At 33.5% G+C, this 57671-nt stretch carries 67 protein-coding genes and 1 riboswitch (2 of these 68 cut by a window edge); of the genes, 8 read left to right on the forward strand and 59 right to left on the reverse strand.

The window, feature by feature from the left end; translation table 11 throughout:
• From aroC to ACQKP0_RS07240, 15 genes are all read right to left on the reverse strand, one after another.
• Positions 1-440, reverse strand: the 5' end (the start) of a protein-coding gene (gene aroC, locus ACQKP0_RS07170) for a chorismate synthase (protein ID WP_427405140.1). It extends 733 nt beyond the left edge of the window; 440 of the gene's 1173 nt are visible here — the first part of the coding sequence; the start codon lies at positions 438-440; the stop codon falls past the left edge of the window.
• A 113-nt stretch (positions 441-553) separates the two neighbouring features.
• Positions 554-1327, reverse strand: a complete 774-nt coding sequence (locus ACQKP0_RS07175; protein ID WP_427405141.1) for a CheR family methyltransferase — start codon at positions 1325-1327, stop codon at positions 554-556.
• Between the two features lie 447 nt (positions 1328-1774).
• The gene (gene ndk, locus ACQKP0_RS07180; RefSeq protein WP_427405142.1) at positions 1775-2221 is read right to left on the reverse strand and encodes a nucleoside-diphosphate kinase; all 447 of its coding nucleotides are present in this window, start codon (positions 2219-2221) and stop codon (positions 1775-1777) included.
• An 88-nt stretch (positions 2222-2309) separates the two neighbouring features.
• Positions 2310-3272 carry a heptaprenyl diphosphate synthase component II gene (hepT, locus tag ACQKP0_RS07185; protein ID WP_427405143.1) on the reverse strand — a complete coding sequence of 321 codons (963 nt, stop codon included), beginning with the start codon at positions 3270-3272 and terminating at the stop codon, positions 2310-2312.
• A 19-nt stretch (positions 3273-3291) separates the two neighbouring features.
• A complete protein-coding gene (menG, locus tag ACQKP0_RS07190) occupies positions 3292-3996 on the reverse strand; it encodes a demethylmenaquinone methyltransferase (RefSeq protein ID WP_427405144.1) in 705 nt (234 codons plus the stop codon).
• Positions 3996-4811 (reverse strand): heptaprenyl diphosphate synthase component 1, encoded by an 816-nt coding sequence (locus tag ACQKP0_RS07195; protein WP_427405145.1) that lies wholly within the window; start codon positions 4809-4811, stop codon positions 3996-3998. Before ACQKP0_RS07195 ends, menG begins: the two co-directional genes overlap by 1 nt.
• Positions 4812-4962: 151 nt before the next feature.
• Complete coding sequence (gene mtrB / locus ACQKP0_RS07200) at positions 4963-5187, reverse strand: trp RNA-binding attenuation protein MtrB (protein WP_427405324.1); 225 nt, start codon at positions 5185-5187, stop codon at positions 4963-4965.
• Positions 5188-5237: 50 nt separating this feature from the next.
• Positions 5238-5804: a GTP cyclohydrolase I FolE gene (folE, locus tag ACQKP0_RS07205; RefSeq protein WP_427405146.1), complete on the reverse strand. Its 567-nt coding sequence runs from the start codon at positions 5802-5804 to the stop codon at positions 5238-5240.
• Between the two features lie 238 nt (positions 5805-6042).
• A complete protein-coding gene (locus ACQKP0_RS07210; RefSeq protein ID WP_066228667.1) occupies positions 6043-6315 on the reverse strand; it encodes an HU family DNA-binding protein in 273 nt (90 codons plus the stop codon).
• A 266-nt stretch (positions 6316-6581) separates the two neighbouring features.
• On the reverse strand, positions 6582-8060 hold the full coding sequence (gene spoIVA, locus ACQKP0_RS07215) for a stage IV sporulation protein A (protein WP_427405147.1): 1479 nt from the start codon (positions 8058-8060) through the stop codon (positions 6582-6584).
• A 271-nt stretch (positions 8061-8331) separates the two neighbouring features.
• Positions 8332-9039, reverse strand: a complete 708-nt coding sequence (locus ACQKP0_RS07220) for a hypothetical protein (protein ID WP_427405148.1) — start codon at positions 9037-9039, stop codon at positions 8332-8334.
• 36 nt (positions 9040-9075) lie between these two features.
• On the reverse strand, positions 9076-9279 hold the full coding sequence (locus tag ACQKP0_RS07225) for a DUF2768 domain-containing protein (RefSeq protein WP_427405149.1): 204 nt from the start codon (positions 9277-9279) through the stop codon (positions 9076-9078).
• A gap of 318 nt (positions 9280-9597) precedes the next feature.
• The gene (locus ACQKP0_RS07230; RefSeq protein ID WP_427405325.1) at positions 9598-10575 is read right to left on the reverse strand and encodes an NAD(P)H-dependent glycerol-3-phosphate dehydrogenase; all 978 of its coding nucleotides are present in this window, start codon (positions 10573-10575) and stop codon (positions 9598-9600) included.
• A gap of 230 nt (positions 10576-10805) precedes the next feature.
• On the reverse strand, positions 10806-12116 hold the full coding sequence (gene der, locus ACQKP0_RS07235; RefSeq protein WP_427405326.1) for a ribosome biogenesis GTPase Der: 1311 nt from the start codon (positions 12114-12116) through the stop codon (positions 10806-10808).
• Positions 12117-12410: 294 nt separating this feature from the next.
• On the reverse strand, positions 12411-13040 hold the full coding sequence (locus ACQKP0_RS07240) for a YphA family membrane protein (protein ID WP_427405150.1): 630 nt from the start codon (positions 13038-13040) through the stop codon (positions 12411-12413).
• A 108-nt stretch (positions 13041-13148) separates the two neighbouring features.
• On the opposite strand from ACQKP0_RS07240, the gene ACQKP0_RS07245 reads away from it, so the two are divergent.
• On the forward strand, positions 13149-13277 hold the full coding sequence (locus ACQKP0_RS07245; RefSeq protein WP_427405151.1) for a YpzI family protein: 129 nt from the start codon (positions 13149-13151) through the stop codon (positions 13275-13277).
• Between the two features lie 55 nt (positions 13278-13332).
• Here ACQKP0_RS07245 and rpsA read toward each other — a convergent pair whose 3' ends face one another.
• The 8 genes from rpsA to prsW form a co-directional block, all read right to left on the reverse strand.
• Positions 13333-14472, reverse strand: coding sequence for a 30S ribosomal protein S1 (gene rpsA / locus ACQKP0_RS07250; protein WP_427405152.1), 1140 nt, complete (start codon positions 14470-14472; stop codon positions 13333-13335).
• A 173-nt stretch (positions 14473-14645) separates the two neighbouring features.
• Positions 14646-15230, reverse strand: coding sequence for a lysophospholipid acyltransferase family protein (locus ACQKP0_RS07255; RefSeq protein WP_427405153.1), 585 nt, complete (start codon positions 15228-15230; stop codon positions 14646-14648).
• Positions 15227-15907, reverse strand: a complete 681-nt coding sequence (gene cmk, locus ACQKP0_RS07260; protein WP_427405154.1) for a (d)CMP kinase — start codon at positions 15905-15907, stop codon at positions 15227-15229. Before cmk ends, ACQKP0_RS07255 begins: the two co-directional genes overlap by 4 nt.
• Before the next feature lie 228 nt (positions 15908-16135).
• Positions 16136-16315, reverse strand: coding sequence for a DUF5359 family protein (locus ACQKP0_RS07265; protein ID WP_427405155.1), 180 nt, complete (start codon positions 16313-16315; stop codon positions 16136-16138).
• Between the two features lie 98 nt (positions 16316-16413).
• Entirely contained in the window at positions 16414-17067 is a 654-nt protein-coding gene (locus ACQKP0_RS07270; RefSeq protein ID WP_427405156.1) for a flagellar brake protein, read from the reverse strand.
• A gap of 198 nt (positions 17068-17265) precedes the next feature.
• Positions 17266-18615: a germination protein YpeB gene (ypeB, locus tag ACQKP0_RS07275; protein ID WP_427405157.1), complete on the reverse strand. Its 1350-nt coding sequence runs from the start codon at positions 18613-18615 to the stop codon at positions 17266-17268.
• Between the two features lie 12 nt (positions 18616-18627).
• Complete coding sequence (sleB, locus tag ACQKP0_RS07280; protein ID WP_427405158.1) at positions 18628-19464, reverse strand: spore cortex-lytic enzyme; 837 nt, start codon at positions 19462-19464, stop codon at positions 18628-18630.
• A gap of 98 nt (positions 19465-19562) precedes the next feature.
• Positions 19563-20267 carry a glutamic-type intramembrane protease PrsW gene (gene prsW, locus ACQKP0_RS07285; protein WP_427405159.1) on the reverse strand — a complete coding sequence of 235 codons (705 nt, stop codon included), beginning with the start codon at positions 20265-20267 and terminating at the stop codon, positions 19563-19565.
• 110 nt (positions 20268-20377) lie between these two features.
• Here prsW and ACQKP0_RS07290 point away from each other — a divergent pair, with 110 nt between their 5' ends.
• Positions 20378-21349: an asparaginase gene (locus ACQKP0_RS07290; RefSeq protein ID WP_427405160.1), complete on the forward strand. Its 972-nt coding sequence runs from the start codon at positions 20378-20380 to the stop codon at positions 21347-21349.
• Between the two features lie 54 nt (positions 21350-21403).
• Here ACQKP0_RS07290 and ACQKP0_RS07295 read toward each other — a convergent pair whose 3' ends face one another.
• From ACQKP0_RS07295 to ACQKP0_RS07315, 5 genes are all read right to left on the reverse strand, one after another.
• On the reverse strand, positions 21404-22378 hold the full coding sequence (locus ACQKP0_RS07295) for a YpdA family putative bacillithiol disulfide reductase (RefSeq protein ID WP_427405161.1): 975 nt from the start codon (positions 22376-22378) through the stop codon (positions 21404-21406).
• 175 nt (positions 22379-22553) lie between these two features.
• Positions 22554-23831 carry a Glu/Leu/Phe/Val family dehydrogenase gene (locus ACQKP0_RS07300; protein ID WP_427405162.1) on the reverse strand — a complete coding sequence of 426 codons (1278 nt, stop codon included), beginning with the start codon at positions 23829-23831 and terminating at the stop codon, positions 22554-22556.
• A gap of 211 nt (positions 23832-24042) precedes the next feature.
• Positions 24043-24603, reverse strand: a complete 561-nt coding sequence (locus ACQKP0_RS07305) for an adaptor protein MecA (protein WP_427405163.1) — start codon at positions 24601-24603, stop codon at positions 24043-24045.
• Positions 24604-24660: 57 nt separating this feature from the next.
• The gene (locus tag ACQKP0_RS07310) at positions 24661-25434 is read right to left on the reverse strand and encodes a metallophosphoesterase (RefSeq protein ID WP_427405164.1); all 774 of its coding nucleotides are present in this window, start codon (positions 25432-25434) and stop codon (positions 24661-24663) included.
• A 137-nt stretch (positions 25435-25571) separates the two neighbouring features.
• A complete protein-coding gene (locus tag ACQKP0_RS07315; protein ID WP_427405165.1) occupies positions 25572-26204 on the reverse strand; it encodes a CBS domain-containing protein in 633 nt (210 codons plus the stop codon).
• A 192-nt stretch (positions 26205-26396) separates the two neighbouring features.
• On the opposite strand from ACQKP0_RS07315, the gene ACQKP0_RS07320 reads away from it, so the two are divergent.
• From ACQKP0_RS07320 to ACQKP0_RS07330, 3 genes are read left to right on the forward strand one after another with little or no spacing between them, the layout of a single operon-like run.
• Complete coding sequence (locus ACQKP0_RS07320; protein WP_427405166.1) at positions 26397-26615, forward strand: spore coat associated protein CotJA; 219 nt, start codon at positions 26397-26399, stop codon at positions 26613-26615.
• Positions 26616-26623: 8 nt separating this feature from the next.
• Positions 26624-26884, forward strand: coding sequence for a spore coat protein CotJB (locus tag ACQKP0_RS07325; protein ID WP_427405167.1), 261 nt, complete (start codon positions 26624-26626; stop codon positions 26882-26884).
• A 48-nt stretch (positions 26885-26932) separates the two neighbouring features.
• Entirely contained in the window at positions 26933-27502 is a 570-nt protein-coding gene (locus ACQKP0_RS07330) for a manganese catalase family protein (RefSeq protein WP_427405168.1), read from the forward strand.
• 59 nt (positions 27503-27561) lie between these two features.
• On the opposite strand, the gene ACQKP0_RS07335 is transcribed toward ACQKP0_RS07330, so the two are convergent.
• From ACQKP0_RS07335 to ACQKP0_RS07355, 5 genes are all read right to left on the reverse strand, one after another.
• The gene (locus ACQKP0_RS07335) at positions 27562-28014 is read right to left on the reverse strand and encodes a DUF2663 family protein (protein ID WP_427405169.1); all 453 of its coding nucleotides are present in this window, start codon (positions 28012-28014) and stop codon (positions 27562-27564) included.
• 130 nt (positions 28015-28144) lie between these two features.
• Positions 28145-28858, reverse strand: coding sequence for a LysM peptidoglycan-binding domain-containing protein (locus ACQKP0_RS07340; RefSeq protein WP_427405170.1), 714 nt, complete (start codon positions 28856-28858; stop codon positions 28145-28147).
• 40 nt (positions 28859-28898) lie between these two features.
• Positions 28899-29489: a CPBP family glutamic-type intramembrane protease gene (locus ACQKP0_RS07345; RefSeq protein ID WP_427405171.1), complete on the reverse strand. Its 591-nt coding sequence runs from the start codon at positions 29487-29489 to the stop codon at positions 28899-28901.
• Entirely contained in the window at positions 29486-30949 is a 1464-nt protein-coding gene (locus ACQKP0_RS07350) for a RecQ family ATP-dependent DNA helicase (RefSeq protein WP_427405172.1), read from the reverse strand. Before ACQKP0_RS07350 ends, ACQKP0_RS07345 begins: the two co-directional genes overlap by 4 nt.
• Positions 30946-31998: a helix-turn-helix domain-containing protein gene (locus ACQKP0_RS07355; protein WP_427405173.1), complete on the reverse strand. Its 1053-nt coding sequence runs from the start codon at positions 31996-31998 to the stop codon at positions 30946-30948. Before ACQKP0_RS07355 ends, ACQKP0_RS07350 begins: the two co-directional genes overlap by 4 nt.
• 251 nt (positions 31999-32249) lie before the next feature.
• Here ACQKP0_RS07355 and ACQKP0_RS07360 point away from each other — a divergent pair, with 251 nt between their 5' ends.
• On the forward strand, positions 32250-32498 hold the full coding sequence (locus ACQKP0_RS07360; protein WP_427405174.1) for a ferredoxin: 249 nt from the start codon (positions 32250-32252) through the stop codon (positions 32496-32498).
• A 52-nt stretch (positions 32499-32550) separates the two neighbouring features.
• Here ACQKP0_RS07360 and ACQKP0_RS07365 read toward each other — a convergent pair whose 3' ends face one another.
• The 15 genes from ACQKP0_RS07365 to ACQKP0_RS07435 all read right to left on the reverse strand — a co-directional run bounded on the left by ACQKP0_RS07365 (position 32551) and on the right by ACQKP0_RS07435 (position 47354).
• Positions 32551-33120: an ECF transporter S component gene (locus ACQKP0_RS07365; protein WP_427405175.1), complete on the reverse strand. Its 570-nt coding sequence runs from the start codon at positions 33118-33120 to the stop codon at positions 32551-32553.
• Positions 33121-33269: 149 nt separating this feature from the next.
• A riboswitch (FMN riboswitch) is annotated at positions 33270-33413 on the reverse strand.
• 101 nt (positions 33414-33514) lie between these two features.
• Positions 33515-34387 (reverse strand): peptidoglycan DD-metalloendopeptidase family protein, encoded by an 873-nt coding sequence (locus ACQKP0_RS07370; protein WP_427405176.1) that lies wholly within the window; start codon positions 34385-34387, stop codon positions 33515-33517.
• A gap of 179 nt (positions 34388-34566) precedes the next feature.
• A complete protein-coding gene (locus ACQKP0_RS07375) occupies positions 34567-35781 on the reverse strand; it encodes a hypothetical protein (protein ID WP_427405177.1) in 1215 nt (404 codons plus the stop codon).
• Positions 35774-36310 (reverse strand): RNA polymerase sigma factor SigX, encoded by a 537-nt coding sequence (gene sigX, locus ACQKP0_RS07380; RefSeq protein WP_427405178.1) that lies wholly within the window; start codon positions 36308-36310, stop codon positions 35774-35776. Before sigX ends, ACQKP0_RS07375 begins: the two co-directional genes overlap by 8 nt.
• A gap of 352 nt (positions 36311-36662) precedes the next feature.
• The gene (locus ACQKP0_RS07385) at positions 36663-38438 is read right to left on the reverse strand and encodes an ATP-binding protein (protein WP_427405179.1); all 1776 of its coding nucleotides are present in this window, start codon (positions 38436-38438) and stop codon (positions 36663-36665) included.
• The gene (locus ACQKP0_RS07390) at positions 38435-39151 is read right to left on the reverse strand and encodes a response regulator (RefSeq protein WP_427405180.1); all 717 of its coding nucleotides are present in this window, start codon (positions 39149-39151) and stop codon (positions 38435-38437) included. The genes ACQKP0_RS07385 and ACQKP0_RS07390 overlap by 4 nt, the downstream gene beginning before the upstream one ends.
• An 85-nt stretch (positions 39152-39236) precedes the next feature.
• Positions 39237-40445 (reverse strand): c-type cytochrome biogenesis protein CcsB, encoded by a 1209-nt coding sequence (ccsB, locus tag ACQKP0_RS07395; protein ID WP_427405181.1) that lies wholly within the window; start codon positions 40443-40445, stop codon positions 39237-39239.
• A gap of 12 nt (positions 40446-40457) precedes the next feature.
• Positions 40458-42083 carry a cytochrome c biogenesis protein ResB gene (gene resB, locus ACQKP0_RS07400; RefSeq protein ID WP_427405182.1) on the reverse strand — a complete coding sequence of 542 codons (1626 nt, stop codon included), beginning with the start codon at positions 42081-42083 and terminating at the stop codon, positions 40458-40460.
• A gap of 12 nt (positions 42084-42095) precedes the next feature.
• On the reverse strand, positions 42096-42629 hold the full coding sequence (resA, locus tag ACQKP0_RS07405; RefSeq protein ID WP_427405183.1) for a thiol-disulfide oxidoreductase ResA: 534 nt from the start codon (positions 42627-42629) through the stop codon (positions 42096-42098).
• A gap of 99 nt (positions 42630-42728) precedes the next feature.
• A complete protein-coding gene (rluB, locus tag ACQKP0_RS07410) occupies positions 42729-43463 on the reverse strand; it encodes a 23S rRNA pseudouridine(2605) synthase RluB (RefSeq protein ID WP_427405184.1) in 735 nt (244 codons plus the stop codon).
• Positions 43464-43575: 112 nt separating this feature from the next.
• A complete protein-coding gene (locus ACQKP0_RS07415) occupies positions 43576-44106 on the reverse strand; it encodes a spore maturation protein (RefSeq protein ID WP_427405185.1) in 531 nt (176 codons plus the stop codon).
• 1 nt (position 44107) lies between these two features.
• Positions 44108-44701: a nucleoside recognition domain-containing protein gene (locus ACQKP0_RS07420; RefSeq protein WP_427405186.1), complete on the reverse strand. Its 594-nt coding sequence runs from the start codon at positions 44699-44701 to the stop codon at positions 44108-44110.
• On the reverse strand, positions 44694-45809 hold the full coding sequence (locus ACQKP0_RS07425) for a D-alanyl-D-alanine carboxypeptidase family protein (RefSeq protein ID WP_427405187.1): 1116 nt from the start codon (positions 45807-45809) through the stop codon (positions 44694-44696). Before ACQKP0_RS07425 ends, ACQKP0_RS07420 begins: the two co-directional genes overlap by 8 nt.
• Before the next feature lie 212 nt (positions 45810-46021).
• A complete protein-coding gene (gene scpB, locus ACQKP0_RS07430; protein ID WP_427405188.1) occupies positions 46022-46612 on the reverse strand; it encodes an SMC-Scp complex subunit ScpB in 591 nt (196 codons plus the stop codon).
• Positions 46599-47354: a segregation/condensation protein A gene (locus ACQKP0_RS07435; protein ID WP_427405189.1), complete on the reverse strand. Its 756-nt coding sequence runs from the start codon at positions 47352-47354 to the stop codon at positions 46599-46601. The genes scpB and ACQKP0_RS07435 overlap by 14 nt, the downstream gene beginning before the upstream one ends.
• Positions 47355-47577: 223 nt before the next feature.
• On the opposite strand from ACQKP0_RS07435, the gene ACQKP0_RS07440 reads away from it, so the two are divergent.
• Together ACQKP0_RS07440 and ACQKP0_RS07445 are read left to right on the forward strand one after the other, a co-directional pair.
• Positions 47578-47673: a YjcZ family sporulation protein gene (locus tag ACQKP0_RS07440; protein WP_427405190.1), complete on the forward strand. Its 96-nt coding sequence runs from the start codon at positions 47578-47580 to the stop codon at positions 47671-47673.
• A 178-nt stretch (positions 47674-47851) separates the two neighbouring features.
• Complete coding sequence (locus tag ACQKP0_RS07445; protein ID WP_427405191.1) at positions 47852-48394, forward strand: DUF309 domain-containing protein; 543 nt, start codon at positions 47852-47854, stop codon at positions 48392-48394.
• Positions 48395-48413: 19 nt separating this feature from the next.
• Here the strand turns inward: ACQKP0_RS07445 and ACQKP0_RS07450 are convergent, their stop codons facing one another.
• The 11 genes from ACQKP0_RS07450 to ACQKP0_RS07500 all read right to left on the reverse strand — a co-directional run.
• Entirely contained in the window at positions 48414-48779 is a 366-nt protein-coding gene (locus ACQKP0_RS07450) for a GNAT family N-acetyltransferase (protein WP_427405192.1), read from the reverse strand.
• 415 nt (positions 48780-49194) lie between these two features.
• On the reverse strand, positions 49195-50514 hold the full coding sequence (gene lysA, locus ACQKP0_RS07455) for a diaminopimelate decarboxylase (RefSeq protein WP_427405193.1): 1320 nt from the start codon (positions 50512-50514) through the stop codon (positions 49195-49197).
• A 134-nt stretch (positions 50515-50648) separates the two neighbouring features.
• Complete coding sequence (locus ACQKP0_RS07460) at positions 50649-52133, reverse strand: spore germination protein (protein ID WP_427405194.1); 1485 nt, start codon at positions 52131-52133, stop codon at positions 50649-50651.
• Positions 52108-52695, reverse strand: a complete 588-nt coding sequence (locus ACQKP0_RS07465) for a stage V sporulation protein AE (protein WP_427405195.1) — start codon at positions 52693-52695, stop codon at positions 52108-52110. Before ACQKP0_RS07465 ends, ACQKP0_RS07460 begins: the two co-directional genes overlap by 26 nt.
• A 198-nt stretch (positions 52696-52893) precedes the next feature.
• Positions 52894-53316: a stage V sporulation protein AB gene (locus ACQKP0_RS07470; RefSeq protein ID WP_427405327.1), complete on the reverse strand. Its 423-nt coding sequence runs from the start codon at positions 53314-53316 to the stop codon at positions 52894-52896.
• On the reverse strand, positions 53306-53926 hold the full coding sequence (locus ACQKP0_RS07475) for a stage V sporulation protein AA (RefSeq protein WP_427405196.1): 621 nt from the start codon (positions 53924-53926) through the stop codon (positions 53306-53308). Before ACQKP0_RS07475 ends, ACQKP0_RS07470 begins: the two co-directional genes overlap by 11 nt.
• 329 nt (positions 53927-54255) lie before the next feature.
• Positions 54256-55014: an RNA polymerase sporulation sigma factor SigF gene (gene sigF, locus ACQKP0_RS07480; protein WP_427405197.1), complete on the reverse strand. Its 759-nt coding sequence runs from the start codon at positions 55012-55014 to the stop codon at positions 54256-54258.
• Positions 55015-55026: 12 nt separating this feature from the next.
• The gene (gene spoIIAB / locus ACQKP0_RS07485) at positions 55027-55467 is read right to left on the reverse strand and encodes an anti-sigma F factor (protein ID WP_427405198.1); all 441 of its coding nucleotides are present in this window, start codon (positions 55465-55467) and stop codon (positions 55027-55029) included.
• A gap of 3 nt (positions 55468-55470) precedes the next feature.
• Complete coding sequence (spoIIAA, locus tag ACQKP0_RS07490) at positions 55471-55821, reverse strand: anti-sigma F factor antagonist (RefSeq protein WP_427405199.1); 351 nt, start codon at positions 55819-55821, stop codon at positions 55471-55473.
• Positions 55822-56262: 441 nt separating this feature from the next.
• Positions 56263-57426, reverse strand: a complete 1164-nt coding sequence (locus ACQKP0_RS07495; RefSeq protein ID WP_427405200.1) for a D-alanyl-D-alanine carboxypeptidase family protein — start codon at positions 57424-57426, stop codon at positions 56263-56265.
• A 232-nt stretch (positions 57427-57658) separates the two neighbouring features.
• On the reverse strand, positions 57659-57671 hold the final stretch of the coding sequence (locus tag ACQKP0_RS07500; RefSeq protein WP_427405201.1) for a pyrimidine-nucleoside phosphorylase. It continues 1289 nt past the right edge of the window; only the last 13 of its 1302 coding nucleotides appear in the window; the start codon falls outside the window, past its right edge — the gene reads right to left on this strand; its stop codon occupies positions 57659-57661.

Consider the following 57671-nt stretch of genomic DNA (forward strand, 5'->3'; position numbering starts at 1 on the left):
ACTGCACCTGCTGCTACCCTAACGGTTGTTTCTCTTGCTGATGAACGTTCTAATACATTCCTCATATCACGGTGCCCGTATTTAATTCCTCCGACTAAATCAGCATGACCTGGTCTAGGACGAGTGACTTTTCTTTTAACCTCTTCTTCCAAACCTTCTTCTAGTGGAGGAATTCCCATGATTTTTGTCCAATGCTTCCAATCTTTATTTTCAACAGAAATAGTCAGTGGTGACCCGAGAGTTAAACCATGCCTGACACCACTTTGTATGTTAGCTGTATCTGTTTCAATTTGCATTCTTCTTCCTCTACCATAACCTTTTTGTCTACGAGCAAGTTCGAAATCTATATCTTCCGCAGTTAAAGGCATACCGGCTGGTAAACCTTCAATAATAGTAGTAAGCTGCGGACCATGTGATTCTCCAGATGTTAAATACCTCATAATTTTTCCTCCTTCAACACTTTAAAGGATTTATGTATCACTATAACATAACTTCCAATAGAGATAAACTATAAAATTTAGAATTTTTTTAAGAAAGGCTTTGTAAGTCTCTATCATTGCTTTTTATAAAAAAATGTATCTTCAACCTTAAAATGATATAATTGTGGATTAAAAATTTGTTCCGTGCTTCCTACGAACAATATTCCTCCAGGTCTTAGTGCAGCATTGAATTTATGATATAAAAGATCTTTCGCTTCCTCAGTAAAATAAATAAGAACGTTTCGACAAACGATTAAATCATAGTTTGATTCAAATGGATCAGAAAGTAAATTATGCTGCCGAAATGTAACCGTCTTTTTGATTTCATCTGAAATTTGGTAATATGCTTCTTGCTGCTTAAAATACTTCCGTTTAATATGTTCGGGAACTTCATTTAATGATCGCTCTGGATATATCCCTAGTTTAGCTTTTTGTATCGCTTTTTCATCTATATCAGTTGCTAGAATAGAGATGTTTGATAAAGGAAGATATTTTGATAAGATCATTGCTAACGTATAAGGTTCCTCACCTGTTGAAGATGCAGCTGACCATATTTTTAGAGTCCTTTTTTCAGAAAGTAGACTAGGGAGTATTTTATTCTCCAAAACATCCCACCTCTGAATATTGCGGTAAAACTCAGATACGTTAATCGTCATTCGATCTAAAAATTCATTAAAAATTTCCGGGTTTTTATTTATTTCTTGAAAATACTCTGTAAAAGATGAAAAACCTTTTTTTTCATATAATGATGTTAACCTTCTTTTCATCTGCGCCTCTTTATATAAGGACAAATCAATATTAGTTTTTCTTTTTATCTGATTAATAAATTCTAAATAATCCCTGCTCATTCACATTTCTCCTAAGAAAATATTTACAACTCTATTATCAGTATAGCGAATTTTTAACTAAATGAGGTGTGAACTTTTTTACAAAATAAGAAAAGCGCAAGCGCCTTGCCCATCGGCGTACGGATTTCGTAGTCTTCGACTGAGATAAAGGAAACACGGCGAGGGACGAGTCGATGTTGACTTATCGTAGGGAGGAGACGGAGAAATCCGCTAGCCGATAGGCGATGGAGCTAGACATAGCAGACACTTTTCATGCCTAATATCCTTAGTAAATTTTATACTTTCTTACCATTATAAAAAAAGATTGGCAATATAAGCCAATCTTTTTTTATAGTCTATAGAAAAACAGTTTGTTCAAGGTCAAAATCATCAGCCCATAAAATCCAAAAATGAATTTCATAGAATTAAAAATCTTTTTGTCTGAGACTGACCAAGGTGCTTCACTGATTAATAAATCCAGTTGTTAATTAGTTTAGAATACTCTACAAGCTCTTCTTCTTTGAAGAATAACCCAATTTCTCTAACTGCACTTTCAGGAGAATCAGAACCGTGAATAATATTTTTACCAACCGTTACTGCGAAATCACCGCGAACTGTTCCAGGTGTAGCATCTTTTGGATTAGTTGCACCCATCATTTGGCGTGCTGTAGCAATAACATTCTCACCTTGCCAAACCATTGCAAAAACAGGTCCTGAAGTGATAAAGTCAACTAATTCACCAAAAAATGGACGTTCTTTATGTTCACCATAGTGCTTCTCAGCTAATTCCTTTGAAATACTCATTAGTTTTGCGCCAACAAGTTGAAATCCTTTTTTCTCGAAGCGAGAAACGATTTCACCGATTAATTCTCTTTGAACACCATCAGGTTTTACCATTAAAAATGTTTTTTCCATTATAATTCCTCCTACTATGTATGTAGCCTGGACTATGTATCCTCGAAAATATTATCATTATTTTAGAATTTTAGCAATGAAAGGGTTATTAATATTTACGTTTCCCTATGAAATTAGCTAAGTCTATCAATGATTTTCTTACACGATTATTAGGAAGCTGATCCAGAATAGCTAATGCTTTTTGCAAATATCTTTGGCTAATATCATTTGATTTTTCAATAGCACCAGATGCTTTGATCATCGAAATAAGATTTTGCATTTCCTCTTTCGATGTGTTCTCATTCACTTTCATAATTTCCCTGCCAATAATTGGATTTTGCATCGCATACAATACAGGCAATGTGATATTCCCTTGAAGCAAATCGCCTCCAGCTGGTTTACCAAGTTCTTTTTCTGATGCAGTAAAATCCAAAATATCATCTATTATTTGATAAGACATACCAACATAATAGCCAAATTTATATAACTTCTTATGTATATCTTCATCTGTCCCTGCAGCAACTGCCCCAAGCTGACAGCTTGCAGCAATTAAAATTGCTGTTTTTCTTTTGATTCGACGTAAGTAGTCTCTTAAGTTTTGATCAAAGCAGTACTTATCTTCTATTTGTTTTATTTCTCCAATACAAACTTCCACCATTGTATCCGATAAAATTCGATGGGCTGATGTATTTTCCACTTTTGTCATGTATTCAAGCGAACGCGCTAATATATAATCACCGGTGTACATAGCAATACGATTATCCCATTTTGCTTTCACTGTAGGTTTACCTCGACGAAGCTCGGCATCATCAATTACATCATCATGAACGAGTGATGCCATGTGGATAAGTTCCAAAGACACCGCAACATTTTTCACGATTTCAATATCATAATTTCCAAATTTAGCAGATAAAAGAACAAATACAGGGCGAATTCTTTTCCCGCCTGCTCTAATTAAATTTAATGATGCTTCTTGAAGTAAATCTGATCTAGTCTGTATTGCAGCAACCAGTTCCTTTTCTATTACATCTATATCCGTCTTTAAAAACGAATACAATCTTTGTAATTTCATATAATATCCACCCAGCTTATCATTTCTCTTTATAGCCTATATGTGATGCTGCAGCGCCCCCACTATATGCTTTATATTGAATGTTCTTAAATCCCACTCTTTCAAACATATTTGCAAGTTCCTTCATACCCGGAAAATCTCGAGCTGATTCTTGAAGCCACGAATACTCCTTAAAGCTTTTTGCAAACAGTTTCCCCATTATAGGCATAATATAACGAAAATACATGTAATAGAGCTGACGATATCCAAATAAGGTTGGCTGTGAAGTCTCCAAACATACCGCTAAACCACCTGGTTTAAGTACACGATGCATTTCTTTTAATCCTTGCATATAATCGGGTACATTCCTTAATCCAAACCCAATGGTTACATAATCAAAAGTATTATCATCAAATGGGAGCTCCATTGCATTTCCGTGAATCATTTCAACATGCTTTAAACCTAATTGTTGGACTTTCTCTTCACCAATTTTAAGCATATTTTTACTAAAGTCCAAGCCGTAAACTTTTCCTTCCGGCCCAACTGCATCTGCTAAAGAAATGGTCCAGTCTCCAGTTCCGCAACAAACATCTAATGCAGATTTTCCTTTTTCAACGGCCATTTTTTTCATAGTATCTTTACGCCAGCTAACATGTTGTTTAAAACTAATGACCGAATTCATTTTATCATAATTGCTGTAAATTTTTTCAAAGACGTCATGAACACGCTCTTCTTTTGATTGCATTACTTAGCCCTCTTCCAAATATTGTTTTCTTTAGATTCTTGATTCAGAAGAAAATTTATTCTTTGATCTAATAATTGATTGAGTTTTATTTTCTCCATTTCTTCCCTTATTCTATTTTTTGATTGATCTATGTATTTTTGATATGTCTGATTAAACAATGTTTTATTTTCTAAAGATAATTGATGATAAGATTTTTGATTGGCAGGAAATAATAACTTAATAATTGCTTCGAAGATGTTTGAGTTCTTTCCAGCTAAAACCTTCTCATTTTCATCTATTAATTTGTTTATTAGCAACATTTCTTCTGCCAATACTGATAGATGCTGACAGCCAAAGAAATGAATAAACTTTGACACAATTGTTGATTCCACTTTTTTTAATGTATGAATATACCCATCAATATCGTGATCATCTATCCGATACAAAGAGACTTTATATTCATTAACAAGCTTAATTCCTTCCGCCAAAGTTCGGATAAGTGGTACATTTTCAACCTCTGCTAACATTTTATAATATAAACTGCTATAATAATCCCCAGCTAAAACAGTTAATTGTCGCGGCTTTATTGATTCATTTGTATTATTTACTTTATCATGGGTATCAAGGGCAATTTGGATGAGCATTGCAGTTGAAACGAACCTTTCTATAATCGCAGTTGGTAGATGATGATCTTTTAAGCTTTCAACTAGTATCATGATTCGATCCTCATCAATATAAGGCTCATCAATAAACTGCATTAAATAATTTTGTGAAATCCTTTGTTGAATGGTTTCTTTAATTGAAGCAATTTGTTGCATCCCTTCTTGCAAGTTCATTTCCCTTAATCCCCATTTCTTTCTCAATTTCTAACATATAAAAATTTCATTAAACCTAAAAGTTAGGCAAAAATTATTATAACATAAAAAACAGATAGCCTGTGAGATTTGTGAAACTAGTTTATAATTTAGAACATTTTATTATCACTACTTATTTATGCGTTTCACTATTTAACTCTGCTACACTAGTATAGATTTTCGCTTCTCCTCGAACTTTTATTGCCGATGTATGTTCAGTAAATTGAGCGATCATTACTTCTCCCTTATCTAATTTTTCGTTATGATGGAATTTTGTATCTGATCCTCTAGTTAATCCTATTACATTCACACCATCTTCTATTGCTTTAATAATAATATAATCACCACTATTATTCATATTCCTCAATTATTACACCTCCAATACATTAGAGTTTCTATTGGTAACATTTATGATTTAATTAATGAAAGGATTTCTGAACGTGCGTATTGATCATCTACTAAAGTACCTCGGACTGCAGTTGTTACTGTTTTTGAACCTGGTTTTTTTACACCTCTCATAGTCATGCACATATGTTCAGCCTCTATTACTACCATCACTCCATGTGGTTCGAGCTTTTCAGCTATTGCATCTGCTACGGTTGTGGTTATTCTTTCTTGTAATTGTGGACGCTTTGCTACTACTTCTATTGCACGAGCTAATTTACTTAGACCGGTAACTTTTCCGTTTCGCGGCAAATAGGCAACATGTGCCTTACCAAAGAAAGGAACAAGATGGTGTTCACACATCGAAAAAAAAGGAATATCTTTTACTAATACAAGCTCTTCATGTTCTTCACTGAAAACTAAATCAAAAAAATCTTTAGGATCTTGATCAACACCACTAAATACTTCCTCATACATTTTCGCTACCCTTTTCGGAGTATCTAGTAAACCTTCTCTATTTGGATTTTCTCCAACAGCCTCAATGATCAATCGGATTGCTTGTTCAATTTGGCCGTGATTTATTTCTACCATGATGTATCCTCCTGCAAACAACATCTTACTATTTGTCATATTCGTTTTTAAAATATTGATTAACATGTTTAATCTTAGCACAGAGAGAGTAACACAGCAAAATACAAGAATAAACAATTAAAAGTTATTAGTTGCAAATTTTATAAAGGGTGATTAGGGAATAGGGGGGATTTTTTTAAAACAAAAAGGGCTGTATAATTACAGCCCCTTTCGTCACGCTCAAAGTAAATCATATGTATTATTTTACAGCATCTTTAAGCGCCTTACCTGGTTTGAATGCAGGTACTTTGCTTGCAGCGATTTCGATTTCTTCACCAGTTTGTGGATTACGTCCTTTACGAGCAGCACGTTCACGCACTTCAAAGTTTCCAAATCCAATTAATTGGACTTTATCGCCATTTGCTAATGCATTTTGAATAGATTCGAAAATAGCATCAACCGCTTTTGTTGCATCTTTTTTAGAAAGTTCTGTGCTTTCAGCAACAGCATTGATAAGTTCTGTTTTGTTCATGCCATTCACCTCCTCCCAAGAAATTAATAACATTTGATTTTTGTTATATTTACATTACTAAACATTTTAGACGGTTTATATACATGTAAACCGTTAAAAGCCATATAGAATGTAGTTGATTTACTCTATCAACAACAATTCTGTTAAAAGATTATCACAATAAAATCGGCTTAGCAAGAATAAATCATGAAATAATGGGAAACAATTCATTTAAACAACAAAAATGCCAAGCTTTTTTAGCTGGCATTTCAGTTTTTAGCTATTTTTTAAAGTATAATTGCAATAAGACCACCTGATCCCTCGTTAATAATTCTTTCCAAGGTTTCTTTTAGCTTATAGCGAGCATTTTCAGGCATGAGGGAAAGCTTCGCTTGAATTCCTTCACGAACAATAGAGCTTAAGTTTCGCCCAAATATGTCAGAGTTCCAAATCGATAATGGATCATCCTCAAAATCCTGCATTAGGTAGCGTACAAGCTCTTCACTTTGCTTTTCTGTCCCAATAATCGGAGAAAATTCTGATTCCACGTCTACTTTTATCATATGGATCGAAGGAGCAACGGCCTTTAATCTCACACCAAACCTTGACCCTTGGCGAATAATTTCTGGTTCGTCTAAACTCATATCTCCTAATGTTGGAGAAGCAATTCCATATCCAGTTTGTTTTACCATTTTTAACGCATCTGAAATCTGGTCGTATTCCCTTTTTGCATGTGAGAAATCTTGCATTAATTCAAGAAGATGGTCTTTCCCGCGAATTTCTACACCAACTATTTCTTTTAATACTTGATCATATAGTTCATCAGGAGCAAATAAATCAATCTCAGCTACACCTTGACCCATTTCTATACCAGCTAATCCTGCATCTTGGATAAATTCGTATTCGTTAAATTGGTGAACAACCCGATCAACATCTCTTAATCTTTTAATATCTTTAACTGTTTCTTTTACTGCTTCCTGATAGTTTTCACGCAACCAATGGTTTTCATTTAAAACCATCACCCAGCTAGGTAAATTAACATTTACTTCGAGGACAGGGAATTCGTAAAGTGCCTCACGAAGCACATTTAGAACATCTCCCTCACGCATACTTTCAACAGACATTGCAACTACAGGAATATCATATTTTTCCGCTAAGGATAAGCGTAAGGACTCTGTTTCAGGATGATGTGGCTTCGCTGAATTTACTACCATAATAAATGGCTTACCTACTTCTTTCAGTTCTGCAATCACTCTCTCCTCAGCATCTACATAGTCATGACGTGGAATTTCACCGATTGATCCGTCTGTTGTAATGACCACACCAATAACCGAATGTTCTTGGATAACTTTCCTCGTTCCTATTTCGGCTGCTTCATGAAAGGAAATTGGTTCTTCATACCAGGGTGTATGGATCATACGAGGTCCATTTTCATCTTCATAACCCTTTGCACCAGGAACTGTATAACCAACACAGTCAACTAGGCGAATATTCACATCCAATCCATCATCAACATGGACAGAAACAGCTTGGTTTGGAACAAACTTCGGTTCAGTGGTCATAATAGTTCGTCCTGCTGCACTTTGTGGTAATTCATCTTGTGCACGATTTCTGTCCGCTTCACTTGCGATATTAGGTAAAACGACTAATTCCATAAATTTTTTGATAAATGTCGATTTTCCTGTTCTTACTGCACCAACTACTCCTAAATAAATGTCGCCACCTGTTCTTTCAGCGATATCTTTAAAAATATCAACCTTTTTCAAGAGTTTCCCTCCCCACATTAAGTTCCCGGGACATTACATCCTTAAAATGTTTTGGACACTATATGTGTATGATGTTGTCCTATCCTCTTATGCCTATAATGTGATTCTTTTATTTAACTTTTTTCTATCAAATTGGCTAGGTTATTCTATTTTCTCGATAACAAATTTGGTATTCCTTTATTAAAGGTCCATTCTTATTTCAAAATTAAATAACAAAGCCCATAAAATAAACCCTTCCTCTACAATATATTTTGTAAAGAAAGGGTTATGACTATTTTGTCAAAAAAATAGGTTCATTTTTTTCATTCACTGTGTATGGCAAGGAGTAAGCTGGTACAAATAAAGAATCCTTCGTTAAAATCGGGCGGATATCTTCACCTTTTTTAACGTGAATATTTTTATTTTGTAAGACATTATACAAATCACTGCTATAATCCACATATATTTCCCCTTGTCCTGTTATAACAAAGGGAAGATTATGATTCGTATACGGGGAAATTACATATGGCTCCTCCTTATAACCAATTTTCTTATAGTTTAATGTATAAATATTTTTTGAAACTTCCCTTTTAAATGGAGGATAGCCCTGTGCATCAATTCTCATATGTATTTCTCGTATTTTTTCAGCAATACGTAAATCAAATATTTTGACAGTAGGATTATTTTCAACATCAATCAACACATATTGAAAAATACCGCCATTTTCATAAGAGTTTCCTGGTGCATCTGACAGATATTGTGGTATTATTTTTTTAAACTCTATTGGATATTTTTCATAGATTGGTGTTTTTTGATCCTTCGTTTTTATCGGAAGAATACCATCATTATCCTTTTGAAATTTTTTAACGGCTGTTTGAACAACTTGAATTTGATCTTCGTATGGCACTTGATTTTTCGCCAATTTATCTTGAGGATATAAACATCCACTTAAAATGCCAATAGATGATAATACTAGAAATACAAGTATTATTCTTTTCAAAATACTATTTCAATCCTTTCCAATCGTAGATTCTTTTTAACTGCCTGTTGGCCCGGTAAAGACAACATATACCATAATCAAACCACCAACAATCAAACATAAGTAGGCTATTAATGCTGTAAATACCTTTAAAAATTTCACCTTTATTTTATACCTACTAAAATAAATGGTTACCATCGCAATTGCCATTAATCCCATGCCAGCAATAGATACCCACATTTTAAACATTGATTCAGACATAGAAATTTCCACCTTTTCCGATAATAAAAAAGTTCTTTTTTTATGTATTAAGTTAATGAAACCTAAGTAAACTACGGAACATATTATATCATATTCCGCCATATACACTAACAAAGTTTTTTTAGTAAATTGAACTCATAAAAAAAACTGAAGTAAGGGGCGTTAACCTTACTTCAGTTAAAACTAGACAAATACCCAATCCACTAGTTTAAAGCTTTTACTTCATGGCATTTTATGCTATTTATTTTATATTTGCATCGTCGAATGCCTAAAAAGCTAAAAAATCATTGGACAGAAAATGATAAAAAGATATCCGATTTATCCATTTAACAAATTTGTCAAATCTTCCATTTCATTCGTTTTTAATCGTCCCATCAAATTATCCACAGCTTCTTTAGGATTATATTCATTAAATAATACACGATATAAAGCATCTGTGATTGGCATTTTAACTTCATATTTTTCGGATAACTGGTGTGCTGCCTTTGTCGTTCTTACCCCTTCAACAACCATCCCCATATTTTTCAATACTTCAGCAAGATTCATACCTTTTCCTAGCATATTTCCTGCTCTCCAATTTCTAGAATGAACACTTGTACATGTAACAATCAAGTCACCAATACCAGATAGACCTAAAAACGTTAATGGATTTGCCCCCATTTTCGTTCCTAGACGGGCTATTTCTGCTAATCCCCTGGTTATTAAAGCTGCCTTAGCATTATCTCCGTAACCAAGACCATCTGAGATCCCTGCAGCAAGTGCGATAATATTTTTCAATGCACCGCCTATTTCCACACCAATTACATCTAAATTGGTATAAACCCGGAAGTTTTGATTCATGAACAGGTCTTGCACCCATTTAGCCGCTTCTTCATTTTGTGAGGATACAGTAACAGTTGTAGGGTGTCTAAGACTTACTTCCTCTGCATGACTAGGACCAGATAAAACAACAACATCTCTTAAAATCTCTTTAGAACATTCATCTTCGATCATTTCAGATATCCTTAATAATGTATCTGGTTCAATTCCTTTACTAACATGGACGACAGTAATCGGTGAAGTTTGAAATTCACCGATTTTCCCCAATACTTCGCGAATCGCTTTTGTTGGTACTGCAAGCACAATAATGTTGATATTTTCCATTACTTCCTGCAATGAGTGATATCCAATAATTGACTCTGATAAATGGATGCTGGGAAGATATTTTTCATTTGAATGATACTGATTAATTTCTTCTATTTGTTCTTTTTTATGTCCCCAAAGTCGAACATCATGTCCATTATCCGCAAGTACCATTGCTAGTGCTGTTCCCCAGCTACCTGCACCGATAACTGCTATTTTCTCCTTCTTATAAGACAATCTCATCACCCACTATTTTATATAATGTATTGCGCAAGCAGTCAACTCCTAGGTATCAAATAACCACAAACCAATTAAGTTAAAGAGTAGACTTCATTGCTGGAAAATCTAAAAGCCGTTTTCCGAAACATTTTTGCCCTAGGCTAACCAAGGCCTTTCCGCTATTCTTATTTTCTTCTACGTGCAATAATTCGAATTGGAGTACCTTCAAAATCAAATGCATCACGTATTCTATTTTCTAAAAATCTTTCATATGAAAAATGCATAAGTTCAGATTCATTTACAAAAACAACAAATGTTGGCGGTTTTACAGCCACTTGTGTTGCATAATATATTTTCAACCGCTTTCCTTTATCTGTTGGGGTAGGATTCATTGCCACGGCGTCCATAATTACTTCGTTTAGAATACTAGATTGAACTCGCATTGCATGATTTTCGCTGACTGTTTTTATAACTGGGATTAAAGTTTGCAATCTCTTTTTAGTTTTCGCTGATAAAAACACAATTGGTGCATACGTTAAAAATAGAAAATGTTCACGAATATTTTCTTCAAATTTTTTCATCGTTTTTTCATCTTTTTCAACTGCATCCCATTTATTCACAACGATAACTATCGCTCTGCCTGCTTCATGGGCATATCCTGCAATACGTTTGTCTTGTTCCCTTATTCCTTCTTCACCATTAATCACTACACAAACTACATCGGATCGTTCAATCGCTCTTAATGCACGCAAGACACTATATTTTTCAGTGCTTTCATACACTTTACCTTTTTTTCTCATCCCTGCAGTATCAATAATTACATATTCTTGATCCTCGTAGGTATACATTGAGTCAATAGCATCTCTAGTAGTTCCCTCTATATCACTAACGATTACTCTTTCCTCACCTAGTATTGCATTTACAAGTGAGGATTTTCCAACATTAGGCCGGCCAATAAAACTAAATTTAATCTTATCATCATCATAATCCATTTCCTCTATTTTTGGAAAGTGCTTAACTACTTCATCTAATAAGTCTCCTAGACCGATACCATGAGACCCTGAAATAGGAAACGGATCACCGAAACCTAGCGAGTAAAAGTCATATATTTGATCCCTCATTTCGGGATTATCAATTTTATTAACACCTAAAACTACTGGTTTTTTTGATTTGTATAATATTTTGGCAACTAGTTCATCTGCCGTGGTAATTCCTTCACGTCCACTGGCGATAAAAATAATAACATCTGCCTCATCGATCGCAATTTCTGCCTGCCCTCTAATTTGTTCTAGAAACGGCTCATCACCAATGTCTATACCACCAGTATCAATAATATTAAAATCGTGAGTTAACCATTCAGCTGAACTGTAAATTCTGTCTCTAGTAACACCGGGAATATCTTCAACTATTGATATACGTTCACCGACAATTCGGTTGAAAATTGTCGATTTTCCTACATTCGGACGACCTACAATAGCGACAACAGGTTTTGTCACATCAATCACCCTTTCATTTATACTTTCTTTCGTGTTATTTTCTTCACTATTCACATTTTTAATTATTGGCTTTGTTATTTAAATGATTTATTTTAAGTAAAAGCCCATACCACAAAGGGCTTTATTAGTAAAAACAACCTTGTTTAACAAAGCCAATTATTAAAATAAGAATGACATCGGAGCCTAACTTAAATAGTTTAACAATAATATGTATGACAAGCAATGATTGAATGGAAAAAGATAGCTTTAAAACATATATTTTAATGACATTTATAGATATACATAAGTAATAATTTATTTTGAAATATTTTTAACTCCAAGAATATCCTTATTTTTGGTTTTCAGACTATTTTTTATAGACATAATTGTAGAAACATGATTAATAAAGGACCAAACAATTATTAGACTTAAAAAAACAGAACACACATCTAAATATTCACTACTCCCGACAATGTATGGAAAACCCCATTTTTTTAAAATCAACGAATAGATGATTTCTCCTTGCAAGGTGCCTAATAAGGAACATATTATTTGAGAGTATATGGAACGAGAAAGTAAAAGTTGTGATATTAAAAAAACTAATCCTCCTAGTAATATCCTACGATCAACTAATACCCAAACTGGATCGTATAATTCAAGCAGCAAAAAACCTGAAAAACCTGTCATCATTATAAAAATTGATATAATCATGTACATTTTTTTCAAAAATGACAAGGTAGTAAGATAATAATAACTAACTGTTAAAATTACTAGGGAAGGAATTTGGAATGTAATTGTAAATAAATTTACTTTATAAGGAAAAAGAATTAATAATATCAATGAATAGAACGCTAACCAAATTCTTAATTTATTTTGTTTATTTAATATAAAAGTTGAAAATATCCAGACATTCCATAAAAAAAAGATAAAATAAAAACCACTCATGTAAACAATCTCCTTTCATTTTCCATTATGGGAAAATAAAAAAGATTCTAACCATGAATAGTAACTTTTAATCAAGATATCCTAACATTTAGGAGGTGTTCATCAATTATGGGTAAAGACCGACAAGAAAAAAAGTTAAAAGCAAGCCGCAGAGTAGAATCTGATCGTGACCAAGCCCTTCATCATAACGGATCAACAAAATTAGAGAGCCCTGAAGAATCGAGAAATAACCAGTAACCTAAAAAAAACCAAAAACTCTCAGTATGTGAGTTTTTGGTATTAATTTTATAAATTAATTTTTTAATCCTTTTAACTTATCACCAATAACTTCTCCAAGTTGAAAACCTTTTGATTCCTCAGGAAGTTCATAATCTACTACTTCCTCTTGATATCGATCTTCAAGATCTTTAATGCTAAGAGAAAGTCGCTCATCATTTGCGTTTACTTCTAATACTTTTACTTTTACTTCTTGACCTTCCTTTAATACCTCATGAGGAGTATTAATATGCTTATGGGAAATTTGCGAAATATGGACTAACCCTTCAACACCTGGTAATACTTCAACAAAGGCTCCAAATGAGACTAGTCTTTTTACTTCTCCTGTTAAAACAGATCCTTTCGGAGCCTTTTGTTCGATGTCAGTCCATGGCCCTGGCTGTGTTTCTTTAATAGACAATGATATTCGTTCATTATCATGATCAACAGAAAGTACTTTCACTTTAACAATTTGGCCTTCTTCAATAACATCTGATGGCTTTGCTACATGTTCATGAGAAAGTTGGGAAATATGGACTAGACCATCTACACCGCCAATATCAACAAAAGCGCCGAAATCAGTAATTCTTTGTACTTTACCTTCAAGTATTTGACCAGCTTGAATATGATATAAAGCTTGCTTCTTCTTTTCTAATTTTTCTGTTTCAACCACTGCTCGGTGTGAAAGGATAATACGATTTTTTTCGCGATCTAATTCAACAATTTTAAATTTTAATGTTTTTCCTTTATAATCACTAAAATCTTCAACATAGTGATCCTCAACTAGTGATGCAGGTACAAAACCCCTAATTCCTAAATCGACAACTAGTCCTCCTTTTACTACATCACTAATATTAGCTTCAAATATTTCATTATTTTCAAATCGCTTCTTCATTTCATCCCAAGCTAATTCAGCATCTACTTTTCTTTTAGAAACAACAAGTGCATCTTCTTCAACCTTTGTAACAACTAGATCAAGGACATCACCAACATTTACAACGTCAGATGCTTTCTCAACATGAAGACTCGACAATTCACTGATTGGGATAATGCCATCAATCTTACTGCCTTCAATGGCTACAAGTACTTGTTTTTCCTCAACCTTTGTAACTGTTCCTTTTACTTTATCATTCTCTAAAAAGGTTTTTACTTCCACTTGATTCATATCATCTGTCATATGTACTCCTCCTTAATCCAATTACTGACTACTAATGCTATAGATTTATTTCTCTTTTTATATAAATTCGAATAAAAATTATTCAGTTCTTGCTTTATTTAAATTCATATTATTCGAAATTTATCCTTTCTATAAACTTCTAACAAATACAACATTTTGTCAAGTAAAGTGACTCATGTCCGATGTTTCTCTATAAGTATTTGTATTTGGCCCATAATAACATCTGTTACGTCATTAGCACTTGCTTTTTTTTCACGTAACTCTTTCATATTTATCGGTTCTCCATATACTACTTTCAGTTTTTTGAAAGGTTTATACGGACCAATAATCGCACAAGGAACTACTTCAGCATCAGTTCTTAATGCAAAGAAGCCCGCACCAGCGAGCCCTTTTCCAAGCTCTCCAGTCTTGCTCCTTGTACCTTCTGGAAATAATCCCAAAACTTGATTTTCTTTTAAGACTTTCATTCCTATTCTTAAAGCTTCCCTATCCCCCGCCCCTCGTTTAACAGGAAATACATTTAATTTTTTCATAAGTGTTTTAATAATTGGCTTTTTAAATAATTCTTCTTTTCCCATGAAAACAACAGGTCTTGGGGCTGTAATACCAACTACTGGCGGATCTAGATTATCGATATGATTTGCACAAAGCAGAACACCGCCATTTTTTGGGAAATGCTCGACTCCTATGATCTGAATTCTATATAGTGGTTTAAATATTCTCCAAACTACCACTTTTGCAAATGAGTAAAATGTCACCCTAATTCGATCCTTTCATTAGCCAAGTGCATAATTTTATTTACGACGTCCTCTATTGATAGTGAGGTTGTATCAATTTCTAAAGCATCTTCCGCTTTTTTCAAAGGGGCCACTTCGCGTTCAGAATCAATCTTATCGCGAAGTTCTATTTCCTTCCTTAATTGTTCTAAATCTGACGGATAACCTTTTAATAAATTTTCAGCATGTCTTCTCTCAGCACGTTCTTCAACACTCGCAAGTAAAAAGATTTTTAATTCGGCATCTGGAATAACATGTGTCCCAATATCACGGCCATCCATGACAACACCTCCATCTTTAGCGAAGGCTTGTTGTCTTCTTACCATCTCCTCACGAACTAACCGATGTTTTGATACATTTGATACAGAATTCGTAACTTTTGATTCACGAATTTCTTTTGACACATTTACTCCATCGACAAAAACAAGCTGTCCATTCTCGCCAGGTTTTAGTTCGATTTTCGTTACTCCTAATAAATCCGCTAGTGCAGCTTCATTATTTATGTCAATCCCATTTTTATTTGCTTTTAATGTCAATGCTCTATACATAGCACCTGTATCTATGTAAATAAAAGATAATTTTTCAGCAACAATTTTTGCTACAGTACTCTTACCGGCTGCAGCTGGTCCGTCAATAGCAATTCGAATATTTTTTTTCATAAATTCCTTCACCCACTCTAATAAAATAACCAAAAAATCTTTTCAGCTTAGAACTAAGCTAAAAAAGAAGTTTCACTTTATCTTTTGATTAGCGTAAGCAGCCAGTCCCTCGTGGTCAAAAACCTGCAACATTTTTGCCTTAGGATAATCAAGTTGCTTTCGCTTTTCTTATACTATTTTAACACATATTATAAGTATAAAGAAAAAAGACAGAAAATTTTCTGCCCCTTAGCGATTTTTCCATGTTTCAACTATAGGTGTTTCATTCGCTTTATTTACTCCTTCATAGAAGGTTATCTTTTGTATATCTTTAAAAAAACCATATGGTTGTAAGATTACTTGAATGATGATTAGTATAATAAAATGAAAAACAACTAGTTTAATAAACCAACGTTCTATCAATTTCATTTCTTCCCACTCCTCAAACCCACTCACATAAAACTTTTTTGAAATTTGACATCTATAAATCATTATCGGAAATATGGGAATAATTTATACACAATATGTTAGTTTAATAATCCTTTTTTTCGGAGCTCTAATTGCTTTTCAAAACAAAAACGGAAAATTTGTTGCTTTTCTTTTTCTTGGATATCAGTAAATTCTATTGATGCAACCATTTTCTTAGACACATCCCATATTCTTATTAGTTTACATGTTGTTTTTATGTAATGATATTCTCCCGATTGCATTGGAAGAACGAGAAGCGCTTCACCCGTTTCATAAGGTAAAGGGGCTATATTCTTTGGTAAGATGATCGCACATCCCCCTGCACTAATATCTTCAGTTACAGTAGCAAATTGATAGTTGGAATTTGGAAAATGTATAGAGATATCTAAAGCTGTTTCAACACGAACAAATTGACGGCGTTGAATTTTTTTGAAATCTTCCTTTGGAGGTAATTGTAAAACGATTAAAGGAATTTTCTTTTTTATTTTTCCAATTACTTTGGATCGAAATTGAAAAGCAAGGTTATCCTCAGTAGAAAACATAACATTTATCTCCAAAGAATTTGTAAGGAAAGCAGTTCTGTTAGTAATTATACTAATTGGATAATCGATATATAATTTATCTCCATCAATATCTGCTATTTTACATTTATACTTCTCTACATTTTCATTTTCGAGAGTTTCTAAAGTAAGCATCATTCCTATGTTTAGCATCAACCCATTAATCCTTCCTATGTATTAAATAAATGATATATTTATTATGCCACTTAATGACAGAGTTTTCTAGATATTTCTATTTAAGAAGTTTAAGGTTTGATGTTATTAGTAGTTAAATTTAGTAGAAATCTGTTTATTGGTCGACACCTTTATTCATCTGATATATTAAGAAAAGGAAAGCCTCTCAAGCCTTCCTTATAAAGTATTTTCATAAACTGGTTCAGCATTTTGTAATTTTTCAACTTTTTCTTCTACTCCATTATTTGCATTGATAAAAATTCTATATGTATCATTATCAAGAGTTCCTAAAAATTCATAACATAGAACTTCTTTACCTAGATCATTCACAATTATCGCTTGTCGATCTTCCATAATTTTTAATTTAGGATTAACAAATCCTTTTGCATCATTTTTTGTTATTTTCGGTTTTGCTATTATCCGGTTCTCGGTATTTTTCATAAAATCTTGCGCGGTAAATCCAATAGTCTGCCCATTATCCAGTGCAATTTTTATTTTTATTGTCTCTGGATAGATCCTCACACCTTTATCATTTACCACAAAGGACAATACCCCAACATTATCATATTGTGTAGTTTCAAAGACCTCCATATTTTTATAGCCGTTATCTTTCAAAAATTTAGTGGCTGAGTGAATCGCATCATTTAAACTTAGCTTTTGTTTTGAAATATCTCTTCTTTCAATAAAATAAATGGGGTGGCCGCCTTTTTTAGTAATATCTATGTTTCCTTCATTCCCATGTTCATCAGTCATTGTGACACTAAAAAATCCAAATTTCGATCCGTTACCATTTTGAGTGACTTTCACTTTTGTTGGGTTTTTAATATTTGTATATTTTTTGGCAATTAGTATAGCTTCACTTTTTCCAATTATTCTTCCTGTCACATTTTCAAAATTTTGATTTTTCTTTTGAAAGCCAACTAATGATGGATCTCCCGTATTTGATTCATCATAACCTTTTACTGTCTTTTCTACTGTTTTAAATCCATCAATGATCGTATTATCTGCAGCTTCTTTACCTGTCGCTAATGCCATTTCAACATCCATCCAGCGCAAATTATTTTTCAACACTAAATGCTGAACTTTGCGGAGCTCGTTTTGAATATTCGCACTTTGTGAATATAATTTTTTCAATGTACCATATTCATCCTTTGATAACGGTTCTTTATCAAGATCACGAACAGCCGTCCGATAACTAAATTTTCCTATATTTGATAAAAAGTCTTCTGTCTTGTTAAATGGTAATAGGGTAAGTGGCAACTGACCAACATTACTTTGTGCTTCTGAAGTAAGTCTCCAAACATCAACAAGTTGGGGTGATAATGATTTTCTTGAATTCATTGCTAATGTCGTTCCTATTTTGTCATGTAGTAAATCCATTTTATACGCTAAATCATGAAAAGCTCTTTGGTAGTTATTTTCTGTATTAATTAATATTGCATTTTTTTCCCTATGTTCCTGGTAACCCCATACCCCCGTCCCAATTACACCAAGTGTTAATACTGTGATTAATATTCCTCTAATCATATTCTCACCCCATTACATACAAAATATATGTTTCCCAATTCGCTTGATTTGTGGTCTTGACCAAATCCATTTACTTGTTGCGGTATCTGGATTAAAATAATATAATGCACTATTCGATGGATCCCAGCCATTAATCGCATCAATAACTGCTTTTTTGGCACGCTCATTTGGAGTAAGCCAGATTTGCCCGTCAGATACAGCTGTAAATGCACCTGGCTCAAAGATTACACCTGACACAGAATTAGGGAATGAGGAACTTTCAATTCTGTTTAATATAACAGCTGCTACTGCCACCTGACCTTCGTATGGTTCTCCTCTAGATTCCCCGTAAACTGCATTAGCTAAAAGTTGGATATCATTTTGAGAAAAACCTTTAGGAACATTTGCTGCGGTTACTTTCGAAGGGGCGGTCGTTTTTTTAGGTGCTGGTTTAGCTGGTGCAGTTGTTTTAGGTTTAATTTGTTTTGCTATATCAACACCACCATAATAAGTAAATTCGTTGCCTTTTTTTATTTGACCTTTTACAAATGATTCGTTATAGTTCGAAGCTTTGACCAATTTTGCTTTTGTAGTTGAACCAGCAAGGCCATCTATAGGTAATCCAAAATCCTTTTGAAAATTACGCAACGCCCAATAAGTCCCCCATCCAAAAACGCCATCTATTTTACCATGATAAAATCCAATATTTTGTAATCGGGCTTGTAACTCAATAACATCATTACCAACAGCCCCTCTTTGGATAACCTGATTTGAAAATGCTTGTACTGGAGTATCCTTTTGTGAAACTGACAAGGTAACAAGACAAAGAATTAACACAAACATTACTTTCACTAAAGTGTTATACTTCATTTGCGCCTTAACCCTCCAATTTAGAATTAAAAGTAGTTTTTGTTTTATCTGGGATTTTATTCAAAAATCAATGTAGACAAAAAAAACAATTGGACATATTATCCAATTGTATCTAAAGGTGATTCTTTATTTTCGATTTTAATACTTTCATGATGCTTCTTCGTTAAAATGTGAGCATGCTTGACTTTCTTAAGTGCTATCCACCAAAGAAATAACATAAAAGGGATCATGTAATATATCCATTTTGTATTTGATAAAATGATATAATCATAAAATCCATGGAGAAGATGTGGAATAATGAAAGAAAAAAACAATGTCTGTTTTCTTTTACGATCCAATGTAAATTTAGCTTTTCCAAAATAATAGCCCATCATTACTCCAAATAATGCGTGACTTGATACAGGTAGTAATGCTCTCCCTATTGCAGCACCCACCCCATCTGCTACTAAGTATAAAATATTTTCTACTGTTGCAAAGCCAAGTGAAACACTTGCACCATAAACAACACCATCATATGGTTCATTAAAATCCTCATGTTGATATACAACAAAAAAAAGGATAAACCATTTAAAAAATTCCTCTAACAATGCTATATTAATAAATGCATTAGAAATATTCCCTTGAAACACATGTTCCATCTGCAGGACATGTTGAATGAACATGATTGGGAATGTAAGAAACGCACCGAATATAAATGCTTTAAATACTGATAATATGGGTTCATGTTCGTACTGATCCCTTAAATAAAAATAACTTAATAGAGCTAATCCCGGTGCAATTCCTGCTGATAAAATTACCAGCATTTTTCGTCCTCTTTTCTTTATCATTTTCTTAATCGTATCATGTATACTGAAGAAAGAAAATAACATTTTCAAATATTGGAAGAGTACTATTAGTATTGGAGGAATAATAGATGAAAAAAAACATCTTAGTGATTCATACAGGCGGGACCATTTCTATGGTTGAAGATAGTTCTACAGGAGCAGTAAAACCTGGCAATGAAAACCCCTTGTCTACTCAAACAATGAGATTATCTAAATTAGCAAACTTAATTATAAAAGAACCTTTTAATTTACCATCACCCCATATTACCATTTCTGAAATATTATTTATAAAGAAATTAATTATGGATGAAACAAAGAATAAAAATATAGATGGAGTTGTAATTACACACGGGACTGATACTTTAGAGGAAACAGCCTATTTTTTAGATCTGACTATTGATCTAGATATACCTATTGTTGTTACAGGTGCGATGAGATCAAGTAACGAAATAGGATCTGACGGATTATATAATTTAATTTCTTCAATCAGAGTAGCTGCTTGCAATGATGCAATGGGTAAAGGTGTTTTAGTTGTTTTAAATGATGAGATTCACACAGCGGAAAATGTGACAAAGACACATACTAGTAATGTATCGACTTTCCAAAGCCCCCAATATGGACCTATTGGAATCGTCACTAAACAAGGTGTATTTTTCCATAACGCTCCAACTCATAAAGAAAAATACCATATTGATGAAATTACAAAACAAGTTGCATTATTAAAAGCTCACGCTGGGATGGATTCGTCATTATTTGAAGCAATACTTAATTTAAAATATGATGGCGTTGTAATCGAAGCACTTGGTCAAGGAAATTTGCCTCCTGCCACAGTACCAGGTATTCAATCCTTAATAGATGCGAACATTCCCATAATCATCGTCTCCAGATGTTTTAATGGGATTGCCCAAGATGTATATGGTTATGCAGGAGGAGGGAAACATTTAAAAGAAATGGGAGTCATTTTTTCTAACGGTTTAAATGGGCAGAAGGCAAGAATAAAACTTTTAATTGCACTATCCCATACGGATGATATGAAAGTAATTGAAGACATGTTTCATTAAAAAAACAAAATTGACCTGTACAATTATTCTACTAATCGTACAGGTCAATTTTGTTTAGTTTTCATAATCTCTTTTTTGAATATAGGAAGCTATTAATTCCCCGTGAAATCGGCCATTTTCAATAAAAATTTCATTTGCATTATTACCTGCGGCAATAACACCTGCAATAAATATTCCTTCAATATTGGTTTCCATTGTTTCAGGATTAAAATAGGGCTTACCCGTTTCCTTTTCTAATTTTACACCCATTCTCGTTAAAAAGGTGTGATCTGGATGATATCCTGTCATTGCAAACACAAAGTCATTTTGAATTTCTTTTATCTCACCATTTACACTATACTTTACGCTTTCATTCGTAATTACTACTGGATTCGAATTAAATTCCATTTGAATAGCACCATTACGAACTAATGAGTCAAATTCAGGCAGTATCCATGGTTTTACACTTTTTGAATACTCACTACCTCTATATAAAACGGTTACCTTTGCACCTGCTTTATTTAACTCAATAGCTGCATCTATAGCTGAATTTTTCCCACCGATTACTACTACATTCATATCAAAGAATGGATGAGCTTCTTTAAAATAATGGAAAACCTTATCCAAATCTCCGCCGGGAATATTCAAATAATTAGGATGATCATAATAACCCGTCGCGATAATTACATTTTTTGCTATATATTTATTTTTAGAAGTCGATACAACAAATCTTCCATCATCTTGTTTCTCAATTGTGTTTACTTTTTCAAAACGATTCAGTCGGAGCTGTGTTCTTTTAACTACTTCACGATAATAGTTCAACGCTTGATTTCTCTTTGGCTTTAGATGTTCATTGATAAAAGGGATTCCACCTATTTCAAGCTTTTCACTAGAGCTAAAAAAAGTTTGGTGTGTGGGGTAATGATAAATAGCATTAACAATGTTTCCTTTTTCAATAATCAGAGGATTTTCTCCAATGCTTTTAAGAGCTATTGCTGCCGATAATCCACATGGACCTCCCCCTACAATGATGCTATTTTCTACTTGCATTTGTGTCACCTCTATATTTAAATCGGAATTAAACTTTGTAAATGGGATGATTAAACAATACTATATCATAGTAAAACAAAATCAAAAAATCTCCCACCATTATTATGATAGGAGATTTTTATTATTACTGCAAATTATTTAAGATTAGCATATATAATTCCTAATGAATATAAAATTAAATCCAACCTCTGAAACGAGATGCCTCAGCTGATTTTCTAACACCAACCATATAAGCCGCAAGTCGCATGTCAACTCGTCTTGTTTGAGCTGTATTATAAACATTTTCAAAGGAATTTACTAATACTTTTTCAAGTTTTTCATCTATTTCCTCTTCAGTCCAATAGTATCCTTGGTTATTCTGTACCCATTCAAAATAAGATACTGTTACTCCACCAGCAGAAGCTAAAACGTCTGGAACTAATAATATACCGCGACGCGTTAGTATCTGTGTAGCTTCTAAAGTAGTTGGACCATTGGCAGCTTCGACAACGATTTGAGCGCGAATATTATGTGCATTTTCTTCTGTAATTTGATTCTCGATTGCAGCTGGAACTAAAATATCGCAATCTAACTCAAGTAATTCTTTATTTGAAATGGTATTGTCAAATAGCTTAGTTACTGTTCCAAAGCTATCACGGCGATCAAGTAAATAATCGATATCTAAACCATTCGGATCATAAAGTGCACCATAAGCATCAGAGATACCAATAACTTTTGCACCGGCATCATGCATAAACTTCGATAGAAAGCTTCCTGCATTACCAAAGCCTTGTACAACTACTCGTGCACCTTCAAGATTAATACCACGTTTTTTAGCTGCTTCACGGATACAAATGGTTACACCCTTAGCAGTTGCTGACTCACGTCCATGAGAACCGCCTAAAACAAGTGGTTTACCTGTAATAAATCCTGGCGAGTCATTTTCGCGTAATCTACTATACTCGTCCATCATCCAAGCCATTATTTGAGAGTTCGTAAATACGTCTGGAGCTGGAATATCTTTTGTAGGTCCTACGATTTGGCTTATGGCACGAACATAACCACGACTTAAAGCCTCAAGCTCACGAAATGACATTTCACGAGGATCACAAATGATCCCGCCTTTACCACCGCCATATGGTAAATTAACAATACCACATTTTAACGTCATCCATATAGATAATGCTTTCACTTCTTTTTCTGTTACATTCGGATGGAAACGAATTCCACCTTTTGTTGGACCAACAGCATCATTGTGTTGGGCGCGATATCCGGTAAAAATTTTAACTGATCCGTCATCCATACGAACAGGTATTTTTACTGTTAACATACGGATTGGTTCCTTTAATAATTCATAAACTTCCTCTGGATATCCTAGCTTTTCTAATGCTTTGTGAATAACTGTTTGTGTTGATTTTAAAACATCGTGTTTCTCTTCTAATGATTGAATATCTGCACCCTTTTCGGCTGCCATTGTTGCAAACCTCCTAAAAATCACTCGTGATGAGTATTCGTCCTTTCAGACATAGTATACACCTTTACTATATTTATGCAAGACAAAAAAGCAATACTTTTTATTTTTTTGTAAACGCTATCAAAGATGTATCATAGATTCTTAGATTGAGATTTTATTTATACAAATATTTTGAGGGCAACCTTGCTTTTGGGTCACCCTAATGACAGCATTATTCAATTAATCGATTAAAATAACCAGTTAATATTCCTAAGGCATTTTGTTCAATAATAATGTTTCCATATTCCTCCAACATATAAACTGACAAACTTGACACATCACCAAATTCCTCACATAGGACATTAATTGGCTGCTTAGTAGGCAATACCAGGAAGTATTGATCCTCGAAAACAATTAACTTGCTATTTGTCGATATGCTGAGATTGTTCAATCTATTAGCAAGTGCGATAACATTTTCTATCGATTCAAAACAATAAATTGATTCTTTAATATGTGAATGAATTAATTGATTTTGTATAATTTCCTCCTGTTGTGAAATTTCATCCATTGTTAAGATTAAAACAATCTCCTTTGAATTAAGTGAGAATATTTCAATTGAAATAGTATCTGGAATCTCACAATGGTATTCTTCTTGAGCAATCTCAACCATTTCATCAAACAAATCATACCAAATGAATGATTCAATTTCTCCCTCAAGGAATCCCTTTGCTGATAATTCTTCAAAGGAAATGGAGTATTTTATTTTATTACGAGCTAAACGTTCTAATTTCATTATTTCCGCCCCCTGATATGGCTTCTACACCATACTATGTAAGGAGAAAAAGAACGTTCATTTTTTACTCTTTTTTAATCTGATTATATGGGTTTCTGGTTTAGCACCTAATCTTAATGGAAACATGGATGTTCCGTAACCATTACTTATCAATTGAGTTACAAAAGGATATGTATAGATCCCTCCTCTTTTATACGGGCTATAACCAAATATTCTGATTTGACCACCATGTGTATGACCACTTAAAATAAACGAGATCGAATGAATGTTTGTTATTTTTTTTATGATATTAGGATTATGGCTGATTAGAATTTGAAAACAGGAGTGATCAACTTTTTGCATTGCTAAATGTAAATCATCTTTTTCAAGAGAAATATCATCAATCCCAATAATTGCAATTTTCTCTCCTTCAGTTGATTTAAGTATTTCAGTGTCATTTCTGAGCATAACTACATTATGCTTCTCAAATAATTGAATTAATTTTTCACTTCTTACTTCATAATCATTATTTCCCCAAACAAAGAAAGTACGCCCTAACCTCCCTAACTGAATGATATTATATTCCACTTGTTCAAATGGCACATGCTCTTCAGTTAAGTCGCCCCCAATAATGACAATATCAACTTTCCCCATTGCTTCATTGATAATTAAGGGGTTAATTTTTCGACGATGAATATCTGAAATAAAAAAAATTTTTAACGTTTTAAAGCTATTAGGAAAATCCTGAAATTCAAAAGTATGATAATAAACCTTGTTTTGGAAAGCCTCCAAGATCATAAAAATTAGGAGAAATAAACCCGCTAAAAAGATAAAAATTATACTGTAAATCATATTACCTCCAAGTGTATATCTATCTTTTTCATAAAAATGAATAAGATAGATTACTATTTTAAGTTCAAATTGATCATCATGAATGTGGGAGATATTAGACTAAAAACCCCCCCTTTGTAAAGGGAGGGTTGATCATATTAATCTTCGTTTATATTGAGAACACGAAACCCGGATTCTTCAAGACTAGTAATGAATTTATCAATATTATCTCGTTTTTCGATTTTTAAAACGATTCGTCGTACTAATTTATCTGTTTCATCAAATGTTACAAGTGAGATAACAGACTCATGATATTGTTGAATAATATTAGCTAGTCTAGCTATTCTTCCTTCAACTTCAACAGAACTAAATGCAATACGAATACCAGGACGTTTAGTTCCGAATGCACTTTGGAATTGCTCTATAACATCAAATCTAGTTACGACACCTAAAAATTTCCTTGATTCATCGACAACTGCAAATAAAGGAAAATCCTTTAGTGCAATTAAAGTGTTTTCAAATATTTCAGATCCCTGAAAATAGATTTCTTGATGTGTCGCAATATCCTTAACCTTTGTTGATTGAAGAAATTCTTCTTTTGGCAATTCTGACTGAAAATAGTTTTTATAGATATGGTAGTGAGTAATCATCCCTACATATTCTTCTCCACTTAATACAGGTAAGCCATCAACGCTTTTTGATCTTAAAACTTGTAATGCTTTTTCAACTGAATCATTAGCATCCACGTAGAAACAACGTGATTTAGGAATCATAATATTTTTTGCAAACATAACCTATCACCTCATAAAAATAATTCACCATGCAATTATATTTCAACATGATAAGAAAAATACCCTTTATAAATTTAAAATTTTTTGTTTAACTATACACTTCGATCATACCATTATTATATTATTTTGACATGATGGACAAATTTTGCCCATAAAATAAAATGATGACATATTATTTAGGGAGGGAAGATGATGCCTTCATTTTATAAAAGTTATGAACCATATATTAGCCCTTTTGACCCTTGTCCGCCATTACAAGTAAAGACCTATTCTACTCCACCAAACTTATATTTCGAATTCCAACCACCTAATTTACCACAATTCCCGCCGCTGGAGGCCTTAAGAAAAGGAACACTTTGGCAGCCTCTTTACGATCCATATTATAGTCCGTATGAAAGAGCAAGGGAGTGAAACAAAGTATGACTCAAATAACTCCTGAATATTACAAAGTCTTAGAAGAACTTCAAGCAATAGATTTCGTTATTATCGAGCTGACTTTATATTTGGATACTCATCCCGGGGATCAGGACGCTATTCAACAATACAATTTATGTATCCAACAACGAAAAAAGATAAAAAAAGAGTTCGAAAAGCAATTCGGTGCATTGACCCATTTTGGTTATAGTTATTCACAGTATCCCTGGGATTGGAAGGAAGCTCCATGGCCTTGGCAAGTGTAGAGGAAAAGTTGAAGGGGGCTAGCCTGAAAGAAAGGAGCGGAATTTGTAATGTGGGTATATGAAAAAAAACTCCAATATCCAGTAAAAGTAAGCCAATGTAATCCCATGCTCGCTAAGTTCTTAATTGAACAATACGGAGGGTCGGATGGTGAACTCGCTGCAGCCCTCCGTTATTTAAATCAACGATATACAATCCCAGACAAAGTAATTGGTTTATTAACAGATATTGGTACTGAAGAATTTGCTCATTTAGAAATGATTGCAACAATGGTTTATAAACTTACAAAAGATGCTACGCCTGATCAAATGAGAGAAGCTGGCTTAGGTTCTCATTATGCGAATCATGAAAAAGCGCTCTTTTACGAAAATGCAGGTGGATCGCCATGGACAGCTACTTATATAGCTGCAAAAGGTGATCCGATTGCAGATTTATATGAAGATATAGCAGCAGAAGAAAAAGCAAGGGCCACTTATCAGTGGATCATTAATATGAGTGATGATCCTGACATTAATGATAGTTTAAGATTCTTAAGGGAACGTGAAATCATCCACTCCCTACGATTCCGTGAAGCAGTTGAAATATTAAAAGAGGAAAAAGATAAGAAAACAGTTTTTTAATTATCAGAGTATTAGACTTTACTAAAATTTAAAAAGTCAAATTTAGTAAATATACTTAATTACTTCGTTTCATGATACAAATTAATATTATATTTTGCTTTCATCATTTCAAAAACAACATTTCTAGAAACCCATGCTTCATTTTTCCATAAGTCCTTGCTCCGATCAATAATTTCACATCTTAACTCATGATACTCTTTTTCAGCTTTTTCTTTTTTTTCATATAAAACTTTTGTGGCTCCAAATGAAGCTACTGCAATAAAAATAAAGATCAAATGCTTGTTCTCTCCGACTATAATAGAAAAAATCTTTGCAAAGGAATACGAATAAGGATCTAGTATACGGTAATACATTAAATAAAGAATTCCAAAACTATAAAATACACTAATCCATAAAAGGAAAATATGACGCTGTTTTAATCGATCAAATTTCGCCTTTTTTTCCACCAAATTTTGCAACACTTGCTTAGTTGCTTGATCTGTTAGTTTTAGTGATAAAATAGAAGATTCCATAACACCACCCCCTAGGATAAGTGTATGTGCTAGTCCCTATGGGTATGCTTAGAAAAAACTATACAACATTCTAAAAATAAATATCAGAGAGTAAATTGAAAGAAATCGGCGAAATAACCGATTTCTTTCTCTAATCTACAGATTGCAAATGAATTTGTAATACCTGACCTGCCATAATATCATCATTCGCAATGTTATTCCATTGCTTAATTTTTTCTATGCCTTCTTGAGAGTGATAGTATTTCATTGCAATACTAAACAATGTTTCTTTAGGTTGAACTGTATGATATATAATTTTTTGCTCGGATGATGGAGTACTTATCGTTTGATTTGTACCATTCATAGATTCGCTGCTTGCTACTTCCTCTTCTTTTGTCTCAATAGTTGTTCCAAGTTTTTCAGAGGATTGTTTCTTTTTGTTCTTTCGATTTGGATTTGTTTTCTGCTCTTCAGTATTTCTCTGATCATTTTGATTTAACTTATTGTTTTGAGTATCCTCATTCGTTTTTTCAATGTTTTTATTAGAATCTTCTATTTCAAAAGATATTTCTTCGCCATTTGCTTTTATTTCTGAACCTTTTAATATCGGCTTATCATTTAACAGTGAATAAACTGAATAACTTATAATTGCTATCGGAAGTAATATAAAAAATATTAATAATGCCCTTATCAAAGGAAATTTTAATTTCTTTTTCTTTTTTTTCTTTTTATGACCATGCACTTCACTACGAGATGGCAGTGATTTGCTCATTTCATCATCATTAAGAACTAATTCTTCCAAAGGAACTTTCTCAATTCTTTTTTTAAACTTCTCAACTTGCTCACGATAAGGATCAGTTGACATAATATTCACTCCCCACATCGCTATTTCTTTTTCTCATAATCTAACTATGTAAATGTCTATTCTTATATTTAATCCCTAATCCTAATAAAAAGTCTATCGTAAAGTGCATGACGATGGTGGTAAACAAATTATGGTTAGTTAGTTCATAGATTATTCCAATCCAAAAGCTTAAAATTAATATATTTACAATTAGAAACCAATGTCCCCAATAACGTAAATGAATTATTGCGAAAATAATACTTGCAATGATAAATCCAAAATTAGTTTGGATCACCCCTCGAAAAAGCACCTCTTCACAAATAGCTATTGTTGCGGCTAAAAAGGCAATCTCTATGAATGAGCGATTTGTAAAAATCTTTTCATTTATCCCGCCATCATCATAATAATGACTGGGTAAGACTTTCATTAAAAAAGTATCTAATAGAACAATTATCACACCACTTGATAAACCAAGAGTAATGATAGAACCATTGATTCGAAACAAGTTGAAAAAAGTCGAAAGATCCTTAAATAAAAATATACCTGAAATGATTGATATCGTTAATAGGATAAATTGAGTAACAAATAAATGAAAAGTTAGTTCTCGTTTTGTTAATTGTTTTATCAATTCAGATTGCTTGTTTTTTCTCATGCTTTATCGCCTCTTAGCAATAATTTATTCAGCATCGATAGCCAGTTCTCTTTTTCTTCTATGAACACATCTAAATCTTTCATATTGTAATCATTCATTTGGATTCCACATTTATCACAGCAATTGTAATTTTGAGAGATTGGTTTTTCATTAAAATATTGTAAAATACCTCTTCGACGACAATTAGTAGATTGAATCCATTTTTTCATTTCTTGTAACTTTAATCGTTTATATTTTACACGTTCTTCACAAATTTTTTTGACTTTTTGAACGACTTCAGTCTCACCCTTAAATAATTCACTGTAAAAATTCAGAAACCTCAATTGTATATCAGTAAGATTTAAAAATGCTATTTCTCTTTCACTGTTATGCTCATTATTTATCGCATAGAATTGTTCAATTTGAAATTCGGTTGGCAGTTCATTTTCGAATATTTGTAATGGCAATAATTCATCTCCGGAAGAATATAAAAGAATAGCAATGCTTTTCTCTCCATCCCTTCCAGCTCTGCCAATCTCTTGCAAATATGATTCAATTTGATAAGGCATATGAAAATGGATAACGAATCGAATATTTTCTTTATTGACTCCCATCCCAAAAGCACTTGTAGCACAAATCACTTGTAGTTGATCATGTAAAAATTGCTGCTGAATCAATATTCTTTGCTCTTGATCCATTCCTCCATGATAGCTTTCTGCTTTTGCAATTCCATGTTTTCTGAGTAAAGTTGCTATTTCTTCTGATACACGTTTACTCGAAAAATAAATAATACCGGGTTTCTGTAATCCTTTTACTAATTGTAACAGCTTGTTAGTTTTTTCTTGATAATTAGCAGTTTCTTCTACTACTAATGCTATATTGGGCCGATCGACAGAAAAAATCAATTCATTTACTTTATTTAAATTAAGATAATGGATAATATCATTACGGACATCATCTGTTGCTGTTGCAGTCAAAGCTAGGGTTACTGGATTTCCAAGGTGTAAACGTACTTCTTTCAAACATAAATAATCCGGCCTGAAATCATGCCCCCATTGAGAAATGCAGTGTGCTTCATCGATAACAAACAGAGAAACGACGATCTTCTTTAATTTCTGTATCACAACTTGATTTGTTAGCATTTCAGGTGAAATATAGATAAATCGATAATATTGTAGTGATTGAAGAATTTTTTTTCGCTCCTGTATACTTAAAAAGGAATTTAACGCTACTACCTTCTTTTCTCCATTTATTCGAAGCTGCTCTACTTGATCTTGCATAAGAGAAAGTAATGGTGAAACGATCACAACAGTACCCGGTAACATATACCCAGGTATTTGGTAGCAAAGAGATTTACCTGTACCAGTTGGAAGTACAGCTAATGTATCTTGACCAGCTAGGATTGAAGTAATGACTTCCTCTTGTCCTTTGCGAAACGAATGATATCCAAAATGTTTTTTTAAAGTTTCGTACAGCTTCATTCCCATACTCCTTGTTTTGCAAGTGCTAGCCGAATTTGAAAATAAGAAACATCACCAATAGCATCTTTTATTGGCTTTAGCTTTTTTTGTGTAACTGAGTTTGCAATTTTAATAATCTTTTGCTCTAATTCTTTTTGTAAGTATGGTGATATGTCAAAATTGGTATCATTCAAGACAATCTCGATAACATGATCTTCAATCGTACTTTCTTTTAGTCTCCGTAAATTTGCGACTTCCGGTATCGAATACCCTTTTTTTAGTAATATTAAGCTTTCGACAGTAGATTTTGTAAGGGGTATATTACGGTAAGTATCAGAAATGAGAGAGTACAAAAATGAAAACTCCGATTTATTAAGTATCATTGTTTCAAGCATATAATGGAGCAAATGAATAAAACGATACCAATACTCTGTATTCTCCATCAAAAAATATTCTGCTGCCTGATCGATTGTTTTTCCAAATTGATTGTTTCCCGTTAATCGGATAACCAAGATTTCTGGATTCTCAGGAGAATGCTTTAAAAACAATGATGCGATTTCATGATAAAGTTGATCTGAAAGTTGTGGTCTTGTATATCGGCTCTCTTTTAAGAAAGACTTCACCCATTGTTGTATATCTTCATCCCTTTGAATGGGGGAGTATCTATTTATTTCATGAATAGAATTTGATAGTACTTGAATTAATAAATTGATTCGTTTCCAAAAAGTAATAGCTATATCTTGATATTTTAATCCATTCAAATATTTTGGGAATGGTCGTTTTTCAAAAAAATCGTGCAGCTCTTTTTCGCCGTATTTTGATATATAAAACTTTTGATTTTCTTTTTGACAAATAAGGTTCTTCTTCTCAAGTTCCATTATCATTTCTTCAAAAACATCTCTTTGTAAAAACGGGAATGTTTGAAAAAAAACTCCAAGCTTAAATAAATGTGCATCTTGTATGGTTTGTGAGGACTTTTTTCCTTTTAGTAAATGGTAAATAGAGTAAACTGTACGAGATCCCTTTATTTTTTGTATATTCAATAGAATCAATGCTTGTAAAAACGTCATCTGTTTTTACCTCATTATATGTCTTTTTATGTCTAATTTTATCACGAAAGCATAGTTTTTTGTTATATAAATTCATTTCATTATTACAAATAATCGAGTAAAACCTTATAAAACAGGTTTCTTAACCCATAACTATTGAAAAGTTCAAAGATGAGTTTTATTATTATGAGTGAGCCAATGAAAGATATGCATCCATCCTTTTTTGATTTTTCCATTATAAGGATAGATATAGATTATTAGGAGGTCATTTCATGCCAAAATTTACAATTGTTGATAAGGATACATGTATAGCTTGTGGTGCTTGTGGTGCTGCAGCTCCAGATATTTTTGATTATGATGACGAAGGAATTGCCTATAACATTTTGGATAACAACAAGGGAACTGAAGAGATTCCGGAAATTTTGGAAGATGATTTAATTGATGCTTTTGAAGGATGTCCTACAGACTCTATTAAAGTAGCCGACGAATCATTTGACGGCGACCCATTAAAATTTGAGTAATAATACAAAAGGCAAGTGCTCTTATCTGAAGCACCTGCCTTTTTTCCTTTTATTAATTATTAATAATGGATTGTTTATTAATCCAATTTTGCATTCGTGAAAATAAAAGCATAAAAATAATTGAAACGATAATACCTTTAATAATGTTAAAAGGTAAAATCCCCGCTATAATGTATTCTTTTACATTCGGTACTGAAAAATTCATTAATATTAAATAGGCAGGTAGAATGACAAAATAATTTAGGACGCTCATCATAACTGCCAATGATAATGTACCAATAAATAAAGCAAAAGTCATACCTTTTTTTGTTTTCATACGCTTATAAATAAAATAAGTTGGTAAAACAAATAAAATTCCAGCGAAAATATTTGCAATATTTCCAATCGGTAAACCAGCTTCACTACCATGAGTGAAGTAATCTAACGCATTTTTGATAATTTCCACTAATATAGCACCGACTGGTCCAAATAATAAAGCGGCGATAAATGCAGGTATATCGCTAAAATCGACTGTTAAGTACGGCGGGAATGGCGGTATCGGAAACTTAATAAACATGATCACATACGCCAAACTGCTTAACATTGCAATACCAATAAACATTTTTAAATTTAATTTTCTCAAAATCCTCTCTCCTTTTGAGATTCATCCCATGTCAGAAGAAAGTTGCCATAAGCAATACCATAAATAAACCCTCAAGGTATAGACCTTGAGGGAGAATTAGAGGCATGCTTAAATAAGTGTTTAAAACCTGCATTTTTAAACACTGGCACCTCCATCTTCTCCCATCCAGACTGTACTGTCGGCTTTGGAATCACACCAAATCCTGCCCAAAACTGCTAGGCTCGCGGGCTAAGAAGCAATATTTTTGCTCCATTACCGCCGGTCGGGAATTTCACCCTGCCCCGAAGATGAATCGTATTAATTTTACACATATATTATATCTTATCTAAATTATTTTGTGAAGAAAAACATTTCGAATTCAAGATGCTTGTCATCACAGGTAAAATTTTTTCTTTTAAATATGTTTAATAATGATTTTCTGTTTCGGAAGAATTAAGTCTTTATTAATGATGTGATTCCAGCTCAGTAATTGATTTATCGAAACATTATATATTCTCGAAATTTTACTTAATGTATCTCCAGTTTTTACTACATATACGCTTTCATCTTTTACCACTTTATCTGCTTTGGATTTTAAATTGTTACTTATACTATTTTCAAAAAGATTCGCTTTAGAAATATCAGTAAATGAATGTGTAGTAATAATAATATCATCCGCTACTGGATTAGCAGAAACATTATTAGTATGTGTATTTTCATTCATTTCACTAGTCACATCCACAACTCCATATGGATCATGGTTTAAGGCAAAGACCAATTGACCAATTTCTCCTTTTCCGTAAACAAGAAACGGATCAATTGCATTTTCTTTCTCAATTGTCCATTCACCCTTATGAATTTCAAAATGGAGATGATTTCCGGTTGAGTGACCCGTATTACCCATTAACCCTATTTGGTCACCTTTTTTTACCTTTTGTCCATCCTTGACAATTCTTTTACTTAAATGAGCATAAACTGTTTCAAATCCGTTTGAATGATGAATAAAAACAACATTCCCATAAGATTCCGAGTAATATGAACGAACTATTTCTCCATCATCTACTGCAAATATAGATGATTTAAATTTTCCTGCAATATCAATTCCTTTATGTACTCCTCCCCTTGAATCAAAAACATCGGATATTTCACCTTCAGCTGGGAAGTACCACTCCATCGTCTTATCATGTATATTTAAATCTGTCGCTTGAGCTCTACCGCCTAATATAATAATACTTACAAAAAGCGCCAAAATAGCCACTATTAATATTCTTTTCAAATAGTCAAACATATTTATCCTCCTCGGGTAATGACTCTTGCTTTCACTTATATGACAGCCTGTATGTTTTTAGAACAAATTGTCAAATCCAAGTTTGGTAGAGCAAAGCTTAGTTTATGCTGAATGGAATTTTTTATGCAAAAAAATAAGCAATTAGTCTAAATAAACTAATTGCTTACAAATTGAAATTTTCATTCATTAAATGAATAACCGTTCGGAGAAATAGGTACTGATATTTGACTAGAAAAATCGTATTCTTCCCACTTTAAAGGTGAAATGTTTTTAAAAGATACAAACTTATATCCAAAATTTTTCGCTGTCAGCAGAATTCCATCTAACATAGTTTTATAATCCAAAACATTATTATTGCTTAGATTTAATCGATCTTTAAATTGGATGATTACATGTTCCCGGCTTTCTTCCTTTACAGTTGTTATGATATTTTTAGGAATAAGGGGTCGATAATAGTCATTCGGTGCTATTTTCATATTTTTTAAAGCTTTTCCTAATGAATCATATTTTTCATCTGATGGTATGAGCAAGTTTTTTCCATTTGTGTTTTCATAAATGAAATACCCCTTTTTAAGTATTTTATTTATTTTTATAGTAGTTTCTAAAAGCCCAGTGTTATTCAATTCTACTTGGTTCCCGTGCTCATCTGAAAAATCCACTTCAGATACATCATCCTGGTAAGCAAAGCTATAGTTCAAAATATTATTTAAATTCTGTTCTACATATTCAGGAACTTTACTCCAATCTTTTAGATTTATAATAATGTGAAGTTTTTTATCTGATTGATGATACTCCAATTCACCCGTGAAAATTGGATCACTGGAGAATCCCCATTTTTTGAATGGCAGCTTTTTTAATGTATCTAAATATTTGGTCAGCCACTCTGAATTGGATTTAGGAACGATGACACTAATAGGTACAACAATAGCATCTTTTGTAAAGACTCCGTAATTGAATATATCATTTTCATTCATATCCTTCTCATAAACAGCGGACATTTCTGTGGATTCCTTAGGAAGAGAACTTGGCTTGCCTTTGTCAACTTTATCAGCAGCAGTATTCTGATTTTCCAAAAAAGGAAGATTCTCACTCTTCTCATACAATGGATCAGTTTTCTTTTCGGCACTATCCTTTTTAACATTACTTTTGTCTGCAGTAGCTACTTGATTATTATTAGGCTGCACAAAAAAGGATGATGATATTAAAATGATCAGGATAGCTGCCGCAGCTACAATAACACTAGGAATTAGGAAAGCCCGTTTCTTCCTTAGATTTCTATTTTGATTGCTTATGATATTATTATAAATTTCTTCAGGACTACGATGATCAATCATTTTTGGCATATTAGTTAGTAGATCCTCTAAGTGGCGTTCTTCATTTTCATATTTAGCCATAACGCTGCACTCCTCCTTCCTGACTTCTTTCCTCCATTAATTTTCGCAAAATGTTTATTGAACGATGCTGGGTAGTCTTTACCTTACTTTCTGTCCAGCCAAGTACCTCAGCTGTTTCTTGAATAGATAAACCATTTAAATAACGCATAATAATGACCATTTTTTGATCCTGTGTACAAGCATCCAAGCATTCATACAAAATGCGAACATCCTCATTTTGTAATACTATTTCTTCAGGTATTGCTGTTTGATCCTTTAATAGACGGCGATTCCAGTCAAATGCTTCTATGAGCTTCGCTTTCCAATTCTTCTGCTTTCGAAAATGGTCAATCGCCACATTTCTTGCAATTGAAAATAGCCAAGTTTTCTCGGAGCTTTTCCCTTTAAAATTTTGATAGGATTTAAAAACTCTTATATAAACCTCCTGGACTAAATCCTCAGCTTGTTCTCGATTCTTAACCATATAAAATAAAAACTGAAATAAATCTCTATGATACTTTTGATGTAATTCATTGAAAACGGAGTCCATTCATCCCCCTCCTCCGTTATATATTTAGTCGTAAAAAATCGATATAGGTTACATTTTTATTGCAATTTCTTTTTATGTTTTTATATTACCAAAATAAGGACAAATGTGGAAGCTGCTTGGTCAGCCTCGAATTAATATGGTTTTTCACAAGGAAGTGCGCCTTTTTACTTCTTTGATAAAAGTTTATTTGACCACAAGGGGAATGTGCTTTAGCTTGACATAAAAAAAGCGCTATTAATATTAGCGCTTTTTTTAAAAGGGTTATTAAACTTATTTCTATATAATTAAGAAGTGAATATATCTAGATTACACTCATTGTTTCTCATGAAACAAGATTTCTCGCCAACATTCATCACGATTTATCGAATTCTTTAGGTAAAAAGAAGGAAAATGTCGTCCCTTGTCCAACTTTGCTTTTAACTGAAATTTTCCCATTATGAGCTTCAACAATGTTTTTTGCAATAGCCAAACCTAATCCCGTTCCAGATTTACCTCTAGTCCTTGCCTTATCTGCTTTATAAAAGCGTTCAAAAACAAACGGAAGGTCTTCTTCTGGAATTCCTGATCCATTGTCTTCTACATGTATGTGATATCCATTTTCATTTTCTTCTAACTTGACTTTTACGTACCCGTTATTTGAAGTGTGTCTTATAGCATTATCAATTAAATTTGTTAACACCTGCTCAATCCTATCCGCGTCAATAAAAATAGTATCACTAGAAGAATTTATTTCACAGTTCAAATGTACATTGCTTTCTTTCGCCAGACCGTAAAACTTATTTGTTACCCTTTCAATAAACGGATGAATCGGAACATCATCTATTACTAGAGTAATATGGCCAGCTTCCATTCTCGCAAGATCTAATAATTCATTTACTAATCTCCCGATACGCAATGTTTCATCATAGATGATTTTGGCAAAGTCCTTTTTTTCATCCTCTGTGGTAGCAATATCATCAATAATCGCTTCGCTGTACCCTTGCAGCATAGCAATCGGAGTCCTTAATTCATGAGAAACATTTGCAATGAAATCCACTCGCAGTTTATCTAATCTTCGTTCTTCAGTCATATCACGAATAACAGCTACTGCACCACGTACACTATCTTGATTATAAAGTGGACTTACGATTATTACATAGGTATGGCCTTGTATTGTTAGTTCACCTGTTTGTTCCATCTCAGTTTCAAGAACTTTTTGCAAAAGTAATTCTTCAAGAGGGAGAAATGTATCATTTTCTCCTTGATCATAAAACCATTGTTGAAGGAATCTTTCAGCAGGTGGATTAGTAATTAATATTGTTCCATCACGATTAATTGTTATTACTCCGTCAGCCATACTACTTAAAATGCTAGTAAGCTGCTCCTTTTCTTGCTTTAATGCATTCATATTAAATTTTAATTGTTTTCCCATATGATTAAATGCTGTTGCCAGTTCACCTATTTCATCATGTGTAAGGATTGGAACTTTTTTATCAAACTTCCCCTTGGTAATCTCAAATGCAGCTTCACGCATTTTCCTTAATGGTGCGGCAATTCTTGTAGATAAAAAGAAAGCAAAACCTGTCGTTAATATTATCGCAATCCCAGCTGCCAACAAAATTAATTTTGTTGTTTGGTTTGTTGTCTCTTTTAACATTTCTAATGATTGATAGATAAATATAGCACCATTTTCGCCTTGCCTAACATGTAACGGTGCAGAGGCAACGATAACATTATCATATCTGTTTTTGGATTTTTTATCTGGAGTAGAAAACTCTTTTATTTTCGTTTGATCTTTATTAAAAACACCCGAAAACTCTGGATCTTCAATAATTGTTTTTGGTGGTATTTTATCAGTTTCATGAATGTTAGGTGAATAGAACACATTATCCTTGCTGTAAGCGATCATTACCTTAGTCGATTGATCAACAAATTCCAATGCCAATTCCTTACCGATGTCATCACCAGAATGAGACTCAACGATATTTGCCACTTTGTGAGCAGTATTGGATAGTTCTTGTTCAATCTGCGTAACATGGTATTTCTCAAAAAACTCTAGTAGAAGAATCGTTAAAATGAATAAAACGAATGAGACAAGTACTAAAATAGTTAACCAGAGTTTTCCTACTACACTTCTCCATAATCTCATTCTGAAGAAACCTCAAATTTATATCCAACTCCCCAAACGGTTACAATCATTTTTGCTGCTTGCTCAGAAACACGATTTAATTTTTCACGTAATCTTTTTACATGGGTATCTACTGTACGTAAATCTCCGAAAAATTCATAGTGCCAAACTTCTTTCAATAAATGTTCCCGATCAAATACTTTATCCGGTGACTTTGCTAAAAAGTATAATAATTCATATTCTTTTGGTGTTAAATTCACTTCTTTGCCATCAGCACTTACACGATGTGCATCATTATCAATTGTTAAATGATTATAAACAATCATGTCCTTTGCTTTCGTATCAGTATTCAAGAAGCTGGTAGTTGAGGACCTGCGTAACAAGGCTTTCACACGTAATACAACTTCTCTCGGACTAAATGGTTTTACAATATAATCATCTGTTCCTACCTCAAAGCCTTCTACTCGATTTGCTTCTTCACCTTTAGCTGTCAACATAATAATAGGTGTTGCTTTTTTTTCCCTTAACTCTTTACATACCTCAATTCCACTCTTACCTGGCATCATTAAATCAAGAAGAATGCAGTCATAATCACTTTCTAAAGCCATCTTAAGTGCCGTATCACCGTCACCAGCTTCTTCAATGAAATAATTTTCTCTTTCAAGATACATTTTTAATAATCTTCTAATACGATCCTCATCATCTACAACTAAAATCTTTGCTTCATATTCCATCGATATCCCCCCCAATATTATGAATCTTTTTGAAAAAGCCTTCACAGCTGTGAAGGCTTTATTTGTTTTTTATTCAATCGAAAAATCAATTTGATGCATAGGAATGTAAACCAGCAATAACCAGGTTAACAGCAACTAAGTTGAACATAATAATAGCAAATCCGACGACTGCTAACCAAGCTGATTTCTCACCATGCCATCCTTTGGAAAGTCGTAAATGGAGAAAGGCGGCATAAAATAACCAAGTTACAAGTGCCCATACCTCTTTTGGATCCCATCCCCAAGGACGACTCCAAGCAATTTGTGCCCAAATCATAGCAAATATTAAGCCACCAAGTGTAAATACTGGGAATCCAATAATTACAGACCGATAACTTATTTCATCTACAAAATCTAATTTTAAATTTTTAGTAATTGGTTGTAACATCGCACCAATCCGTTTTCGACCGATTAATCTGATTAGTAGATAGAGAATTATACCCGAAATAAAAGACCATATCACCGTATTTAATTTCAATGCATTTATAATAGCTGGAACAGTAATCAATGGTTTGAAACGATCGGGTGTTTGTAACTCACCTTCATGTGGCCCTACTAAGGCCGGCATATGGTAAACCATTCCATTTTCATTAACCTTCTCAACACCATTTTTATCAACCCAATTAAAAGATGCTTTATAATCCATCACTGAAAAAATCGATGTACTTATTACAAAACCTAACACAGATATTAATGCAAACATAACAACTTCAAGCAAAAAAGTACGAGTACTACGTTTGGATTGATCAATTGATTTAACTAAATAGATTAAACCTGCCGCGAAACTAATTGCTAAAATTCCTTCACCAGCAGCGACCGTTGTTACATGAATATATAACCAATGACTTTTTAGTGAAGGAACTAGCGGGTTAAGTTCACCAGGGAACATACTTGCAAATGCAATAACTAATAATGCAATAGGTAAGGCAAATAATCCTAATACTGGTGTTTTATAAATAAAGTAAATTATGATAAATGCTCCTACAAGCATCATACCAAAGAAAGTAACAAACTCAAACATATTGCTTACTGGCGCATGCCGAGAAGCAATCCAACGCAGAACAAAGTATCCAACTTGTGAAATAAATCCAATTATTGCAATAGAGATCGCAATTTTCCCCCACCGATTAGGCTTTTCATCGTTTCCATGAATTTTCTTTTGACGAATCGCCCCTCCGAAAAAGAAAGTGCCTAATAAATAAAGAATAAATGCAGCATAAAGTAAGTTACTGCTTAATTTAACTAAGTCAGACAAATTTGCCCCTCCTTAAATCTCTTTTTTCTTTTCATGTTGATCAACTGGTTCAGGAATGTTTGTACCCTCGAGAATTAATTTTATTTCATTTTTAATTCCGTACCAATTTTTGTTCGTATGGGCAGCAACCTTAACTTCTCCATTTTCCCTTCGAATCCATATTCTTCGATGATTCCAATACATGCCTTGAATAACACCGATCATAAAGATAGCGCCTCCAACAGCAAGTATCCAAAGTGTTAAATCTTTATGAACTTGTAATGCTGAAACGTTTCTTGTATCAATAGATTTAAATGCTATCTTATAGTCATTTTCACCGAGAGGCTCAACATTTTGTTTAATTGCTACAAAACTAACTTCCCCTTTTGGATGCTCAGGAGAGAACATTCTAAATAAGAAAGCTGGATTATTCGGTACAGAAGAGCTTGTCTGTGGCTCTCCGTTTTTAGCAAATCCCGAAAAATCAGGGTAATAACCCATTAATTCTACTTTATACCCATTTTTTAAATTATAAACATTTTGCGGATCAAATAAATCAATTGTAAGATCCCCAAAGGATTCTCCATTTGATTTTTTTTGCAATTCAAAGGACATCGCCTTTAATTCATCAAGCTTATAGTCCATTTGATATAATGCAAAATGGCCAGCCTTAAGCGGGGTATTTACCTTGATTGAAAAATCTTTCACTTTTTTTAGCTTATCTGCTTCCCCTGCAATTCCACCGTCCATACGTTCGTACAATACGACATTCGTTTGAAAGTTTTTGGCTACCGACCCAACCCGGCTAAGTGCTTGATCAAAAGTCTTTTTGTCCTTCTCTTTATCATAAGTTTCCAAAATAAATTTTTTATTTTCCAGAAAAAATTTTTCATTTGTACCGGGAATGACTTTTTTCTCACCTTCACGAACCCACATTAATTCATCTACATACATTCCAGGAACAAATCTTAACATTCCACCAATAAGAAAGATAATTAGTCCAATATGATTTACGTAAGGACCCCATCTTGAAAAGCGGCCCTTTTCGGCAAGGATGTTTCCATCCTCTTCACGAATTTTATATCTTTTTTTCACTAATTTTTGTTTAATGGAATCAAAGGCATTTTCAGACAATACGTTATCTGTTCTAACATAAAGCCGCTGACGTTTTAAAAAGCCTTCATGTCTTGTTACTTTTTGATTTTTTAATGCTCTATGCAGCGGAATAAAACGATCAAGACTACAAATGACCAATGAAACTCCGATACTTGCAACCAATAATAAATACCACCAAGAACTATATAAATCTTGAAATCCTAATTTGTACCAAAGTTCTCCAAACCATCCATATTCATCTTTATAATATTTTTCTGGTGTTAATGAATTTATGTAATCCTGTTGCGGCAGTATGGTACCAATAGCACTTGCGATTAAAGTAATAACGATAAGCCATACCCCAACTTTAACTGAAGAAAAAAAGTTCCATACTTTATCAATAATTGTCTTATTATACGTTTGTGAACGACGTGCACTACCTTCATAGCGCATGTCATGAAGTTTCTCTTGTTTCGCTTCTTCTGTAAGTGCTCTTCCACATGATTCACATAGAATCGTACCAATAGGATTAACATGACCACACTCACATTTTATTTCCTTCATACTAAAAACTCCTTATGGTTTGATACTCTCCATTAAGTTTTGTATATCATCTCTTGTCATGCTTTTTATTACGATATGTTTCACTTTTCCATCGGGGCTAATGAAAAAGGATGTCGGAATCGGGTTAATTCCATATGCATTTTGAACATCTCTGCTTTTATCTACTAGAACAGGAAAATTTAGACTATAATTTTTAATAAATTTATTTACCAAGAAGTTAGATTCCCCCACATTCACTGCGATAATTTCTACTCCTTGTTTTTTATACTCTTTATATAAGTCAACCATGTAAGGCATTTCCGCTTTGCAAGGTTCGCACCATGTCCCCCAGAAGTTTAAAAATACCCCTTTCCCCTTGAAATCAGATAATCGATATTTATGTCCGTTCATGTCTTGTAAAACAAAATTTGGTGCATGATCGCCTACTGCAATTTTCCCTCGACTATCTTTTGTTAAACTAGCGTATAATGTATATCCAACTGCTGCAATTAAAATGATTAGTATGACGGTTCTAATAATTAACCTTTGTTTTTTCTTTTGAGACATTTAACAACCTCCAATCGAAAATCCGTCACATTTACGACCTTCATTATATCATTTCCTCAAAATATCGTTATTAGCATAATATGAAGGTTATGTGAAACTTTATTGTTGACCTGTACCTGTTTCAGCCAATGCTCTAAGCTGTTTTACTTCGTGTGGAGAAAGCTCTCTAATTTCACCTGCATTCAGTCCATGTAAATTCAAGAATGCATAACGCTCACGCTTTAGTTTTTGAACAGGATGTCCAATCGCTTCTAGCATACGACGAACTTGTCGATTCTTTCCCTCATGAATAGTTAATTCAATGATCGATTTTTGTGTTTTCTTATCAAGCGATAACAATTTTGCTTTTGCTGGAGCAGTCATCCCATCCTCTAATTTTATTCCTTTTTCTAATTGTTTTAATGACTGTTTAGTTGGGACTCCTTTCACTTTAGCGACATAGGTTTTATTAATTTCATAACGGGGGTGCATAAGTAAATTAGCAAAATCACCATCATTGGTTAATAAAAGTAAACCGGAAGTTTCGTAGTCTAATCGGCCTATAGGATATACCCTTTCTTTGATTTCTGGCAGAAAATCAGTAACTACTTTGCGGTTTTTATCATCTTTTACAGCAGAAATGACTCCTCTAGGTTTATACATTAATAAATAAAGCTTTTCTTCTCTCTCAATAGGAATTTCATTTACTTCCACCTTATCATTAGCAGAAACTTTTGTACCTAATTCCGTTACGATCTTTCCGTTTACTTTTACTTTTCCCTCTAAAATTAATTCTTCTGCCTTTCTACGGGAAGCAATCCCTGCATGTGCTATTACCTTTTGAAGACGTTCCATCTATTCTTCACCTCATTATTTTTTTTCAAGCTTGTCCATTATGAATTATTACATATCAATCAAAAAAAGCAAAGATTCTAAGTGAGTAGAAAAAAAATTGGATGCTGGTTGATTAACCAAACATCCAAGTTATGATAATAATTGCTGCACTTATCCCTACTAAATCAGCTAAAAGACCCACTTTCAACGCATCCCCCATTTTCTTTATTCCAACTGCTCCAAAATATACAGTTAATACATATAATGTTGTATCTGTGCTTCCTTGAATAGTCGAGGCTAACCTTCCGATAAAGGTATCAGGTCCATGAACCTTTAGAATATCGCTCATAATCCCTAATGCTGCATTACCTGATATCGGACGGATTAATGCGAGAGGAACTACTTCAGAAGGCACCCCAAGCCAATCTAACACAGGGCGGATCAATTGTACAAAAAAATCTAATGCCCCGGAGGTTCGAAAGACTGTAATTGCAACCAACATACCAATAAGAAATGGGATAATTGAAACCGCTATTTTTATACCTTCCTTCCCGCCATCCACAAAGCTTTCATAGGCTGGGACCTTTTTCCACGCACTATATATCAGTATATAAGCAATAAGGATCGGAATAATCCATACAGAAATAATGGATATTATGTGCATATCATTTCACCCCATTCCGGGATCTTTTATAGTAATAGTAGCGGTCAATGATAATCGCAGCAATTGTTGCAACAGTAGTAGCAATTAATGTGGGACCAACTATTTCTGTAGGAGAAGCAGAATGATAATTCATGCGTATTGCAATGACAGTCGTAGGAATAAGTGTCAAACCCGATGTATTTAAAGCCAAAAATGTAATCATCGATCGACTTGCATGCGGCTTTCCGCCATTTAATTCCTTTAATTGCTCCATCGCTTTTATTCCAAGCGGGGTAGCAGCATTTCCTAGACCGAACATATTAGCAATTATATTCGATAATATGTAGCCCATAGCCGGATGATTTTCGGGAACCTCTGGAAATAGCTTTTTAATTATTGGCCGGAAAAGCTTAGAAAATTTATCCAATAACCCTGAATCTTGAGCTATTCTCATTATTCCTAGCCAAAATACTAAGATACTAATTAAACCTATACAAAGTGTAACAGCTTCATTCGAGGATTGAAAAATAGCTTCATTCACATCTTTCATTTTTCCGTTAATTGCCGCGAACACTAAACCTATTAACGTCATGCAAATCCATATATAATTAACCATCTGTTTTCACACCCATATGGATCGTTAATAATTGAATAAAAAAACCGAACCATTCTTTCTTTTTTTCTTCGTACACATATTTATAAAAAATAGGAACTGTTCTAATTGGTTCTTTATTCATATAAACTACTGCTTTCCCTACAATTTCAGGTATATTACCCTTGTCTTTCCAATCTTTTTGTGCTTTTAATAGTTTATATTCTACCTCAATTGATCCTAATTCATTTTTGGTTAATGAATACAATACTTGATTTTCTATAAAGACATGATCTTTTAAGTACTTATTTTTAATCGCTTTGATCATACCTTTATCTAAGACGATGGTTGTATCATAATTTTTAAATCCATATTCAAACATACTAATATGATCATTCCAATCATCAGGTCCATTTAAAGTAACAGCAATTAGGTTTTGATGATCTTTAGTTGCTGTTGTAACTAATGTCCGTTTAGCCCGTTTTGTAAATCCTGTTTTTCCACCTGTGCAATATTTATATTTTTCTGTTAACAATCGATTCTTATTTCCCCACCCTTTGTAAGATTTCGTTCCAGATATTTCTCTATAAATTTTATTTTGCATTGCATAACGTGTTAATAATGCCATGTCATAAGCAGTTGAGAAATGATTCTCACTATTATCCAAACCACTCGGGTTTGCAAAATGGCTATTGACCATTCCAATTTCTTTTGCTTTTTGATTCATTAAAAACACAAACCCTTCAATACTTCCTCCTACATGTTCTGCGATTGCATTTGCCGCATCATTTCCAGATCTGAGCATAAGCCCATATACTAAATCCTTAAGATTTATATGATCTCCTGGCTTCAAATAAATGGATGAACCTTCTGTCCTCACAGCTGTTTCACTAATTTTTACCTCATCTTTCAATTTGCCTGATTCAATTGCAAGAATCGCTGTCATTATTTTTGTAATTGATGCTATTTTTCGAACATCATTTGCATTTTTCTCAAATAAGATTCTTCCACTGTCCTGATCCATTAATATCGCGCTAGCTGCACTTACAAAAGGTGTAGCCGCAAAGGACTTCCCTGGAAAAATCGCAAATATCAAGACAAAAATCATCACGGATTGAAGTATCTGTTTCATGTATTTGCTCCTCTTCTCTTTGTGCTTATTCATTACTACCTGGAACATTTTCTTTGTACAAGTTTATGCAGGACAAGTACAGATATGATAAGAAAAACGCTACCAAGATTTTCAGAAATTAGAGGACAGTGGTTGGAATAGAAGAAATCGGCGAATATGCCGATTTCTAAAAAGTAAAAAGGCTATTTGCATTATGCAAATAGCCTTTCCTTTTATTTATTTTCGATTGTTTCTTGAAACTTTTCAAAAAACAAATCAGCGTCATCTTGTTCATAATTATCTTCAGTTGACTCAGGTAGCGGAGGTAATTCTTTGATATCTTTTAAACCGAAATAATCCAAAAACTCCTTTGTCGTACCATAAAGTATTGCTCTGCCAGCACCACCTGCTCGGCCAACTTCTTTAATTAAACCTTTTGCTGTAAGAGTTTGTAACGGACGTTCTGTTTTTACACCACGTATTTCTTCAATTTCCAATCTAGTTAATGGCTGCTTATAAGAAATAATAGCTAAAGTCTCCAATGCCGCTTGAGAAAGAGTGCTCATTCCAGGAGATTCAACCAATCTTTTTAAATATAGGGCGTTATCTTTTTTTGTAGCTAGTTGATATGTCCCAGCAAGTTCTACTATTGCAATCCCACGTTCTTTGTTTTCATCATATTCCTGTTTCATTATTTCAACTAATTCAACAGCTTGAAATTCTTCAAGCTCCAAAACAGCCATAATTTGTTTTAATGAAAGTCCTTCATCTCCTGCAGCAAATAGTAAGCTTTCTAAAATTCCTTTCCAATTAATTATTTCCAATCATACTAGCTCCCTTCCTTGCTACAAAAATTTCTTCAAAATTCCCTTCTTGTTCTACATATACTTCATTTCGTTTCATTAATTCTAACACCGCAAGAAATGTGACAACGATATGTTTTTTTTCTAGAACAGGAAACAATGAAAGAAAATTTCGTTTCCCTGACTCAACGGTCAATGTATTTAAAATTTCTTCCATCCGACTTTCAATCGATATCTCTTGTCTAGTTATTTTAGTCGATAAAGGCTTTTGTAATTTTTTTCTTCGCAATAGTTTATTTAAAGCGCCAATCATATCGTAAATTGTTATATCACCTTGTAAATGATCCGATTGAATATCCTTCATATATTCCGATAAATCACTTGGGGGCTTAGTAAACATCTGTCCCCGGTCTTGTTCCATTTGTTTTAATTCCCCGGCGGCTTCTTTATATTTTCGATACTCGATTAGCTTTTCTACTAAATCATCCCTTGGATCTTCTTCATATTCAAAGTCCTCTTCCCATTCTTCCTCTTGCTTAGGAAGCAGCATTTTACTTTTAATCGCAAGCAAAGTGGCTGCCATAACTAAATATTCACTCGCTATATCTAACTCTAAAACTTTCATTGCATGAATATAAATTAAATATTGCTCCGAAATTTCGGCCATAGGTATATCGTAAATATCAATTTCCAATCGATTAATTAAATGCAAAAGAAGATCCAAAGGTCCTTCAAATGCGTCAATCTTTACATTATATTCCAAAATCATCACCAATTTCAAATACTAAAAGCTAATAATAATCAAAACAAAATAATATAAATACAAACTAATCCGCAATATAAGTATAGTGGATTATTTCCCTTAGTCCAATATAAATTTATTCAATACATTGATGACATTGAAAAAAATAGGCTTTGGCCTATACAACTTACCCAGAAATACATAGAATAAAACGACTAAACTAAATAATCAGGAGGTTTTACCCATGGCAGATGGATTTGGTTACGGCAGCGGATTCGCGTTGATAGTAGTATTATTTATTTTATTAATTATAGTTGGTAGTGCTTATATTTGCTACTGATGACATAAATAAATATTTTTTGATGCAATAAAACACGTCCAGAATAATAGACTGAACGTGTTTTTTGTTTAAACATCATTTGGAAACTATGGAAACAACAATTATAGTTTATGATAGAATAAAATATTCATAGTTTTTGTGTTACACTTACATAAGTATATTCGAAAGGAGTAAATAAATGACATTTCCTGAAGCCTATATCCAATATTTAGTTCATTTTCATGGAGATAGAGATTTTTTTGAATGTCACGAACTTCTAGAAGATCATTGGAAGCAGTATGATAATAGAGATCGAGATTCTGTTTGGGTCGGATTAATTCAATTAGCTGTTTCTCTCTATCACTATCGAAGAAAAAATATAGTTGGCGGTATCAAAATGATGGACAAAGCCATAATAAATGTAAAAAAGAATATTGTTTTTTTAACAACATTAAAAATAGATACAGAAGACCTATTAAAGCAAATGAACCATGTACTTATAAGGATGAAAAATAGGGATGATTACCTAAATATGAATATCAGAATAACAGATGAAGAATTGCTAAGAATTTGTCAAAAAAGATGCATTCAGCTTGGATTTCAATGGGGAATTTTAAAAGATTTTAACAATGAATATATTATTAATCGTCATTTATTGAGAGATCGGACAGGTATTGAAGTAGAAAGGTATGTATCATCCTTAACAAAGAAATTTGAAAGAAAACAAAGTGTATATATATAAAACTAAAAAAAGGCTTGGTCTATTCTTCCAAGCCTTCTTCATTATAATCACAATTATCACAGAACGATGCTGTATTTTCATTTGGTACTAATGTTTTTCCATCGTAAATTTGCTTTAGAGATTTAAGCATATTTTTGCCAATCCCTTGTTGACGATGGGAAGGATTTACAGAAATGTGTTGAATTTCTACCAATTGATCCTTAAGAATAACACCTACAAGTCCAACGACATCATCATTAACTTTCCACAAAAAAAGTTGCCAGCTATCATCAGTTTCATATTGTTTTATCGTTTGCTGTAATTTTTTAATATCCTTTTCATTTGGCATGAACGATAAAAGACCCATCGCGATCTTCTCAAAGACTTTCTTATATCGAATTAGCATGAATATCCCTCGTTATCCTTTTTGCATAATCTTTATGCTTTTCTATCATTATAAACATAGCAAGAAAATAATAAACGTTTAATATCAATTCAATTACATTGAATCTTTATGTATAAATTTTTGATTCATTCCTAGCTTATACTAAAAACAGCCAATAATAAAGACCCCATCCTAAAGCCATAATAAGTATAAGAATAAACAGCAATATGTTATTTTTCCTCAAAGAATGACACTCCTATTAACAAACTTCTTTAATATACTTTGTCTATTGTATCTATTTTCTACTATTTACGCAATCACAAAAAGGAGGAAAAGAAAGCGATTTCTATTCAAAATATAATAAAATTGTAATAAAACCTAAAAAATTCAAGCTCATTCGAATGAAAATATATTCCTTTCGAACGAGCTTTTATAATTATAAATTAATCTTACTCTGGAGCGGCAAATCTAATCTAATTAAATCTTCATACGTTTCCCGTTTAATGACAAGTTGATCTTCCCCACTCTCAACAAATACAACTGGTGGTCTCGGAATACGATTGTAATTATTTGCCATCGAGTACCCATATGCACCTGTACAAAAAACAGCTAAAATATCATTGCTTTCCACATTTGGCAATGGCAGATCCCAAATAAGCATATCACCAGATTCGCAGCATTTCCCTGCAATGGAATACTTTTCCTTAACCTCGTCGGTAGGCCGATTCGCTAATATAGCTTCATATTTTGCTTCATATAAAGCAGGTCGAATATTATCACTCATACCACCATCAACAGCAATATATTTGCGCACATTTGGGACATCTTTACTGGAACCTATTGTATATAAAGTAGTACCTGCTTCACCAACTAAGGATCTACCAGGCTCAATCCATATTTCTGGCATTGAAAGATTATGGAATCTAGTTCGTTTTTGTACTTCAATGATTATCTCACTCACATAACTATCTGGAGAAAGAGGTTCGTCTTCGTCCGTATAGCGAATCCCAAATCCTCCTCCTAAATTCAAAACAGAAGGAAAATATGAAAACTGATTGTTCCATTCAGCTAGCTTGTCGATTATTTTTCTTGCTGCTAAAATAAATCCAGTAGTATCAAATATTTGTGAGCCGATATGACAGTGAATTCCTAGTACATTCAAATATTTGGATTCCAATGATCTCCTTAACGCCTCTTCTACTTGACCATTTTGTAAATCAAATCCAAATTTTGAATCCTCTTGTCCTGTCAATATATAATCATGTGTATGTGCCTCTATTCCAGGAGTAACACGGAGTAAAATCGGTATCTGTTTATCCTTTTTTATACATAGTTGCTGTAATAATTCCAATTCATAAAAATTATCTACAACGATACAGCCAATATTATAATCTAAAGCAAGTTCCAATTCTTCAATACTTTTATTATTCCCATGAAAATGGATTCGATCAACCGGAAAATTAGCAGCAATTGCTGTATATAATTCGCCTCCTGACACAACATCTAATGATAATCCCTCTTCATTCACTAAACTTAACATGGCTATCGAAGAAAATGCCTTACTTGCATAAGCCACTTGAGATTTAATACCTAATTTATCAAAGGTGCGCTTAAATCCTCTAGCACGTTCACGTATTAAAGAAACATCGTACACGTATAAGGGCGTACCGTGTTTTTTGGCTAAATCGACAGTGTCTACTCCGCCTATTTCGAGATGACCTTTTTCATTAATCTTAGAAGTACCGTGAAAATACATTTGCTTCCCTCATTTCCTATTTCGTCACAATAAGGAGAAATAGACAGTTGTCCTAAAGACAAACTGTCTATTTATTCAATATTTCAAATAAATTAGATAAACTTTATCATAAAATATCAGTTTTGGCAATGGGTTTACTTATCAGGAGGCTGCCGAAATCGATCTCTTGGGCGTACGATACTTGGCCTAACTTTTGAACCTGGTACTGTTCTACGAAATAATATATGTGTAATTGCCTGTGGGTTAAAAGGTATAAATGGCCATAAATATGGAGCATTTAACGCCCGAATTTGTACTAAAAATATGATAAATAAGGTTCCTCCAATTAATAGACCTGGCAATTTAAAGAATGCAACAATTAATAGTAATATAACCCTGGCGATTTTATTTGCAATACTTAATTCATAACTTGGTGTAGCATATGTACCAATGGCAGCTACAGCTACATATAAAATAACTTCTGGCACAAACAGTCCAACATCTATTGCAATTTGTCCGATTAAAACAGCAGCAATTAATCCCATGGCAGTAGCTAATGGTGTTGGTGTATGAATCGCTGCAATTCTTAAAAATTCTATCCCCATATCAGCGATAAATAATTGTATAATTAATGGAATATTCGTCTGTTTATTAGGCCCAATAAATTCTAAATGGTTGGGCAGCATGCTTGGATCGATGGCAAATAAATACCATAACGGGAGAAGAAAGAGTGAAGCCACTATTCCAATAAATCGAATCCAGCGTATAAATGTCCCTACCGCTGGTGATTCCCTATATTCTTCTGCATGTTGAACATGGTGAAAGAAAGTGGCGGGTGTAATCATTACGCTTGGAGAAGTGTCTATAAAAATTAAGACATGACCCTCAAGTAAATGGATAGAACCAACATCCGCTCTTTCTGTGTATCTAACTAATGGATATGGATTATATTCTTGTTTTAAAAGGAATTCTTCGATCGTTTTATCTGCCATTGTAATTCCATCGACATCTATCGTTTTCAATTCCTTTTTAATAGTTTCCACTAAATCAGGATTAGCTACTCCTTCAATATAACCGATTGCTACATCTGTTTTGGAGCGCTCTCCTATTTTCATTAATTCAAAACGTAACCTTTCGTCTCGAATTCTTCTTCTAGTAAGAGCTGTGTTTAGTATTATATTTTCTACATACCCATCACGTGATCCCCTTACTACTTTTTCAGTATCAGGTTCCATCGGCTGTCTTCCTGGATAGCTACGGACATCAACAATTAATGCCTCGCCTTCTCCTTCCACAACGATCGCTATTAAACCTGATAAGACTTGGTCAGCCATTTCATCAATAGTTTTTACAATTTCCACGGATTGATTGACAATTCGATTTTGAACAATTTCATAAACCCTGCTTGTTAATCGTTCAGTATCATTAAGTTCTAATAATTCTTTTAAAATTTCAGTAATATATAGAGTATCAGCTAAACCATTTATATAATAGAGTTGAATATTCTTTTTTAATACCTTTATATGGCGGACTCCTAAGTCAAAACTTACACCCAATCCCATTCTTTTTTCAAATATCTTCTCAAGCTCATTGAGGTCTGCGGGAATGGGTGCTTTAGTACTTAGATCTTGTTTTGTCATTAAATCCACTCCTTTCCAAAACTAACTCTACAGCTTTTCTTGTTATTGGAGCTCCCTTTGAATAATGATCTAACTTTCCCATTTTCCCTATATCCCCGATACCTACAATAATCGGTATATTTAATTGATCTAAGCAGTAGACAGTATCGCCATTGATCTTTTTTAATTCCATTTCAGGAATTCCATATTTATCTACACCAAATGGTGTTAAATTTCCATCACGATCGATACAAACATCAACCCTTGTCCACTCTGCCTGATGTGTTTTTGAAGCAACTGCAATAACTCCTAAAACTTGAATGTCAGGATGAGTAGCAACATAAATTAATGATTCCTCACCTTTCCCTTCGCCTAAATATCCACTGTCGTCAAACATCACGAACACAGGATCAACAGGTGCTTTTTTTATTAATTTTACAAGCTGAGGTCCTGATAAATGAGAAGGGTTTCCGTATGATTGTGTGATGCACCTGCCACCTAAATCTTTTGCAATCAATTCAATTGCTTTTCTGGCATATTCATCTCCATCTGTAATTAATATCACCTGACGTTTCATTTTCATACGAAAATCCTTTCCATAAGAATATTTTTATCTACGGTTCTTTTCGTAAACGTTATTGCTTTCAAGTCGAAAAACTTAATTAAACTTGCTTACAACTATAAATTCATCGACTGTTCCCACGAAAAGATTCCCCGAATCATTGCTATTTAAACATGTTAGATACTATCCAAACTATCATCAATCTTTGCAGAATAAACCTTATCTATCAATGAAATACATCCAATGAAATAATGAACCAAATACTTTACCGAAAACTATCGCCATTATTGCTACAATTAAATGACCATCAATCCCAATTCTTTTCGCGAGGATAGGAATAACATTTACAACTTCTGTTAATGCTGCAGCGAGCATTCCGACAAACACTCCACAGGCTAATCCAATTGGTGATAGTAAAAGTGCTGGTAAGTGAAAATAAATATCTCTAAATTGTGCCCAGCCGCCTAATAAAGATCCAAATACAATTGCCCATTCATAATAATAGACCATACTTCCTGTTTTTGATATTTGAGTTAAACGGGGTATAATTCCAAGAACTGATAAAAATGCGACCACGCCGCAACCAACAATTAATCCTCCAGCTAAACCGATCATTATGAGTAATATAGTTTTAATGATCATCAAGGCGCTTAATGCTTTCTTTATTTTCATTCATTACTACGTAGTTGTCGACATCCTGCTGGTAGTTAAAAATTTCTACTTCTAAGGGACTTGGTTCTTCATTAAAGCGTTTTTTAAAAATATGATTAAAATAGATAATCATTCCTAACCCAAGTCCTAAAGAATATGGAATTTGAAGGATTAATGGCTTAGATTCATCGAATCCGGTAATCATTTTATATATCTTTTGATGAACCAGTCTCATACTTACATCCTCATGAAAATTCATAATTGCTAAGGCTGAACCTATAAAAAGCAAAATCCAAATAAGGAGAAAAAAAGGAATAGATAACTTCCTGTTTTTGTAGATGATTTCAATGATTGTTTGTGACGGACCAACTGTCTGAATATCCATCGCCCCAAATTTTTCCGTTATTAAATGTATTACCTTCATGATATCGATGACAACAGAGGTTTTATCTGCCTTAGATACTTGATAAACAGGCATCTGCTTAAGACTTAACAAAATCTTTTCTGGAGCAATAATCTGTGCGATATCAGAAAGTTTAATTGTGCTATCCGGCTTTACTTCAACACGATGGCGAAGCCGCAAATAAATCAAACTCTCCATTTCCTTCAACCCCTAAAATTTTGTGTTTTGTAAATAGTAGTATGTGGAAATGAAGAAATTTCATACATTGTAATAAAATACAACTTTTCAGAACAAAAGCGCAAGCGCCGCAGCTCTAGCGTACGGATTTCGTAGTCTTCGACTGAGATAAAGGAAACACGGTGAGGTAGTTCACGAGCCGATGTTGACTTATCGTAGGGAGGAGACGGAGAAATCCGCTAGCCGATAGGCGCTGGAGCTAGACGTAAACCTCGATCTTCATAAACTTATTCACTGTGCGAGTATTTTATTATTTCCTATACGACTAGAAAACAAAAAGATCGCAGGGTCTACATACCCATACGATCTTTCATTTGCTCCAATATTTTTTTCTCTAACCGGGATACCTGTACTTGTGAAATGCCTAGTCGTTCTGCAACTTCAGATTGTGTTTGATCTTTATAATATCTAAGGTAAACAATCAATCTTTCACGATCATCCAGCCCTCTTATCGCTTCTTTTAAAGCAATATTATCAAACCATTTCTGTTCATTTTGATCTGCAATTTGATCTAACAATGTGATAGGATCTCCATCATTTTCATAAACCGTTTCATGTATGGAAGATGGGGTTCTGCTTGCTTCTTGTGCCATAATAACGTCTTCAGGTGAGATTTCAAGAAATTCTGCTATTTCATTTACCGTTGGAACACGTCCGTAACTCTTCGTTAATTCATCCTTCGCTTTGCGAATTCGGTTTCCGATTTCTTTTAATGATCGACTTACCTTTACAGTGCCATCATCGCGTAAAAAGCGTTGAATTTCTCCAATAATCATTGGAACAGCATATGTTGAAAACTTTACATCATAAGATAAATCAAATTTATCAACCGATTTTAAAAGACCAATACAACCAATTTGAAATAAATCATCTGCTTCATAGCCACGATTTAAAAAGCGTTGAACTACTGACCAAACAAGGCGGATATTCTTTTCTACTATTTGATTTCTCGCCTCTTGATCACCTTCTTGACTTTTTCGTATCAAATCCTTGACCTCATGATCCTTTAAATAGACTTGAGTTTTCTCTTTCTTAAGATCCGCATCCATAGGCACGACTCCTTAATTACATAAGGCTTTATTGAATGCCAAATGCTTTTTTAAACGAATGATGGTGCCTAAGCTAGGTTGAGATTCTACTTCTATTTCATCCATAAAATTTTCCATTATCGTAAATCCCATTCCTGAGCGTTCCAATTCTGGTTTGGTTGTAAAAAGCGGTTGTCTAGCTTCTTCAATGTCAGAGATTCCTACTCCTTCATCTCGAATAATTAATTCAACAACCCCATCCTCTATGGCAACGGATATGTAAACGCTGCCGGCAGGATTACCTTCATATCCATGAATAATAGAGTTCGTAACAGCTTCTGACACCACTGTCTTTATCTCAGTTAGCTCATCCATAGTCGGATCTAGCTGTGCAATAAATGCCGCAACAGTAACCCTTGCAAAGGATTCATTTTGACTAAGTGCAGAAAATTGCATTTGCATTTCATTTCTCATTGTCTACGCAACCCCCAATCTTTCAAGTGCAAACTGTTCTGATTCATCTAAACGAATTATTTTAAACAGACCAGACATCTCGAAAAGCCTTTTAACCGCAGGCGAGATTGCGCAAACAATCATTTCTCCATTTTTTTGTTTAATTTGCTTATATCTTCCTAAAACAACTCCAAGTCCAGAGCTGTCCATAAAGGATAATTGCCCCAAATTTAAGACCAAGTGGTTTATTTGGAACTTTTCTATTGCTTGTGATGCACTTTTACGTAGCGATTCTGCTGAATGGTGATCCAACTCTCCTTTTAAACGAATACAAAGAACATCCTTTTTTACTTCTAAATCAATGGTCAGACTCACTATTTTTACAGCCTCCTTCTAGCTTTTTAATACGAGTTCAAAAAGGAGGACAAAAAGAGCCGAGAAATTCGAGGAAGCGCTAGAACTCGAGCACCGGAACGTATGAATTTAATACGTGAGGAGCGGAGCTGCAAGCTGACTTCAAAAGGTGGAAGTGCCTCGATCAGCCCCGACAAGCAAATGTTCTCTAACCTATGAAGTCCGTTCTTTGACTTCATAGGTTAGAGGTTATTTGACCTCGAGGGGCTAAGCACTGGAACCAGATTAAGAAAAAATTCGACAGCTATTTTTCCCGGACTTTTTGAACAACCTCTTATAGTGAGTCAATTCGATTTTTATTCCTAAATCTCCTGCTGCATGACAAAAGTAGAAGAATATCGTCACAATTAGTACTTCTTCGACTTTAAATACTGAAAAATCGAGCTAAGTATGATGAGACTTTTACTTTGTTTTAGTAAACATTCCGAATGAACGTTTAAATAGTTTCCACCAGCTTGCTTGCTTAACATCTTGACTTGACACTAACTTTGATTCGACGATTACTTTCCCATCCTTTTTGACGGTTAATTTGCCAATTTCATCCCCTTTTTTAATAGGTGCTTTTAAATTTTCTTTTAGTTTAACGGATTTTTTTAGGTGCTCTATTTTTTCGCCCTTTTTTGTTAAAACTGAAATTGACTCGTTTGTTAACGCATTAATTTGCTTGGTATCACCTTTGCTCACCTTAACAATACCTAGAGATTGCCCCTTCTTATATAAAGGATGTGTTACATATTGGGCAAAAGCATAATCAAGCATTTTAGATACTTGTGCATTTCTAACTTTTGTAGAAGGTGCTCCAAATACAACAGCGATAACTCGCATACCGTTTTTCTTAGCTGTTGCGGTTAAACAAAATTTTGCTTCACTTGTAAAACCTGTTTTAAGACCATCTACTCCTGGATAAAACTTTACAAGCTTGTTCGTATTAACAAGCCAAAACTTTTTATCGGTATTTTCTCGTAAATAGGACTCGTATGTACCTGTGAATTTAGTAATTTCTTCATGTCTTAATAATTCCTTTGCCATTATGGCCATGTCGTATGCAGAACTGTAATGGTCATTTTCAGGCAATCCCGTTACATTTTGAAACTTCGTATCTTTTAATCCAAGGTCACTTACTTTTTTATTCATCATCTTTACAAACTCTTCTTCACTTCCAGCTATTTTTTCAGCCATAGCAACAGAAGCATCATTAGCTGAACCGATGGCTATTCCTCTTAGCATCTCCTCTGTTGTCATTTCTTCTCCAGGTTCAAGAAATATCTGCGACCCACCCATAGATGCTGCATATTCACTCGTACGAACCTTTTCATTTAGTGCGATCTTTTTTTGTTCGATTGCTTCCATAATTAGTATCATGGTCATAATCTTTGTCATTGATGCGGGTGGTAGTTTTTCATGACTATTTTTATCGTATAAAATTTCTCCCGTATCACGTTCAATTAAAATTGCTGATTTCGAATCACTTGCTAATTCGGTCTTGGTTTCAGCAGCAAACACAGGTGATGATATGAGCATTGTCAATAAAAATATACTTATTATCATACTTAGTCCTTTTTTCATCTTGACCCCTCCATCGTTTTTCATAGAATGTGGATTAGATTTGAAACTTTAGACATAGAATGAAATCGGCCTTAATTGCCGATTTCTCCTATCTAACTTCTAACCTTCAAAAACATACATAGCACCATTTTTTCCAATCACATCTTTTTTATACAAGCATTTCCTTATACCCATTAAAAAAAGCCGTTGATTTTCATCAACAGCTTTAAGATACAAATTTATTAAAAATTTTTCATACAATCTCT

The sequence above is a fragment of the Heyndrickxia sp. NPDC080065 genome (genome assembly GCF_050281185.1).
In the GTDB taxonomy this organism is placed as follows: domain Bacteria; phylum Bacillota; class Bacilli; order Bacillales; family Bacillaceae_C; genus Heyndrickxia.

Bases quoted from the DNA above. Each gene is read 5' to 3' on its own strand.
- ACQKP0_RS07175 (WP_427405141.1), bottom strand. From the start codon at position 1,327: ATGAGCAGGGATTATTTAGAATTTATTAATCAGATAAAAAGAAAAACT.
- ndk (WP_427405142.1), bottom strand. From the start codon at position 2,221: ATGGAAAAAACATTTTTAATGGTAAAACCTGATGGTGTTCAAAGAGAA.
- hepT (WP_427405143.1), bottom strand. From the start codon at position 3,272: ATGAAATTACAAAGATTGTATTCGTTTTTAAAGACGGATATAGATGTA.
- menG (WP_427405144.1), bottom strand. From the start codon at position 3,996: ATGCAATCAAAAGAAGAGCGTGTTCATGACGTCTTTGAAAAAATTTAC.
- ACQKP0_RS07195 (WP_427405145.1), bottom strand. From the start codon at position 4,811: ATGAACTTGCAAGAAGGGATGCAACAAATTGCTTCAATTAAAGAAACC.
- mtrB (WP_427405324.1), bottom strand. From the start codon at position 5,187: ATGAATAATAGTGGTGATTATATTATTATTAAAGCAATAGAAGATGGT.
- folE (WP_427405146.1), bottom strand. From the start codon at position 5,804: ATGGTAGAAATAAATCACGGCCAAATTGAACAAGCAATCCGATTGATC.
- ACQKP0_RS07210 (WP_066228667.1), bottom strand. From the start codon at position 6,315: ATGAACAAAACAGAACTTATCAATGCTGTTGCTGAAAGCACAGAACTT.
- ACQKP0_RS07225 (WP_427405149.1), bottom strand. From the start codon at position 9,279: ATGTCTGAATCAATGTTTAAAATGTGGGTATCTATTGCTGGCATGGGA.
- ACQKP0_RS07230 (WP_427405325.1), bottom strand. From the start codon at position 10,575: ATGGTACTTGCGGATAATGGACATGATGTTCGACTTTGGGGACATAAA.
- ACQKP0_RS07240 (WP_427405150.1), bottom strand. From the start codon at position 13,040: ATGAGTGGTTTTTATTTTATCTTTTTTTTATGGAATGTCTGGATATTT.
- ACQKP0_RS07245 (WP_427405151.1), top strand. From the start codon at position 13,149: ATGGGTAAAGACCGACAAGAAAAAAAGTTAAAAGCAAGCCGCAGAGTA.
- rpsA (WP_427405152.1), bottom strand. From the start codon at position 14,472: ATGACAGATGATATGAATCAAGTGGAAGTAAAAACCTTTTTAGAGAAT.
- cmk (WP_427405154.1), bottom strand. From the start codon at position 15,907: ATGAAAAAAAATATTCGAATTGCTATTGACGGACCAGCTGCAGCCGGT.
- ACQKP0_RS07265 (WP_427405155.1), bottom strand. From the start codon at position 16,315: ATGAAATTGATAGAACGTTGGTTTATTAAACTAGTTGTTTTTCATTTT.
- ACQKP0_RS07270 (WP_427405156.1), bottom strand. From the start codon at position 17,067: ATGCTAAACATAGGAATGATGCTTACTTTAGAAACTCTCGAAAATGAA.
- ypeB (WP_427405157.1), bottom strand. From the start codon at position 18,615: ATGATTAGAGGAATATTAATCACAGTATTAACACTTGGTGTAATTGGG.
- sleB (WP_427405158.1), bottom strand. From the start codon at position 19,464: ATGAAGTATAACACTTTAGTGAAAGTAATGTTTGTGTTAATTCTTTGT.
- prsW (WP_427405159.1), bottom strand. From the start codon at position 20,267: ATGCTGGTAATTTTATCAGCAGGAATTGCACCGGGATTAGCTCTATTA.
- ACQKP0_RS07290 (WP_427405160.1), top strand. From the start codon at position 20,378: ATGAAAAAAAACATCTTAGTGATTCATACAGGCGGGACCATTTCTATG.
- ACQKP0_RS07295 (WP_427405161.1), bottom strand. From the start codon at position 22,378: ATGCAAGTAGAAAATAGCATCATTGTAGGGGGAGGTCCATGTGGATTA.
- ACQKP0_RS07300 (WP_427405162.1), bottom strand. From the start codon at position 23,831: ATGGCAGCCGAAAAGGGTGCAGATATTCAATCATTAGAAGAGAAACAC.
- ACQKP0_RS07305 (WP_427405163.1), bottom strand. From the start codon at position 24,603: ATGAAATTAGAACGTTTAGCTCGTAATAAAATAAAATACTCCATTTCC.
- ACQKP0_RS07310 (WP_427405164.1), bottom strand. From the start codon at position 25,434: ATGATTTACAGTATAATTTTTATCTTTTTAGCGGGTTTATTTCTCCTA.
- ACQKP0_RS07315 (WP_427405165.1), bottom strand. From the start codon at position 26,204: ATGTTTGCAAAAAATATTATGATTCCTAAATCACGTTGTTTCTACGTG.
- ACQKP0_RS07320 (WP_427405166.1), top strand. From the start codon at position 26,397: ATGCCTTCATTTTATAAAAGTTATGAACCATATATTAGCCCTTTTGAC.
- ACQKP0_RS07325 (WP_427405167.1), top strand. From the start codon at position 26,624: ATGACTCAAATAACTCCTGAATATTACAAAGTCTTAGAAGAACTTCAA.
- ACQKP0_RS07330 (WP_427405168.1), top strand. From the start codon at position 26,933: ATGTGGGTATATGAAAAAAAACTCCAATATCCAGTAAAAGTAAGCCAA.
- ACQKP0_RS07335 (WP_427405169.1), bottom strand. From the start codon at position 28,014: ATGGAATCTTCTATTTTATCACTAAAACTAACAGATCAAGCAACTAAG.
- ACQKP0_RS07340 (WP_427405170.1), bottom strand. From the start codon at position 28,858: ATGTCAACTGATCCTTATCGTGAGCAAGTTGAGAAGTTTAAAAAAAGA.
- ACQKP0_RS07345 (WP_427405171.1), bottom strand. From the start codon at position 29,489: ATGAGAAAAAACAAGCAATCTGAATTGATAAAACAATTAACAAAACGA.
- ACQKP0_RS07350 (WP_427405172.1), bottom strand. From the start codon at position 30,949: ATGAAGCTGTACGAAACTTTAAAAAAACATTTTGGATATCATTCGTTT.
- ACQKP0_RS07355 (WP_427405173.1), bottom strand. From the start codon at position 31,998: ATGACGTTTTTACAAGCATTGATTCTATTGAATATACAAAAAATAAAG.
- ACQKP0_RS07360 (WP_427405174.1), top strand. From the start codon at position 32,250: ATGCCAAAATTTACAATTGTTGATAAGGATACATGTATAGCTTGTGGT.
- ACQKP0_RS07370 (WP_427405176.1), bottom strand. From the start codon at position 34,387: ATGTTTGACTATTTGAAAAGAATATTAATAGTGGCTATTTTGGCGCTT.
- ACQKP0_RS07375 (WP_427405177.1), bottom strand. From the start codon at position 35,781: ATGGCTAAATATGAAAATGAAGAACGCCACTTAGAGGATCTACTAACT.
- sigX (WP_427405178.1), bottom strand. From the start codon at position 36,310: ATGGACTCCGTTTTCAATGAATTACATCAAAAGTATCATAGAGATTTA.
- ACQKP0_RS07385 (WP_427405179.1), bottom strand. From the start codon at position 38,438: ATGAGATTATGGAGAAGTGTAGTAGGAAAACTCTGGTTAACTATTTTA.
- ACQKP0_RS07390 (WP_427405180.1), bottom strand. From the start codon at position 39,151: ATGGAATATGAAGCAAAGATTTTAGTTGTAGATGATGAGGATCGTATT.
- resB (WP_427405182.1), bottom strand. From the start codon at position 42,083: ATGAAGGAAATAAAATGTGAGTGTGGTCATGTTAATCCTATTGGTACG.
- resA (WP_427405183.1), bottom strand. From the start codon at position 42,629: ATGTCTCAAAAGAAAAAACAAAGGTTAATTATTAGAACCGTCATACTA.
- rluB (WP_427405184.1), bottom strand. From the start codon at position 43,463: ATGGAACGTCTTCAAAAGGTAATAGCACATGCAGGGATTGCTTCCCGT.
- ACQKP0_RS07415 (WP_427405185.1), bottom strand. From the start codon at position 44,106: ATGCACATAATATCCATTATTTCTGTATGGATTATTCCGATCCTTATT.
- ACQKP0_RS07420 (WP_427405186.1), bottom strand. From the start codon at position 44,701: ATGGTTAATTATATATGGATTTGCATGACGTTAATAGGTTTAGTGTTC.
- ACQKP0_RS07425 (WP_427405187.1), bottom strand. From the start codon at position 45,809: ATGAAACAGATACTTCAATCCGTGATGATTTTTGTCTTGATATTTGCG.
- ACQKP0_RS07440 (WP_427405190.1), top strand. From the start codon at position 47,578: ATGGCAGATGGATTTGGTTACGGCAGCGGATTCGCGTTGATAGTAGTA.
- ACQKP0_RS07445 (WP_427405191.1), top strand. From the start codon at position 47,852: ATGACATTTCCTGAAGCCTATATCCAATATTTAGTTCATTTTCATGGA.
- ACQKP0_RS07450 (WP_427405192.1), bottom strand. From the start codon at position 48,779: ATGCTAATTCGATATAAGAAAGTCTTTGAGAAGATCGCGATGGGTCTT.
- lysA (WP_427405193.1), bottom strand. From the start codon at position 50,514: ATGTATTTTCACGGTACTTCTAAGATTAATGAAAAAGGTCATCTCGAA.
- ACQKP0_RS07460 (WP_427405194.1), bottom strand. From the start codon at position 52,133: ATGACAAAACAAGATCTAAGTACTAAAGCACCCATTCCCGCAGACCTC.
- ACQKP0_RS07465 (WP_427405195.1), bottom strand. From the start codon at position 52,695: ATGAAAATGAAACGTCAGGTGATATTAATTACAGATGGAGATGAATAT.
- ACQKP0_RS07470 (WP_427405327.1), bottom strand. From the start codon at position 53,316: ATGATCATTAAAACTATATTACTCATAATGATCGGTTTAGCTGGAGGA.
- ACQKP0_RS07475 (WP_427405196.1), bottom strand. From the start codon at position 53,926: ATGGAGAGTTTGATTTATTTGCGGCTTCGCCATCGTGTTGAAGTAAAG.
- sigF (WP_427405197.1), bottom strand. From the start codon at position 55,014: ATGGATGCGGATCTTAAGAAAGAGAAAACTCAAGTCTATTTAAAGGAT.
- spoIIAB (WP_427405198.1), bottom strand. From the start codon at position 55,467: ATGAGAAATGAAATGCAAATGCAATTTTCTGCACTTAGTCAAAATGAA.
- ACQKP0_RS07495 (WP_427405200.1), bottom strand. From the start codon at position 57,426: ATGAAAAAAGGACTAAGTATGATAATAAGTATATTTTTATTGACAATG.